This window comes from Mucilaginibacter sp. P2_A5 (genome assembly GCF_056404995.1).
Map to the genome: position 1 here is coordinate 230,686 of NZ_JBFUCY010000005.1, position 57,671 is coordinate 288,356.

The following is a 57,671-nucleotide window of genomic DNA, read 5'->3' on the forward strand; positions in this document are numbered from 1 at the left end:
CTTATTTCAGGCGGAGAAGTAAAAAAGCCATTGATTTCTTACATTTGGCTATCTGACTATGAAAAAGAATTTATTGCCGGGCACTGTTTTTTTGGTGTTGTTACTCTGCGCTTTCGGGCAGCGACAACTACCCCGCCGGTTCGAACTGAAAGGATATGCGCAGGGTACTACCTACAGTATAGTGTATTACGCACCGGATAGCCTGGTAAGCCTAGGCCAAACCGACAGCCTGTTGCAACGGTTTGATCGTTCGGTATCCCTTTACCAGCCCAATTCGCTCATCTGCCGGTTTAACCGTTCTGCAAAGGGTATCCGGATTGATGAAACTTTCAGGGTGCTGGTCAAAAGAGTGTTGCAGATAAGCCAGGCAACCGGGGGGCTTGTAGATCCAACGGTAAAACCGTTGGTTGACGCCTGGGGATTTGGTGTGGTGAAAGCCGCGCGTGACCCTGACAAAGAAGAGGTGAAAAATTTGTTACGCGATGTGGGTGCGGGTAAGATTGGCCTGAAGGGTGATTTTTTGTATAAAACAAAGCCCGGTGTACAACTGGATCTTAACGGTATTGCCCAGGGTTATTCGGTGGATTTGCTGGCATCGTTATTGGAGCGCCACCACATTCACAACTACCTGGTTGAACTGGGTGGCGAGTTGCGCGTTAAAGGCCGCAAACCCGGCAACGGGCCATTCAAGGTAGGCATCGAAGGTATCAGCGGCGATGACCTGGACCCGGCGCCCATGCGTAAAGTGATAGCGCCCGGGGATGGCGCCATCACTACCTCCGGTAATTACCGGAAGCATCACGCGGCCGGCGGCAAACAGATCTCGCACCTGATGAACCCGCTAACGGGTTACCCCGTGCAGAATGAATTGATCAGCGTTACGGTATACGCCAGGGATGCCATAACTGCCGATGGCTATGATAACGGTTTTATGGCGATGGGGCTGAAACGGACCCTGAACTTTTTATCGAAACGGAAGGATATGGGGGCTTATATTGTATACCGGAGGCCCGATGGTCTTATTGCAGATACAACAGCCAATTTTTTTAAAGGATATAAATAATAAACTGAAAAGATGGAGAGAAGAACTTTCTTGAAAAATACAGGTATGCTCACCGGCGGTCTGTTCCTTGGTAATAAGCTGAACGCCCTGCAGGCGACAGGTGATCCGGTAAAGATAGCGGTGATTGGCTGCGGTGACCGTGGTACCGGTATTATGAACATTCTTAATGGGATGCCCGGCCAGTTTCGTATTACCTCGGTTTGCGATGTGCTTGATTTCAGGCTGGCATCGGCACAAAAGCTGAGCAAAACGGGTGCACTAAAAACTTATACCGATTACCACAAACTATTGGAGGATAAAGAAGTGGAAGCGGTCATCGTTGCTGTGCCGTTACACCTTCATTATTCTATAGGAGCCGATGTTATCCGTTCGGGCAGGCATTTATACCTGGAAAAAACGATGACCTACACCATTGAACAGGCGCTTGAGCTGGTGGGGCTGATGAAGGGCCGCAGTAACCAGGTGTTGCAAGTGGGCCATCAGTACCGTTATTCTCCTTTATATTACCGGGTTAAAGAGATGATTAATAAGGGCTACCTGGGCAAGGTGACGCAGGTAGACTGCCGCTGGGACCGCAATGGCAGCTGGCGCCGCCCGGTTCCCAATCCGGCCCTGGAACGGGCCATCAACTGGCGGATGTACAAAGAATATTCGGGCGGACTGGCGGCCGAACTGCTTTCGCACCAGATAGATTTTATTAACTGGGCTTTTGATACCCATCCGCAGGAGTTTTTTGCAACGGGCGGGATAGATGTTTTTAAAGACGGCCGTGAAACGTATGATAACGTTCAGCTGATGCTGCGTTACCCGGACCAGGGCCTGATTGGCAATTTCGGCGCGATGTGCGGCAATGCGCATGACGGATATCTTTTTAAGATAAAAGGTACATTGGGCACAGTTTCCCTGCTGACCGACCAAGGGATGTTTTACCCGGAAAAAAAGCTGCTGAGTGATAAAGGAACTATTGACGGCGTAACAGGAGCTACCCGCATTGTGTGGAACAAGGAAGGAGGGACGCCGATTTTGCCCGAACCTACCAAAGACGGAACCTGGTACGCGTTCAACGATTTCTATCAAAAGATCCAGCATAAGGAACTGCCGGATAGCAATGTATTTACCGGGGCCCGGACAGCTATCAGCGTGCACCTGGCTAACCAGGCCTTATACAGCAAGACGATCTGTAGCTGGGATAATAGCTATAAGATTGGCTGAAGACAAGTTTTGTGATTGATGTTGTGCCGGGCAAACGGTTTCACTTTACTGTTTTTATTTTGCTGAACAACGCTCGCAGAAAAATGGCGAAGGGGAAGCAACATTAGCTGATAAATTAGATGATTTTGCGCTCGTAAGCATATTTAAGAAGGCCTACCACCGTTTGGGTATTTGTTTTTCTGAAAATGTTTTTGCGATGGGTTTCAATCGTCCGTTCGCTGATAAACAATAAATGTGCAATTTGCTTATTGCTGTATTCGCGTTCTATCATCCTGATGATCTCAATCTCGCGGTCGGTAAGGTGATTGCCTTCCTGGTTATCTTTATAGGCTTTAACCAGTTGTTTGGTAATATCGGCAGTGAAATAGTTGCCGCCGCCAGCTATCTTTTTAAGCGCCTCTTCAAGTTCCTGCGTACCCGTGTTTTTGAGGATAAAGCCCGATACGCCTGCATCTATCATTTCGCTCACTATCATGCTATCGCCAAACATTGATAAGGCAAGCACCTTAATATCTGGGTATTGCTTGCGGATGTAACGGGTAAGTTCAACACCGCTCATACCGGGCATACTTACATCTGTAAGTAAAATATCGACGGGTGTTTCTTTAAGAAGGCTGAGTGCCTTTTCGGGGTCGTTGCTAACACCGGCTATCCTGAAGCCGGGGATGCTATTAATAAGCAAACTTAAGCCATCTATCACCATCTGGTGGTCATCAACAATAAATATTTTATATATGGTCGCCATGATCAATTTAGGTTAAAGGTACATAAATAGCCACCAGTGTACCCTTACCCGGCGCCGATGAAAAATCAACAGTGCCTTTAAGATAGGCTAACCGGGTAATAATGTTTTTTAAACCTATGCCTTCAAAACTTTCTTTCTTATCTGTATTAAATCCTTTACCGTTATCTTCAACCATCGCGCTCACGCCACCTTCATCACGATCAAGCTGAATATCCAGCCGGGTGGCATCGGCATGCTTTATTACGTTGTTAACACATTCCTGTAAAACGCGGTACAGTACAATTTCGGTGTTACTATCTAAGCGCTCGTTAAGGCCCGATGTTTCTACAGTAACTTTCAGTTTATCGGCATCTATTTTGGTCACAAAATTTTTCACCGCGCTCGCCAGCCCTGTTTTTAAAAGGATATTAGGCATCATTTGATGGGCTATGGTGCGTACCTCTTTACAGCTCTCATCAACAAGGGCCATTGTTTTATCGGCTAAAACAGCATCTTCGGCTTTGCTGATGTCAATACGGCCCAATAAGCTGGCTAAGTTTAACCTAACTACAGAAAAAGTTTGCCCCACGCCATCGTGCAGATCGGCGGCTATGCGTTTACGCTCGCGCTCTTCGGCCTCGATGATACCTTTTGATGCTATGGCTTGCTGATGAATAACTTCGGCCTGCAAACGGGTCTCTTGTTTTAACTTATAGCGGTTGTAAAATAGGCCGGCTAATAGTAATACCATCAATAACGAGCCGCTCACTATGCCTATCGTTGTGTTGCGTTTTTGAATAGCAAGTTTTTGAATTTTATTTTGCTTGTTCAACAGCTTTATCTGTTGTTGTTTGCGCTCTGCCTCTAACTTTTTCTGTGTTAAAAGTGCCTGTTTTTTATCAATATCCAGCTTTTGATTGGCTATATGCAGCTTGTCTTGTTCCAGCAACAATTGCTGGTTATCAACCTGCAGCTTACTTTGTACCAGTTTGAGTTGTTGAATGGCGGATTGATGGTTCAATACTTCTATCTGCTTTTCTTTTTTTTCGGTTTCATATTTGGTTTGCAGTTCGTTTATTGTTTTTGAATTGGCGTCATTAAATAAGGTATCGGTAGCTTTATGAAACTTTTGCAGGTAATCATAAGCTTTGTTAAGATCGTTTTTGTTTTTATATAACTCCGACAGCTCATTATAAATGCGCGTCCGCTCTTTCAATAATCCACTTTTGTTGCTGATGTTAAGGGCTTCTAAATAAACATCTTCGGCTTTTGTATATTCCTTGATCTTACTATATGCTTCGCCTAATTTTATCAGGGATTTTACGATGCCTGGTTTTTTGCCGATTTCCCTGCGTCGGGCCAGGGCTTTTAAGCTATATTCAATAGCTTTTGGATAATTGCCCTGCTGATACTCCATTTCGCCCAGGTTGCTGTATGCTGTAGCTATTGCCGTTGGATAATTAACTTTAGACGCATATAAAATTGCATTGTCAAAATTAATTTGGGCTGTTTTAAAATCATCCTGGTCAAGGGCTATACCTGCAATATTGTTATATGCAGTGGCCATGCTTGCATAATTATTTGTTTTTGTGTGTAGCCGCAGCGCATTTTGCGCGTATTGTAAAGCAAGTTTGTAGTTTTTTTGATCCCAATAAATTACACAAATATTAGTGGATAGCTTTGCCTGTATTACTTCATCAGTATATTTTTCTGCTACGGTTATCGCTTTGATATAATTGTCGAGGGCTGGTGTGTAATTGCCTTGCTCGTAGTAAATGATGCCTATGCTATTGTAGGTAGCTGATAATAAAGGATCATTTATTTCCTGCCGGATCTTTAATGCTTTTTTGTGGTATTCAAAAGCCTTTTCGTAATTATCAAGACTATACCATGTGCCGCCCAGGTTGTTATAGGCCTTTGCAATACGTTTTTGATCGGTGGTTTTTTGGTAGTAGTTTAAAGCTTCGGTAAAATATTTTAGCGCATCTTTATATTTGTCTTTGGCATCATTTATCAGGCCGAGCATATTGAAAGCGTCGCCCAGCACACCATATAATTTAGTTTGCCTGGCCGAAAGGATAACACTATTGGCAATGGAGTAAGCGCTATCGGGCTTTGTTTTCCTTATTTCGTCGGCCAATTTTAGTTGCTTTTCATACTCAGATGTTGTGTTGGGCATTACCCTTTGTGCCATTAAGCAATAAGGGATTAAAAGTATAAGTATCAAAACACATAGCCTCATTTTGATTGGATAATTTAGTTTAATTATTAGGGAATTGGCAATTTAAATATGCTTGTTTTTTTTGAATTTAATATGATCTGTAAAACATCAATCGGTGTCGCAATTTGGCTAATGTAAAAACAATAGGCAATGCCGTGTTTAGGGTATGTTTAAATGCCCGCAAATGGGTACGCGGCAGGGCTGATGAACAAACTACCTGTGCTACAGTACGTATAAAAAGATACCCTGTTAACGGTATTTCGGCCCAGGAGAGCGATTCGCAATTTTGGAGACACTAAGATCTCACAAAATGAAAAAAATCAAACTCCCACCGGCAGCATACATTTTTGTGTGTTTGTTGTTTTGCACCATGGTATCGTCATGCAAAAAAGATCAGTCAGGAACCACGCAAACCGACGCAGTTCCAACCGTAACCAGTATAAGCCCCAAAAAACCACAACCCGGCGATGTGGTAACCATTACAGGAAAAGGTTTTGGAAGTGTTTTAACGGATATTAAAGTAACTATCGGCACACAGGTAATCCCCATAACTACGGCGAGCGACACCCAAATAAAATTTACGCTGCCTGCTAATATCACCACAGGCGACCTTGCCTTAGCGATAAAGAATATCATTGCCACAAACAAAGATCCGCAGGGCGCTACCATTACCCCTCAGCCCGCACCGGTTACTGCTGTTACCGTGCTGTCAATAAGCCCGGCACAAGCAAAAGTTGGGGATGTGGTAACCGTTTTAGGTACAGGGTTTAGCGCTACCGTTGCCGACAATGTTTTTAAGTTTAACGGGGCAACGGCGGTTATCCAAGGCGTTTTACTTGGCAGTATGCAGGTTGTAGTGCCCACCGGGGCCACAACAGGGCTGGTTACCTTGAGTGTAAAAGGAGGGGCTGCCGTTACTGGTCCGCAATTTACGCTTGATGCTACTACTGCCGGTAATAATGTTGACTATATTAATGTAATGAGTGGCACAGTGAAATTTAGCAAGGTTGCCACGGCGAATAATGATATCTGCGATATTTTTGTTGATAAGAACACCAATATCCTTTACTACTCTGACTATTACTATTTAGGCCCGAGCGCCGGAAATACAATTTACAAAATGAACCTGAGCGGCGGTAGCCCAGGCAAATTAACTACCGACGCGCGTATTACCAACATCCAGTTTATCACTACCGACGCGGCCGGGAATATTTTCGCGCTGAAATACCAGGATAATGGCATTCAAAAAGCTACGATCTATAAAATATCGGCAGATGGCATTACGATAACCGAAATTAAGAAAGACATCCCGTTATATGGAGATGCCGCAAAACATTTGTATGTTGATTCGCAAGGTACAGTATGGCTTGGCCACAGCAATAAACTGGATGCAACAAACAATTATGTGTATGTGAGCAGCCATAACGCCAACAGTGCAGTCGACGGGCCATTGTATAAAGGCGACCAGGCATATGTTGCCAACTATTCTACTTACAATATTATATTTAAAACCCTGAACCTGGTAAGTGGCGCCAACGCGGCTACCGACTTTACTTTGCAAAGCCTGTTTACACAGGACGACAATAAAATAACTACCAATGGCGACGGCCCACGGCTATGCACTTACGCGATAGATGGCAGCGAAAATTTATATGCTTTATATCCGCTATCTTACCAAAGCGGGCAATTAACCCAAACCTACATCATTCGTAAAACCAAAAATGGTAGCGGGGCAAGTTCGCTGATCACAAAATTTAACACCAAATATTCGGGAACGAATAACATTATCGAACCACAAGGCTTGTTACGTACAAAACCGGTAATGGCGGCTGATAACAGTGGTAACTTGTATTTAAAATACAACTCGAAAGAGATCATCAAAATAGCTCAATAGCTAATTAACTTGATATGCGGATCAGGACGGGGTAGTACCTCGTCCTGATTTTGTTTTTGGGGTAAAACATAAGTAACCCATCGTGCTACTTACATTGCATAGGCAAGATATTAGCTATTTAATCACCCATTTTGTCATATACGCATAAAAGCTGCTGAATGAATAAAGCTTTTATTAATTTCAGTCATTATAAACCCGTAGCCTGCTTTAGTTTAATACCAAAATTGTAGTGTATGAAAAGTAATCCTGTTTCTCGCCGGGCATGAAATTAATAAAAACAATAATTATCCTCCTGCTGGTTTGCCCCACGCAAAGCTATGCCCAGTCTGTTTATGCCGGGCGTTATAAAGCAATATTTACTCAGGCACCCAAACAAACGCCCACCTCAAAAACACCTGATGCACCGCTTGCCGGTAACGGGGATATCGGCCTGACGATGGGCGGCAGTCCCGAAAACTTATGTTTCTTTTTAGGTAAAAATGATTTCTGGCGGGCATACCCGGTATATCCTGGCGGCGGTATTGCTTTGCCGGGCGGGTTAACTATTGGTATTGATGCGCTAAAAGGCGCTACCTATTACGCCGAGCAAATACAGGACAAGGCTGTTATTAAAGCATCTTTTAAAAAAAACGGGCTCACGGTTACTCTTAATACCTGGGTAGCAGCAAAAAACAATATGATGATAGCCGAATTTTCGGCCAATAAAGCCTGTCGCTTAAAGCTAAATCTATGGTCGACTAAAGGTAATACGGCTGTTAACCATGCCGGTAAAACCGGCGATGTGATTTGGGTAAGCCGTTCTTTTGAAAATACTCCCATGCTGGAGTGGCCCTCGCATGTAATATTGGCCATGAAGGTATTAGGCGCTGAACTGAAAAATGATGGAACGGTTACACTACTGCCAAATCAAAAAGCAACCATTTCAGTTATCATGTACACCAACCATGATCGTAAGGACTGGAAGGATGCCGCTATTAACGAGGCCCGGTTATTAACACCGGGGCAGATAGGGAAGATACACACCGTACATAAGCAATGGTGGAAAAACTTTTGGGCCCGTTCAAATATAAAAATTGGGGATACGGTGCTTGAAAAATACTATTATGCTTCTCAATACCTGTTTGCATGTACCACGCGGGGAAATAAATTTGCTCCCGGTATATGGGGACCCTTCATTACCCGCGACTCAACCGCATGGGGTGGGGATTATCACCTGAATTATAATTATGAAGCCCCTTTCTGGGCGGCTTATTCATCCAATTACATTGATCTGGTTGATAATTATGACCAGCCCTTGCTGGATTACATGAAGACGGGCAAATTCCATGCACAGGACCTGCTTCACATCAATGGCATCTATTACCCGGTTGGCATCGGGCCAAAAGGCTTATGTACCACGCGCTGGCCGCTTACTCCAGATGAAATGGAAAAACGGTATGGCTCTCGGGAAGATACTATCGATCATGGCTATAAATTCCTGGGGCAAAAAATCAATGCCGTTTTTGGCGCAGGCAACATGCTGATGCGTTTTTATACCACCTATGATGCCGATTATGCCAGGCGGATATACCCTTACCTGTTACAGTGCGCTAACTTTTGGGAAGAGTATTTGAAGCTGGAAAATGGCCGTTATGTGATCTATAATGATCATTTTGGCGAGGTAATGCCTAACCTTAAAAATAAAGGGCAATGGCGTAACCAGCTGGGCGATTTTAACTCCACACTTTCATTAGGCTTGGTGAAAATGCTTTTTAAGGGAGCGATAGATGTTAGCAGCTTTTTAAAGATACATGAAAACCGGCAGGCTAAATGGCGGGATATCCGCAATCGCATCAGCGATTTCCCCCTTGGAGAAACTAATGGCAGAATTGCCCTGAAAAACGCGGAGAAAAGCCCTTCAGCGTGGGTGAGCCGTGTGGATGGATTGTCGCGCGTGTCCATTCATGGGCTAATATTGCCAGGTGGTATTGCGGGGCCAATAAGTACGCCAAAGCTTAATAAAATATTGCTTAGTGATATATCCCATTGGAAAGATAGGGCAGAAAGCCCGGCAGACTGGGGTAATACCCTGGGCAATGGGATAGAAACTTGCTTCCCCGGAGCAGTACGTGCAGGATATAACCCCGATGAGATTCTATATTATTTGAAAGCCCGTATTGCCGCGCAATCATTACCTAACCTGTGGATCACTCAAAGCGGAGGCGGCACCGAAACCCTTGCTGCCATACCGCTCACCATTAATGAAATGCTGTTGCAAAGCTATGAAGGCGTAGTACGGTTATTCCCAAATTGGAACCACGCTAAAGACGCAAGTTTTGATAAACTCAGGGCTTATGGCGCATTTGTGATCAGCAGTAAATTAAAAAACGGGAAAGTGGAATATGTTAGCCTGCTTAGCGAAAAAGGCAGAAACTGTACCATAGAAAACCCCTGGCCGGATCAAAAAGTGCACCTGATTCGCAACAGAAAAAATGCTGAGACACTTACGGGCAAAACATTTACTTTTAACACAAGCGAAAACGAAAAAATAATTTTGAAAGCTGCGGATTAGGTTTTTAAATGCTATGTATTCCAAAAAAAATGTTCGACCAATGTTCCGTCCAATAAAAAGGCGATTAGTGTCTTTTACCTGATCGCCTTTTTTTCAAGTACTCAGAGCGGGAATTGAGCCCTATTTATAAATCACTAAATTATAGTAAGTTATGAATTGTAAAAGATCATTCAACGATTTATACGACACTATATTTAGCCATTAATCGTTGTACTACAACTATACGAAACGATTGATCTTAGAAAAGTTGGAAATTGTTTTTTAGTGGGGCCGGTACTGACGCAGGAACCAGCTTTGCAAAGAGCTGTTACGTTATTTCAGTTCCTGATGCGCATACATTGTCAATCACCGATATTCCTTTGTTAAAAATGAATTTGGTCTGGCTTACCAAACCGGGTTTATCATTTACCCTAAAGGGAAGCGCATCACGCGGGGAAATGAAACCTGCCGCGCTTCTCTTACTACCGTTTTTTATATTTAACCTACAATTGAAGGCTCAGGATCGTCGAATGATCCGGCAATCGTCATGAACTCCATAAGCGAGGATACCAACTAATTCCAGAATCTCTAATTAGCCACGCTCGCCGATTTATTTAGCGTTTTAAGATAAAGCACCGTTTTGCTAAACTTTACAATGGCATAATTTCATTTTTATACCTGCCCTTATTCGGCTAATAATTAAGGATATAACTAATGTTTTCTTAATAGTGTATTGATAATGTAATCACTTCGTTACAGTTACTTTGTGCTGCCTGACAGGAGCTTAAACACCTGCAAAATATGTTGTAGCTAAATAGTCGGCAAAATAATATAACTATTATCACAAAGTTCTCTATGCCCAATTTTTACATTTCAAGCTTATTTAAAAAAATTAATAAATATGCTCTGCTCATTACAGGTATTTTAATGTTACCTGTATTGGGAATGGCTGCCGGTGTGGATGTTTCCCTTACTCCAAAAACCTTTGCAACAGGAAAAATTGCCGGTAAAGTTGTTGATGAAAAGGGCGAATCAATTCCCGGTGCTACGGTAAAAATTGCCGGCCAAACAATTGGCGGTCAAACCAGCATTGACGGTAGCTTTTCTATAACTTTAAATCCCGGTACTTATACAGTCGAAATCAGTTTTCTATCATATCAAACCAAACGTGTAAGCGAAGTGGTTGTAAAATCGGGTGAGGTTACAACGCTTTCGGTTTCCCTGAAGCCATCGCGTAATGATCTTAAAGAGGTTGTAATTACCTCAAGTTACAAGAAATCATCGGCAGAAGGAGTTTATACCAGGCAAAAAAATGCGCCCAGCATTACAAACGGCATCTCGGCCGAGCAAATTGCAAAAACCCCCGACGCTAACCTTGGGCAGTCGCTTAAACGAATAAGCGGACTTAGCACCTTTGATAACAAGTATGTTATAGTAAGGGGTATTTCTGAAAGATATAATGTTGCCACCCTTGATGGTACCCCCCTGCCAAGTACAGATTATTCAAGAAGAAATTTCTCTTTTGATGTAATCCCCTCAGAGATGATTGAGAGTGTTACTGTATACAAAACAGTTACCCCCGATTTGCCGGTTGGCTTTGCCGGTGGTATGGTACAGATAAACACAAGGGATATACCCACAAAAAACTTTATTAGTTTTTCACTTGGCACTGGCTTTAATGATCAGTCAACCGGTAAAGACTTTATTTCTACCAAAAGAGGCAAGTATGATTACTTTGGTTTTGATGACGGGACCCGTAAAATGGCGGGCTACTTTGCAGTTACTACGGGTAAAACAGAAGCAAGCCCCGGACAACCACCTGTTCCATTCACTAATGATGATATAGCCTTTAGTAAGCAGTTTACAAACAACTGGGGTTTGTACAAATATAAAGCGCAACCTAATCAAAATTATACATTTACAATAGGCCAATCTTATACGCTCAAAAATCCGGATAACAGGTTTGGTTTTATTGCATCATTAAACTATCGTAACACACAAACCATAACAAATGTTATAAATCAAAGGGGGCTTTTCAGTATAGGATTAAATCCTAATTATCCCAAATTTGATGAAGATCATCCTTCGGGATTTGGTAAGGTTTACAATTTTAATACAACTTATGGCGGGCTGTTTAATATCGGTTTTAAAAGTAAAAATCACTCTATCGGTTTAAGGAATACTTACACACGTATTTTTTCTAATGTTTTAACTGATCTTTTTGGTTACGATAATGACAGGGGCGGTGTACTTCTCGATCCCGATGTTGCACCTTCAACAGAACGTATCACTACCGAGCCTGATTTTTTAGGCCTGTTACAAAATAAACTGCAAGGTGAGCACCGTTTAGGAAAATTTAAAGTTAACTGGGATGTTAGCCGTACCAATATCAATCGTAAAAGAAAAGATTTATTAAGGCGGCAGCTATTCAACGATAATCAGGTATATGGTAATTATTTTCACGACGAGGTAAATAATTCGACTACAGCTGTTGGGATATTTCCTTTATCCAGGCAAGGATTTAATGTAGATGAAACTGATTATAACTGGTCAGCATCTGCTTCAAGGCAATTTGGTAAAGATAACCACACCAGTGTTTTAAAAGCAGGATATATCGGCATCAGAAAAAAACAACAGAACAACTTTATAACGGCTTATTTAACAGCAGGTCCGCATACTCCTGTTGATGCCCCGCTTTTATATAAGCTCAATATCCAGGATGCGCATATCCCATCTAATTTCGGCGATTCGGCCTTGGTATACCAGGTTTACGGCTATGGTTACAATAGCTACCAGGGTGCATCAAACGCGCATACCGGGTATTTAATGCTCGATCAGAAAATTGGGCCAAAACTTAGGTTTGTAGGAGGGGTACGTGCCGAATATTTTAAGCTCCAGCTGAATAATGATGGGTTTACCACAGCTAATAAACTTTTAAATACTACAGATTCATTAATACGCACCGATGCGGATAAGGCCTGGACTATTTTGCCATCGGGGAATTTAACCTATGCGATAAGCGATGAGGTGAATTTACGGGCAGCCTATTCACAAAGTATAGTAAGGCCGGAGTTTAACGAGCGTTCACTTTCAAGCAATTATAATTCGGAATTAAATGCCGATATAACAGGCAGCCTCATCGTAAGTACCAAAACCAGCAGCTATGATTTAAGAGCAGAATGGTACCCCGGTGCCGGTGAGATATTATCTATAGGGGGCTTTTACAAGTACCTGGATAAGCCCCTTGAGCTGGTACAGCGCACGCAAAGTTTATACTACTATAATAATAGTAAGTGGGCAAAAGATTACGGTATTGAAACGGAGGTTAGGAAACGCCTTGGGTTTATTAACGAAAACCTGCCGATACTCGATAAGATCACGGTTTTTGGAAATGCAACCTATATACAATCAAAGGTTTTAGGATTACTATTTGATAAGATAGCCCCGGTGCCTAACCAGCCAGGTAAGCTGATGCTTACTTTTAAAGAAGCACTACAAACCAGGCCGCTTTATGGGCAAACACCATTCCTGCTTAACGCCGGCGTGCAGTTTGATGGCGACATATTGGGCTTAAGCATTGTTCATAACCATACAGGCCGCAAATTTTACCTGCTGACCGAAAATTTAAATAACAACGAATTTGAGGCTCCCTACGATCAAACGGATGTACAGCTTAGTGCCAACATATTTAACAAGAAGGGGAAAATCCGTTTTAATGTTTCAAACCTTTTTAACAGTACCAATTTTTACTATGATGGTGTTGTAAGTTATCAGAATGTTGATCCGGGCAATCCAAACTCAGGAAAAAAACTAAAATCGGGCTATACCGATGGCTTTGAAAAAGACGACAACGTGACCTTTTCACGTAAAACCGGACGCACTTTTACCTTATCACTTAATTATACTTTCTAAACACAATCAATTCAGAAACAAGCAAATTAAAAACTATACCTGCAAACAAAAAAAAAATCAATTATCAAATTTCACATGAAAAAATTTCTAATCTTAGGAGCTGCCGTGGCAACATTTGCAATGAGCAGCTGTAAAAAAGAATCAGCATCAACTGCTGCTGATTCTTCATCAGATAGCTTCGGTGCTGTAAATACCAAAGCTGCTGATTATGCAGAGAGCTCACTTCCAAAAGATACCCTCTCTGGTAACATTTCAGTTAACACAACTTTGTCTAAAAACAAAGTTCACGTTTTGAAAGGTATTGTTGCTATTGACAATGCTACATTAACTATTGAGGCCGGAACCGTAATAGTTGGTATGGTAGATGCAAACAACAAACCAGGTACCTTGGTTATCTGTCGTCATGGCGTTCTTAACGCTATAGGTACAGTTTCATCTCCAATTATTTTCACAAGTAAAAACTTAGTAGATGGTAACACATTTACTACAGCTCAGCCAGGCGATTTTGGTGGTGTTGTGCTTTTAGGCCAGGCCCCAGTAAACGTTGCCAACAAAACTATCGAAGGTTTAGATGCTATCGAACCATTTGACAACAAATACGGTGGTGCTGTTCCAACTCACTCTTCAGGTACTTTAAAATATGTACGTATCGAGTATGCCGGTTATATCCTGTCTGCAGGCAACGAGCTTAATGGCTTAACTTGCGGTGGTGTTGGTAACGGTACTTCACTTGATCATATTGAAGTAGCTTATGGTAAAGATGATTCATTCGAATTCTTCGGTGGAACTGTTAATGCTTCATACCTTGTGTCATTGGCACCAGATGATGATAACTTTGACTTTGATAATGGTTTCGTAGGTACTTTACAATATTGTTTAGCAGTTGGCGATATCTATGCTACACACAGCGCAAGCGGTGCTAACAGCGATTCAAATGGTATCGAATCTGATAACAACGCTCCTGCAGAGGATGCGACTTTCTCTTTGCTTCCAAAAACCCACCCAATTCTTAAAAACATGACCATCATCGGTGCTAATGCTACCGGTTCATGGGCTGCTCCTGGTTACTTGTACGCTGCACGTATCAGAAGGGGTTCTGAAATGGAAATCTCTAACTCAATTTTTATGGGTTACCCAGAAGGTATTAACTTTGATGCAACTACGAAAGATTTTGTAACAAGCAACGTTACTAAAATCCAGAACAACGTTATTACTGGTTTCTCTCTTGCTGTTAATCCAACTACATTAAATACAACAATTGATGCCAATGGTAACAAAAGAAACGTATTTGCCACAAACAGCAATGGTTTTGCTAGGATAGCTCAACCTTACTTAAATAACACTAAATCATACCTAAACGTAATCCCTACCAGTGCTTCTCCTGCAACTGCCGGTGGTTGGGGTGCATTTAACAACACAAGCCGTCCACAATGGTTTAACACCAGCTGGACTAAATATTATTTTTAATCGAAAACGGTTACTTACTAATATCGTTTGCTTGTTCAGAGAAATCTACGCCTTAAAAATACAAGGCGTAGATTTTTCATATTATCTAACCTTTCTAAAATTCATAAATATGCCATTTTCCAACAACCTTAAAGCTATAAACGCCATTTTTGCCATCCTGATTTTTATCTTGTTTTCAGGTTGTTCAAAACAAGATTATCGCCCCGGTTATGCCGCGGGTACCAAGTTTCCTAAAATTAACCTGAAAGGATTTACCCTGGACAAGATGCAGGTACACATCGGCCCCCGAAGCGTTGTGGCAGGCGAAATATTTGAGGAGGTGGCAGGTAATACAGCATCATTTGAAGTGCCCTTTGCCGAATCGCAGGACGTTAACCGTGTTGTTTTTTATAACGCCGACAATACCGCTCCTTATGCAGGCAGCCAGATCAGGTTTAATACTCCTGCAAAAGATACCACAGTCAAGATTTTTTACGACGGTAAAACTTTTTTTCAAAATCCCGTGTTCCCTGTGCCAACTGCTGGTAAAATGGGTATCAGGCTTACTTTTAAATCAAAGGCTTCTGCTTATACCGGCCTGGTTGACCTGGAATTACATGAAAGATACGCTACAACCGTAAAAGTGGTAAAAATTAACCCAACAACCGGTAAAAAGGAAACCGTAAATGTTGATACTGTATTGATTAAACCCCAGGTTTCACAAACCATTAAAAACATAAAACGCACCGAGTTTAATGCTTACTCAGAAATAAACGCACCGGTTGAGGCAGGTTTTATAAACTATGTATTTTACGTGCGTATGTCAAATACAGGCGGCAATTTGCCTTATCCGGCAGGAGTAACGATTACCCCGTATGATTTTATTGAATTTATACCTGATTATACGGCGCTTTACCAGATAAATGACATCAGAATAACCAACGAAAAACCCAACAAGATAAATTACATTGTTTCAGATCGAGCTCCGTTATTTCAATAAGTTTTAATCTTTTATCATAGGTTTATTAGATGCTGACTTAGCCGAATTAAAGATCTCAGTAGATACGGTTTTGTTTGATTCAGTTAAACTATTGATGCCTTGCCTGGTGGTGGCAATAACAAATCCTTTGCCATCAATAAGACCAAGGGTTGAGCCTATCATCGGGTCGGTTTCGTCGCCAAAGCTTTTTAGCGGAAGGTGGGCCGATTCGATCATCTGGTGATCAGGGTTCAGGCCATTTGAATACCCTCCGTTGCCAAGTGCGTTAAATACTTTATAAACAATAGGATACATGACCCAATCTATTCTTTTGCTGCTGCGCAAATCGGCAATTGTTATTGATGCTTCATCTTTGCCCCGGGTTGTCTGACCAATTTGTATCACATTTATATAGGGGCGTAAATTATTGATCACCAGTTCGGCAGCCGATTCAGTTGCTGCCGTTGTTAATACGAACAATCGCGGCAGGTTTAAATTATGTTGCTGTAAAATGGCAAATGAAGGCCCCCCGGAAGCAGCGGCCGCTGTACCGAATGATTCTTTGCGTACTGCTGCATTTTTGTTACCCCTGTATTCAATAAAAAGTGTGCTGGCCGATAAACCGGCAGAAATCATGCTGCACATGGCCGCAGCTGCCGAAACATCTCCGCCGGCGTTGTAACGAAGGTCGAGGATAAGATCGGTAATGTTGTTTGATTTGAAATCAGAAAAAACAGTTAAGTAAGCTTCACGGTCGGTAGCTAAAAAAGCTGTAAAGAAAAGATAGCCTACTTTTTTGCCGCTTATTGTAAACGTTTTTTGAACCGCTGTTTGTTCAAGCGTATTACCTGCCGTTATAGTCACCGATCCGTTTTCTTTTACAACGCCTGTGTCAAATGAAGCTCCTGTAATTTTTACTGTAGGGCCGTTCAATAGTTGGCTTTGCAGCTCGGCAGCATTGGTTTCTGTTAACGCTGTATTATTTATCTTGTTAAAATATTGCCCCCTTCTTAAACCCACTCCCTGCGCCGGCGAGGTGTTTAAAACAAGGGTTACCAATCCTAATACCTGGTTGGTGTTGGGTTCTTTAAATACTACATAGTCAAAGCCATATTTCGAGCGGCTGTCAGCCTTTCGCGATGTAGTACTTCCGGGAATATTAATGAATGAAAATCTGTCGGCGCTATACTTTACGCTGTTAAAAAATGATACAGGATCTTGGCTGGTGCCGGGGCTGGCCGGCAGATTATCGGCCCAGTAGTAATATCTTTTTAAACTGTCTATGATCCATTTGTTTATTTCGGCATTGGTTACAGGGCCAGCAGGATTTACCGGGTCCGGGTCTTTTTTTTTGCTGCAACCATAAAAAACGAACGAAAATGTGCCAATCAGAAGCGCAGCCTTTACAAATCGCAAAGATAAAACGTGTTGTAATAATGTATACATGCCGGTGATAATGTTGAGCAAATCTAAGCAAGTGTGCAGTTGGTTGACGGCAATAAAAAGCCAATGATGATAATATAACGGCTGATTAATGATTGCTTAACAATATCTGTCGGTTCCGGGTAAGTGTTAATTAATAGTTGATTAAATGACTGATTAACAAAACATAACGGTAACATCAAAATTACATTAGGAAATTATCTTTACAGCAGTTTAACACTCCTTGTCACGAAGGATATCCTGCAAATTGATGATTAATAAATTCTTTGAACTAAGTTTTCATAACTTAAAGTATTGCTCTTTTATTTTGTTTGCCGTGCTCCTTTCGGCATGCGCTGGCAAGCGTAACCTGGTTTACATGAGCGATTTGGGCGATACGGCAGTATATAGCGCAAAAATTGCCAACTCAATTGAGCCGCGCCTGCAACACGGCGACCTTTTAAGTATTGCAATTACCAATATTGACCCAGAAACAAGCACTCTCCTTAATCACGGCTTATTGCCCGTGGTAAATACAGCTGCTTTGAACAGTAATGCCGCGCCCACAGATGCGCCCGGTTATCTGATTGATGCATCCGGAAATATCATATTCCCCGTTATCGGCAAGGTAAAGCTGGTGGGCCTGACCATAGACGAGGCAATCGCAAAGCTTGGCACAGCGCTGGCCGGTACTGTAAAGAATCCAATTATCAGTATAAAGGTTATAAACTTTAAAATCACCGTTGTTGGCGAGGTGAATAAACCGGGCGTTTTTAACATACCTAATAGCCGCGTGAATGTTTTAGAAGCTTTGGGAATGGCCGGTGATATGACGGTTTATGGCAGGCGCGAAAATGTGCAGGTAATTCATGAAGAAAACGGTCAGCGTATTGTTACCCGTATTGATATGAATAATAAAAGCGCCCTGCAATCGCCGGCCTATTACCTGCAGCAAAATGATGTGGTTTATGTAGTGCCCCACAAATTACGCGAACGCCAGGCACGTACAGACACACGTACGCTGTCCGTTATCGTAGCCGCTGCAACAGTCATCACCGTTATCATTTCCAGGTTATTTTAAATAATTGATCATGTCGCAACCTAATCCATTTCAACTACAGCCGCTTGAACCTGTAAATGTAAAGGATGTTTTCCTGAAATATTCGCGTAACTGGGGCTGGTTTCTGCTCTCGGTGATAGTATGCATCATTGCCGCTTTTTTATACCTGCGTTATGCCACCACTGAATATCATATTGAAAGTACCATATTAATTACCGGCGATTCAAAAGGGTCAGATTTATCGCAGATGGGCAATTTGTTCAGCGATCTGGAATTATTTAAATCGGGTAAAAATATTGACGACGAAATAGAAGTAATTAAAGGCAAAACCCTGATGCAAAGGGTGCTGCATGATCTTAATATACAAATATCATATCACAAGCGTGGTAACATCAAAAACACCGAGGTTTACGGCAGATCTGTACCCGTTAAAGTGCTCATCAACAGGATTGATTCATCAGCCTATAATAAAAAGATCATTATAAACCCGGTATCTGCTACTCAATTCACCCTGGATGACGCAACCGGGCATTCAACATACCAGTTTGGCCGAACAATTAAAAGGTCTTATGGAACATTTACCGTCTATCCGGCCATGCCATCCGATAAACTGATTAAGGATGAGGTAATGCTGGAGTTTAACGACATGAAAAAGCTGGTGCAAAGCTACCTGGATAATTTAACCATAACCCCGGTTAATAAAAACGGCAATGTGCTTAAGCTTTCACTTAATACCAACGTGCCATTAAAGGGTATTGATGTTTTAAATAAGCTGGTTGAATACTACAACCTCGAAAATATCGAAAACAAAAATGAAACAGCCGCCAAAACAATCGCTTTTATTGATGATAGGTTGGTTTATCTTGTAAAGGAACTATCGGGAGTTGAAAAGGATGTTGAGAACTACAAAAAGAAAAACGATGTAACTGACATTAGTTCCGAATCGCAACAATACATGCAAAGCACGGGCGATTATGATAAAAAGCTGGGCGATTATGAAATTCAAATCAGTATTCTGCAATCCATAGAAAATTATATCACCAGCCAGAAAACACAGGCCGATCTTGTGCCAAGCTCTCTGACTATACAGGATCCAACCCTGGTTGAGCTGATAAACAGTTTTAACCAGTTACAGATGCAGCGTAAGCGTTTGTTAAGATCAAACTACGAAACCAACCCTGTTGCCGTCAGTTTAAATGATCAGATATTAACGCTTAGGAATAATATTATTGAAGATATCCGTAATATTAAAAAAGGGCTGATGATAGCCCGCAATTCGCTAAGTGGCAAAAACATAAAGTTTGAGTCGCTAAAGAAAAACGTGCCCTCAATTGAGCGCGAATTACTGGAGATAAAGCGGCAGCAAAACATAAAAGAGAACCTGTATCAGTACCTTTTACAAAAACGCGAGGAAGCAAGCCTTTCCAAAGCCGCAGCCGTATCAAACTTAAGAATTATTGACAGGGCCGATGCTGACGATATCCCGGTAAAACCCAAACGCTCTATTATTTTATTGGCGGCACTATTGGCTGGTTTGCTTATCCCGATATCGGTTATATCTATGCTGGACATGCTCAATAATAAAGTTTCAAGCGTTGAGGATGTGTCAAAAATAAATGCACCGGTTTTGGGTGAAGTAATTCACACCATTTCACAAGAGCGTTTCCTGATCAGAAAAGATAGCCGCACGGTATTTTCCGAAATGTTCAGGCTGTTGAGAAGCAAGCTCTACTTATCGGCACCTGAACAGGAAAATGTTGTGTTACTTATTACCTCAACCATGAGCGGCGAGGGTAAAACATTTTTTAGTATCAATATGGGGGCCACGCTTGCGCTGGCGGGCAAAAAGGTAATTATTCTTGAATTTGACCTTCGCAAACCAAGACTGCTAACAGATATGGGACTTTCGGCAGCAACAGGCATCACCAATTATCTCGTTTCCGGGTCAGTAAGCATTGATGATCTCATCCGGCCGGTGCCCGGTTTTGACGGCTTATACATTATGGGGTCGGGCGAAATTCCCCCAAACCCATCCGAACTGATCTTAAACGGCAAAATAGCAGAATTATTTGCCGTATTAAGGGAACGATTTGACCATATCCTGATCGATTCTCCGCCGGTTGGTTTAATAGCTGATGCCTATAACCTATCGGCTTTTGCCGATAGGACGCTTTATATGATCAGGTATAATTATACCCTCAAAAGCCAAATCAATATCATCAAAGATATTTATGATAAAAAAAATCTGCGTAACCTGATGCTGATCCTGAACGATGGACGCAAGAAAAACATGCAGGGTTATGGTAGTTACGGTTATAATTATAGCTATGGCTACACGATGGACGAGCAAGGGCCTTCATTATTTGAACGGTTGTTTAAGAACAAAAAACGGAGGTCACACTAAATTAAAGCTGTATTTACACATCTTCTCCATATTTGATGAATTAATTTATATCACTATTACAAACTAACCTATCTGGAAAATGAACGCTGATTTTGACCTGCAAAATGCAAAAATAGCTGTTATCGGCCTGGGGTATGTGGGATTACCGCTGGCAGTTGAATTTGCAAAAAAATACAAAGTCACGGGTTTCGACATCAATATTAACCGCATTAATGCGCTTAAGGCCGGTTTTGATGCCACGAGGGAAGTCGACGACGATACCCTTAAGAAAGTTTTGGTTAATACGGGCTCAAACGGCCTTGTGCTTACCAATATTAACACCGAAATACAAATTGCCAATATTTACATTATTACCGTGCCAACTCCGGTTGATAAGTACAATCACCCCGATCTTACCCCGCTGTACAGGGCCAGCGAAACGGCTGGTAAAGTTTTAAAAAAAGGTGATGTTGTGATATACGAATCAACTGTATATCCCGGCGTAACCGAAGATGAATGTGTTCCGGTACTTGAGAGATTTTCGGGCTTAAAATTTAATGTCGATTTTTTTGTAGGATACTCGCCCGAACGGATCAACCCGGGTGATAAAGAACATACCCTTACACGGATTAAGAAAGTAACTGCGGGTTCAACCCCGGCAACGGCAGATGTTGTTGATAACCTTTATAAATCCATCATTGTTGCAGGTACTCATAAAGCCCCATCAATAAAAGTGGCCGAAGCCGCCAAGGTGATTGAAAACTCCCAGCGCGATATTAACATTGCTTTTGTTAATGAGCTTTCCAAAATATTCTGCAAGCTTGGTATCGACACAAAAGAAGTACTTGATGCCGCTGCAACCAAATGGAATTTTTTAAGGTTTTCCCCAGGCCTGGTAGGGGGGCATTGTATCGGTGTCGATCCTTATTACCTGTCGCAAAAGGCACAGGAAGTTGGCTACCATCCCGAAATTATTTTGGCAGGCCGCAAGCTGAACGATGGTATGGGCGAATACATTGCCCACGAGGTAATTAAGCTTATGGTTAAAAAAGACATCCCGGTAAAAGGCGCCAATGTGCTGATTTTGGGCATCACCTTTAAAGAAAACTGCCCGGATATACGTAATACCCGGGTAGTTGATATTGTGCATACGCTCACAGAGTTTGATGCTAAGATTACTGTTTACGACCCATTGGTAAATTGCGCCGAGGTTGAACACGAGTACGGATTGAAATGCGTAAGTGAACTGGAAGACGGAAAGATATATAACGCCGTGATACTGGCCGTTGCCCATGCTGAATTTAAGGTTTTAGATATTGAAAAGCTTTGCAGCGAGCAGAAGGTAATTTATGATGTAAAATCGGTATTGCCAAAGGAGCTTTCAGATGCAAGGTTATAAAATTAAGCTTAAAACAATGGATCTGAAAACATACCATTCGGGCAGCCTTGGGAGCGATAACTTCCTGGTAACCGGCGGAGCAGGTTTTATAGGCAGCCATTTGGTTGAGTATCTGCTTAAGCACAACGCAGGCAAAGTACGGGTGCTTGATAATTTTTCTACCGGGTCAATTGATAACCTGCTGCCTTTTCAGGATAATAAGGCTTTTGAGCTGTTTGAAGGTGATATAAGGCAGCCCGAAGACTGCAAGGTTGCAATGCAAGGGATTGATCATGTTTTGCATCAGGCTGCTTTAGGTTCGGTGCCGCGCTCTGTTCTTGATCCGCTTACCACCAATAATGTTAATATTACCGGCTTTTTAAATGTCATAACAGCTGCCCGCGAAGCCGGGATTAAACGCATGGTTTACGCTGCAAGCTCAAGTACCTATGGCGATAGTAAAGAATTGCCCAAGGTTGAGGATAACATAGGCAGGCCCTTATCGCCTTATGCGGTAACTAAATATGTTAACGAATTATATGCCGATGTTTTTTCGCGCACATATGGATTTAATACCATTGGGTTAAGGTATTTTAATGTTTTTGGTCCGCGCCAAAATCCCACGGGCGCTTATGCAGCGGTAATCCCCTTGTTCATAAAGGCTGCCTTAAATAATGAAACACCAACTATTAACGGCGATGGCTTAACCAGCCGCGATTTTACGTTTGTTGATAACGTGGTGCAGGCAAATGTGAAGGCGCTGTTTTATAATGAGCTTACCAAACACGAAGTGTTTAATATAGCCTGCCGGGAACAAACTACACTTAACCAGCTTTGGCAACATATATGTGCACTGGCAGGGATTGAATTACCTGTACAGCGCGCCGCCGAAAGATTGGGTGATGTAAAACAAAGTCTGGCCTCTGTTGATAAGGCAATTGCTATGCTGGGTTATACACCACAGGTACAGGTAAGCGAAGGGTTAAAAAAAGCATTTGACTGGTATAAAATAAATTTAAAGCAAAACGCTTAAGTGGCATGATTGGGCAATTATTAAAAAAAAGCAATGCTAAAAGCTATTCATATTCCTTCCTGGGCAATTTGTTCAGTTCGGTAAGCCAATGGGTAGTTTTAATGCTCATATCCAAGTTGTATGGCACAGCGCAAATGGGATCTTATGCGTTAGCCATGGCCTGGATACTGCCGTTTTATGCTTTTTTTTCATTCCAGATCAGGAATATCCACGTGGCCGACCAGACCGACACCTATGGTTTTAGCGTTTTTTTTATGGTGAGAGTTGTTTGCTCCCTGGCATTTTTAATGGTTACAGCCCTCACAGGCTTTTTATTTTACCGTGATATATTCATTGTTTTTCTTTTAGGCGGTACGTTTAAAAGTATTGAGATGATAAGCGACATTATACACGCCGAATTTCATAAGCGTAAAAAGATTGAAGTGTACAGCAAGATGCTCATGTTCAGATCGGTGCTTGCCATAGTATTAAATGTTGTGATGTTTAAATTCGTTAAGTCATTTCAAGTAGCCTTAATATCCCTGCCCATAGCATATTGCTGTAGTATGCTGATCGATTTCAGATTGCTCAGCAATTTACAGGTAAAAATTAAGTTTGATCATAATAATCCATTGATCAAAAAAATTGTAACAACGGGTGTGCTCACAGGTTTGTCGTTATTGCTGGTTTATCTTTTACCCAACATCCCGCGCTTTATTCTTCAAAAATTCAGGAGTAGTTTTGATTTGGGACTGTTTTCGGGGTATCTGTCGCTTATCGTTTTCAGCCGCATATTCGTGCAATCAGTAGTTCAAAACAGTTTGCCCTATATGGCGCAGCATTATGACGAGAATAACCTTGACCGGTTCCTGTCTAAATTAAAAAAAGAAGCATTGCTGATCACCATTTTGGGGTTTGCCCAGTTTTTACTGGTGCCAATAAGCAATTACCTGTTCCCTATACTTTTTAATAAGGATTTTAAAGGGAATCAGGGCCTGCTATGCATTGTTTTTGCCGGTTCGTTGTTCTCCTTCCAGGCGTTTGTTTTAAATAACGCCATTAATGCCATGAAAATGTTCAGGGTGCAGTTGCCGGTTTATGCTGGGCTTGTTGGTATATCGTTTATACTCGGCTTTTTACTTATTCCCCGATACGGCTTAACCGGGGCAGGGGTGGTTTTTCTGTTGGTTAACATTTGCCTGTGTATTATAATGATGCTTATCATTTATATACAGTTGCGGGCCCGCATAAAGGTTGTGAACCCAATACCAAAACAAGTAACGTTATGTTAAAAGCCGCGCTTTTTATATGCTCAATGCTGCCAAAATTCCTGTTGATATTTTGGTACGATGCCATAAAACCCTTTTCGCAAAAAATGTTTTTAGGCATCCGGTACTGTATAGTAAAAAACCTGTGTGCCTCAGCAGGTCAAAAAGTAATCATCGGTTCAAATGTGACTATAAAAAATTGGAGAGGGATTACAATTGGCAACAATGTAAGCATACATGATGGCTCTTACATTGATGGCTATGGCGGCATTACCATTGGCAATGATGTATCTATAGCACATCATTGCTCGCTGCTAAGCACCAGCCATACCTGGGCAGATGCCGGCAGGCCTATCCGCCTAAACCCTGTTGAAAGCAGGCCATTGGTTATCGGTAACAATGTATGGATAGGATGTGACATACGTGTATTGGCAGGTATAGAAATAAGCGACAATGTAATTATTGGTGCGGGCAGTTTGGTAACTAAAAATCTTAAACAGAATGGGATATACATAGGTAGCCCCGCGCGGTTTTATAAGCCGGTTTACCCCGACTCTATTGAAGCATTAAAAAACGGCAAGGAGATTGTTTCAATTGGATAATGTATTAAAAAGATCGGTAGTAATTGTAGCATTTACTTGTGCTATTGACCTTATCATGCTTCTGTTTTTTAATGTCCCTTTTGATTGGTATTTAATCCCCGTATCGCTTTGCGGCATACTTTCAGGTTACCAGGTTATCTACATTTTTAGCGTTACTAACGAATATGGTTTAAGGCTGCCGCTTGTGTTTTATTTTTATTGCACACTTTGGTTCGGCTGTTATTTTGCGCCGTTGCTGCATTTTGCTTTAAACTTTTGGCTCATATTCAATAACTCATTGATATTGCCGCAAAAGTGGGAGCCGTACGTGCTGATAGTAGGTACGCTTAATGCTATAGGCCTGATACTATTCATCTACTCGTATAAGTATTTTTATGGTGTTAGTAAGGTGCATAATAAGGTTTACCTGTTGCTTAACGCCGGTAAAATCAATTATGTTTATTTGCTTTGTTTTGTCAGCTTCGTTTGCCAGGTAATTGTATACGCCAAATTGGGCGGCCTATCGGGTTTTATAGCTACTTATGAAACCCGGTCAGAAGATCAGGGTTTTGCCGGTTTTGGCCTGTTGTTTATAATATCGGAGTTTTTCCCAATTGCTTTAATTTTCCTGTTCTACATTAAAGCTTTATATAGCCCCTTACTACGCAAGGGTAAAAGTATTATGATTTTCCTTGTCATGCTTTTTGTAGCCTGTATGCTGTTTGGCGGGTTAAGGGGCAGTCGCAGCAACACCATATTAACCATGCTGCATGCTTGTATGGTAATTCACTATTTTATTAGGAAATTCCAGGTAAAGGAGATGGTTATTGGCGTTTTTATGCTCATCTCCTTTATGTATGTGTATAAGTTTTATAAGCAGGGTGGCTCCGACGCTGTGGCACAGTACACCGAGGGCACGCTTGACGTATCAGAGGATAAGTACAATTTCAACGTGTTTGAAATGTTGCTTACCGATTTTGCGCGGGCCGACATTCAGCCTTACATGGTTTATCGTGTTCAAAACTCAAATTATAAGCCCAAAATGGGGGCCACCTATATCGGCGGGATTATCCATTATGCACCGGGTATTGATAAAGAATCGGTAACTACCAAAAAAACTGCTGCGACCGAGCTTTTATATGATTATAGCGGAAAGGCAATGGGCTTTTATACTACCCGCATTTTTGGCCTGCTGGGCGAGTATATTTTAAATTTCGGTTATTATACGGCTTCACTTATTTTTTTGCCACTGGCCTTTTTTATAGCAAGGCTTGATAAATGGGTGTATTCGCTTACCCCGGCAGATGTACGCAATTTCATAGTGCCCTTATGGATACTCTTTATTGTATTCCTGTTCAGCGCCGACCTTGACAATGTTATATTTTTTTACATGAAGAGAATGCTGCTGGTAATTGTAATGTTATGGCTGGTATCGGGCAAGTTCATAATAACCCGTGGTAGTGACGATAATAATAAGCTTACGGCATGAAAAAGTTACTCATACAAGGCTGGGGGCTTGAAAAAGATGAGGATGGCTTTTACATTGCCGCTACCCACTATATCTATATAAAACAAATAGTGCAATATTATGCCGGGGTATGCCTGCTGGCGCCGGTAAAACATTTACCCACCGGTATAAAAAGCCAACTTACACCACTCAAAAAAGCAGGCGATATCCTGGTGCATGAGCTGCCTTACTCAAACAGCTATATATCGGCCATAAAAAACTTTGGCCGGTACCTGGCGGCTTATAAAAAGTTACGGCATCAATATAATCGGGTGTATGTACGCTATCCTACACCCTTTGGCTGGCTGGGCAGCCGTTTTTTTAATGATAGTATAATTCACTTTGTAGGCGATCCGATTGATGCAGCCCAAAGTAATCCAAACTTTGGCAAACTGAAAAAGGCTGCGCTCACCAGCATGTTTATGCCCGAACATTTAATGTACATGCGTGCCTGTAAAAGATCGCGGGTGCTCACCAATGGATTCCATCTGCAGCAAAAATTAAGGAAATATAACATTAAGGCTGAAGCAGTGATTTCATCAACATTAAACGATGATGATTTTTATATGGACGAAACCAACCTGCCTTTGCCCGGTAATTTAAAATTACTGTATGTGGGGTATCTGCGTAAAGCTAAAGGTGTTGAAGTACTGATAAACACATTTAAACTGCTCCTGAATGATTTTCCTACGGCCATATTTACTATTGCGGGATCGGGAGAAAGCGAAGCTGAGTTAAAGGCTATGGTTAATGAACCGGGATTAAGCCATGCCATAAAATTTGCCGGGCATATTGATAACCGCGATGAATTAAACAAACTGTACCGGTTGCATAATTTGTTCTGTTTTGCCAGTTTTTCTGAAGGTTCGCCGAGGGTGATACTGGAGGCTATGGCCAACGGATTGAATGTTGTATCTACGCCGGTAGGCTCGTTGCCGGGTGTTTTTGAGGATGGGAAAAATATTGTTTTTGCCGAAGCCGGAAATGCCGGTGATTTTTACCAAAAGATTACCGGATTGGTAACCAATTACAATTATTGTCTTGAATTAAAAAAAGCGGCATTTGAAAAAGCCAGGCACTACACCACTGCCGGGTTTATAAAAAATATATTTCAATGAAAGCCAGGATATCAATTATATACTCATGGTTCGTGCGCATAATTACTGCCTGGATGCCCGATATTCCGGTTGTTATGCGTTTCAGGGGGCGGTTGTACGCATTGATGATGGAGCGTTGCGGGCGAAATTTTCAGGTGGCATCTACAGTTATTTTTAATTCGTTAACAGGCTTATCAATAGGGCATAATGTTTTTTTTGGCCACCGCGCTATTATTATAGCGCTTGATATTGAAATTGGCGACGAGGTTTTAATAGGCCCCAGTGTTGTAATATCTGGCGGTAACCATAGTTTTTTGAAAACCTCATACCGTTTTGGTCCGCACGTGGCTCAAAAAGTAACCATCGGAAACGGCGCCTGGATTTGTGCTAACTGTGTTGTAACGGCCGGCAGCGTATTGCCCGATAGATCGGTACTGGCCGCCGGCTCTGTATTAACCAAGGTTTTTGATCAGAAAGATAGCCTGTACGCTGGCGTTCCGGCTAAATTATTAAAACAAATAACCCATGGTACCGAAGCTATATAATTCGTTTTTGCAGGTCGCTGCATGTCTGCTGCTCTCGGCCTGCAATGGTTATTCGCAAAACATAGCCTTTGTTTACAAGGCGGTGCCAGAAAACTATTTAAAAAATATCCGGGATTACAGGCATAAATATAATACGAATGACAGCGCCATTTTTGATATTACCCTGGCGCTCCCCAAGGGGTATGTTACCAATGGCACAGTCGATTACACAGCATGCCTGCAATCAGCCCTGAACCGGCATTCCCGGGTTTTTATGCCCGATTTTCCTGTTATGGTAAACGATTTGGGCTTGACTTTGAATACCGGCCAGACAATTATTTTTAAAGATAGCTCAAAGCTTATTTTAAAGGCCGGCGCGCATGGCACTTATGAAATTCTGAGAATCCACGGCGTAGAAAATGTTTCGGTTTACTCGGCGGTAATTTATGGCGATAAGGCCAGCCATACCGGCACAGGCGGGCAGTGGGGCATGGGCATTGCAGTGCGGGCGTCAAGAAATATTACCATCATCAACCCTAAGGTTTATAAATGTTGGGGAGATGGTATTTATATAGGCGGACTAAAAAACATACCATCACAAAACGTTGCGATATACGCGCCCTTTCTTGACGATAATCGCCGTAACGGTATCTCGGTAACATCGGTAAATCGGTTGAATATTGTTGGGGGAGTGGTTGCAAACAGCAACGGACAAATGCCCCAGAGCGGCATTGATATTGAACCTAACCGCCCAACAGATGTTATCGACAATATCAACATCAGCGATGTGGTAACGTACAATCATCCTAAATATGGCATTGTGATATCCCTGCAACAGTTGCGCGGCCGCACGGCCGGGGAAACCAATATTGTTATCAAAAACACTGTTGACGAGGGCTCGGGTAATGGGTTGGCTATTATAGGCAAACCATCAAACGATACCCTTAGCGGTAAAATAATCATTATGCATCCGGTTTATATCAATGAACGCGATACTCCTATAAAATTACCATTGCGTACCTATAGGATAAGACTACACATTAACAGGCCATTGGCAGGGGGCATTAATAAAAATGATCTCGACAGGTTGAGGACAGCCATCAAAAAACAGCCGGAGATCAGGATAGATTAACAGCATGAAAAAAAATTATTTATCATGATTTCCATTATAACCGCCGCCTATAATTGTGCTGCCTACATTGGCGATACCATACGATCGGTACAAAACCAAACTACCGGCGACTGGGAAATGATTATTATAGATGATAACTCGACCGACAACACCCTTGCTATCATCAAAGCAGAAGCTGCTGCCGATAGCCGAATAAGATACCTGGTCAATATAGCAAATCTTGGGCCGGCAAAAACACGAAACCGGGGCATTGAGCAGGCTACCGGTAAATACCTTGCTTTTTTGGACGGCGACGATCTGTGGCTGCCGGATTTTATTGAGGTATCAATGAATTTTATGGAAACGCATAACTATCCTTTTGTTTTTTCATCATACAAAAGGGTTGATGAAGCATTGCAATCGTTATATACCGATTTTATAGTGCCTCAAAAAGTTAGTTACGGCAGCCTGCTCAAAACCTGTCCCATATCGTGCCTCACCGCGGTAATTGATGTTGAGCACCTCGGTAAATTTTATATGCCGGATATCCCTAAACGGCAGGATTACGGCCTGTGGTTGTCTATTCTCAAAAAAACAGATCATGCTTATGGCATAGCGCAGCCACTGGCTGTGTACCGTATCCGTAAAAATTCCTTGTCAAGAAATAAGTATAAGGCTATGTTGTATGTATGGAAAATTTATAGGGATGTGGAGAAGCTGAACCTTGTGCATTCGGCCTGGCTTATGGTGAACTATGTGATTAACGGATTAAAAAAATACGCCAGATGAAAACTGTAGTTGTAACCGGTTATACCGGTTTTGTGGGAAGTAACTTAGTGCCTTATTTAATAAAGGAGGGCTTTGAGGTTTTGGGCCTTGGGCGCTCAAAATTTGCAAACCCTTTGTTCAGCCAGTTTACTTATGATGAACTGCCTGAAATTGCAGGTTATGATGTAATGGTACATTTGGCCGGTAAGGCCCACGATCTTAAAAATATTGCAGATAGCAAGCCTTATGTTGAAAGCAACACAAATCTGACCATTAACCTCTTCAATCAGTTTTTGTTATCCTCTGCTTCAACATTTATATATATAAGCAGTGTAAAAGCCGCCGCCGACACAGTAAATAATATCCTGCTTGAAACAGATAAACCAGAGCCCCGCACGGCATACGGCCTATCAAAATTAAAGGCCGAAGAGTTTTTAATGAACTGCCCGCTGCCCGAATGTAAACGCGTTATTGTTTTAAGGCCCTGCATGATACATGGGCCTGGTAATAAAGGTAATTTGAACCTCTTGTATCGGTTTGTTAAAAAAGGCATCCCTTATCCACTTGCTGCCTTTCAAAATAAGCGATCGTTGCTTTCCATTAATAATTTATTGTTTGTAATAAATGCCATAATTGGCAACATGGATATTGAAAGTGGCATATACAATGTTGCCGATGACGAACCAATTTCCACAACAGGTATAATTGACGTTTTGGCCGAAGCTTTGAATATTAAGCCTGTTAAATGGCCATTAAATGCAAAAGTTATCAGCTCACTTGCTGCAGCCGGCGATGTTTTGCGTTTACCGCTAAACTCAGAGCGCCTTAAAAAGCTTACCGAAAGCTATGTGGTTAGCAACGAAAAAATAAAAACAGCCATTGGTATAAAAAATCTTCCAATCACAGCTAAAGATGGTTTGTATTACACCGCTGCAAATTTATAAGTTATGATAAATTACCTGCTCATACCAATATTACTGATCATATTAATGCATCTTTACTTCCGGTTATCGATGCATTATAATATTTTTGATATACCTAATCACCGGAGCTCACATACCGAGGTAACCATAAGGGGCGCCGGCATAGTTTTTCCGCTGGCTGTTGTTTTGGGATTTTCATTTTTTGGCGAAGTTCATGTTTTTTTTATTGCCGGTCTTTTAATTATTAGCATCATCAGCTTTATTGATGATCTTATTCCTTTAAGTGCGCTATTGCGCCTGGTGGTTCATCTTTTGGCGGTATCATTGATGTTATATGCACTTAATATATATTACTTATGGCCATTGTGGCTGGTGATTTTGTCGTACACGGTAATCATTGGTACTATTAATGCATTTAATTTCATGGATGGCATAAACGGCATTACCGGTATTTATAGTGTTGTGACTTTAATATCAATGATGTATATAAACTTTTTCACTATTCATTTTGTCACTAATTATTTAATTATATGCCCTTTTTTAGCCTGTCTTATATTCCTGTTTTACAATTTCAGGAAAAAAGCCAGGTGTTTTGCCGGTGATGTAGGAAGTATTAGTATCTCTTTTTTGCTTATCGCCTTAACTATAGCAGTCATTACTAAAACAGCATGTTTTAAATACATCTTTTTATTTAGTGTTTATGGTATTGATGTGTGTTTTACGCTGATAAAACGGATAAGGCTTGGACAGAATATACTTCAGGCGCACAGGCTTCATCTATACCAGCTGCTGGTACACAAGGGGAACTACGAACACCGGGGCATCGCTTTGGCCTACGGTGTTATTCAATTGGCAATCAATGTGTTCCTGGTAACTACAGATCTTCCCTTGTTAATTTATTTGCTGATAGTAATTATTGCTTTAGGCTTATCCTACCTTAATATTCAAAGGTATTTAAATTTAAAGGTGGCATAATATTATCTTGTTGTACGGCCATTTTTAATTAATTATTGGCCTTATCAACTGTAAAATTCTTTTTACAATTAATGGTGAATTAATTTTAGTTTATCATTTGAACTCTACTTTCGTTGTGAGTTACAAGTCTCCTTATCACAAATCGAACTTGTAATTCAAGGCTGAAATTATCACAACTGCTGTTATCCTGCTATGCTTAAATTTTTACGGAAGGCGCGTACTGTCCCACGTTGGATAGTGCTTTTTATTGACCTTTTTATAGCTGCAACCACATTTACTCTGGCATGCATGCTTATAAAAGAAATTGGGTCTATACACATCTATAAATCTGAATTTTTCCTGATGCTGGGTACTTATGTTACAATAACGCTATGCGTTTTTTTTGTAATGCAAATACACACTGGTCTTATCCGCTTTACAAACTCGCAAGATATGTTGAGGATTTTTGTGGCTGTGTTTATTTGTAACCTGGTATTTTTAGGTACATACTACTGCGGCCTGGCAATAAGTGGATTTACTTTCAACAAAATTATTTTACTCCTTATAGTAAACCTATCATTGAAAAGCTCCATAATGATGTTCTTGCGTACTGCCATACGCAGCCTTTACTATTATATTAAGTATCATTCTTCGGCCAATAAAAAAACGGTGCTTATATATGGCACAAGCCATAACTCCTTATTGCTGAAACAAGCACTTGAAGCCAGTAAAACAGGTAATTTTTATATCGCGGGGTTTGTGGAAATTGATAGCCCCAAAATCAATAAGTTTATTGAGCAACGTAGAGTTTTCGCATTATCCACTATTGAAAAAATAGCCCGCAGGTTAAATGTAGAACGTTTAATTATCCCGGAAGAAAGATTAGATATCCCAATTAAACAACAATTAATTGAATGTTGCTTACAGGCAGGCATCAAAATATCATCAGTGCCAACATCTGATAAATGGCTGTCCGAAGACGGACTTACCAAGCAAATTAAAGATCTGAAAATAGAAGACCTGTTATCAAGGGAGCCAATTTTAATAAGTAATAAAAAAATTCATAGTGAACTTAGCGGAAAAAGGATACTTATAACAGGGGCTGCCGGATCAATAGGATCTGAAATTGTTCGGCAAACCCTAAAGTTCGATCCGGCCATGCTCATATTATGTGACCAGTCAGAATCGCCGCTTTATGAGATCGGGCTGGAAATAGAAGAAATAAAGCCAACATGTGATGTTAAGCTATTTATTGCCGATGTAAGAAATTATAAAAGGATGCGTGCGCTTTTTAAAGAGTTTAAGCCCGAAATTATCTTCCATGCCGCTGCCTATAAACATGTACCCTTAATGGAGGACAATCCGGCGGAGGCTATCCAAACAAACGTAGGTGGTACTAAAAACCTGGCCGACCTTGCTGTATACTTTGATGCCGATAAATTTGTAATGATCTCTACCGACAAAGCGGTTAATCCTACAAATATTATGGGGGCATCAAAGCGGATAGCCGAAATATATATTCAGTCGCTTAATGATGCCATTACCCATGGCAATGATTATTTAAATTCTGTTGATAGCCTGCATTCCTACGCCCCGACTTCCGCCAATACTAAGTTTATAACCACCCGTTTTGGAAACGTTCTTGGATCAAACGGGTCGGTGATACCCCGGTTTAAAGCGCAGATTAAAAAGGGCGGCCCGGTTACCGTAACCCATCCGGAAATAACCCGGTATTTCATGACCATACCCGAGGCCGTGCAGCTTGTACTGGAAGCCGGTGTAACCGCCCAGGGAGGGAAAATATTTGTATTTGATATGGGCGAACCTGTTAAAATTAGCGATATGGCTAAAAAGATGATAAAGCTTGCCGGCTTTATACCCGGAACCGAAATAGAAATAGTTTATACAGGATTAAGACCGGGCGAAAAGCTATACGAAGAATTGTTAAATATCGAGGAGCATACCCAGCCAACCCATCATGAAAAAATTAAGGTTGCCAATGTACGAACCTATGATTATAAAGATGTAGCGGCTGATGTGGAGCAATTACTGCTGCTTGTGCAAAAAGATGATGAAGTGGAGATTGTAAAAAAGATGAAAAAAATGGTGCCAGAATATTTAAGTAATAATTCAAGCTACGAAAAGCTTGATAAACAAATCATAAATTAATAAATCCTGAAATTAAACAATGAAAACTTTTACCCTCCCTTTATTTTTTGTTCTTTTTATTTGTGCCTCATTGGCCAGGGCGCAAGATCAGCCCGAAGAACGCGACAGCCTTTATAAAAATGCAGATTTTGAACACTTATCTGCTAAAGTTTTTAACCTTAACAGTGTAACGCCCCAGGCCGGAATTTTAATAGATTTTTCAAAAAAACCTGTCATAAAAGGATCAATTCCGGTTTACCAGGGTAACCTAAGCATGTTGTTTATTGATGCAGCCGTAACTTCAAACAATGATTTTGTTCCGCTTTTTGAAAAAGGAAAATGGGCTACAAATGCATCCGGTAATTTGTCATATACCATATTTTTAAATCGTACTAATAAATATTCCAAATTGGAGAGCGGCTCAATAGGCAAGCCGGCTTTCACAGCACCTTCGCAGGCTTTTTGGGTATGGTTAAATACTAAGGGAGGGTATAATTTTTCGAGCCATTTATTCTTTTTGGACAATGGCAACGCCAAAATTGAAAATCAGATTTCGCGCAAGAGTTATAACAACCTGTTTGGTCAGGTAAACCTTGGCTTTTATTCAAATCCATTTGATGGTAAGTTGTCATGGTTAACCTTTTCGGGCAACGTAGGGTTTGAGTACAGGCAAAACGACAATAATTATGCATCTATGGAAACTGTAGTTATACGCTCATATGATAAAGTAACATCATCAAAAACTACGGAGGCCCTGGAAGCTACAAGCGAAGAAACTTCGGCTAAAAAAGGAGTATTTGTTTTGGCCAACTCTTCCAACTTTGTATATAATTTAACACTCCTTATAAATCCGGATAAATACGCGTTCGGCCTTAATTTTTACGGCAGAACCAGGTTAACGCAGCAATTAAAATCTACCGACGTGGGTTTTGGCATAAGTGTGCCTATACAAAAAACGGTAAATAACGAAACCAGAACCCTGGCCAACCTAAGCTTAAATTACGAAGTTCCGGATGTTGGAAGTCAGTTGAATAAAAATGCAAGATTCTCCGACAAAGGTCTTTTAGGGTTAACAGTAGCTATTCCTGTATATATTTTAAATTACATAAAATAAAATGCACGGAATTAACAGAAGCAGGCATCTACATTTAATTGAATCGCTGCTCCTACTTGAAGAATTGTTGCACGAAGAAAAGGAATTGCTCATAAATGATGCAGCCGGCAACAACATGGAAAATAATAAGATTGCCACCGAAAATTATCAAAACACCAGCCAGACAGCTGCTAACTACAGGGCCGAACTGGAGGAGATCTATTCGCTATACCACGTGGAACTGGCTTCGCTTGCAGAGACAATTGAAAGGTATGATAAGCTTTTTAATCATGTAAAAATTGAATATGTAAGCAAAAAGCTTAAAGATTTAAAGAGAAGAAATGATTTGGAAGGTGTAAGGGTTGAACGGTTAAAGGATAATATACATACAGCTTACGGGATATCAAATTAAATGGATTATAATTAGGCGGCATCTTTTCACAGATATCCTTTGTTGTTAAAAGCTACAACTTGTTAATTCGGCTGGGACAAATCTTCACTATCTGCAAAGACAAGCAGGCTTTCAAAAAGACTGGTTATCTGGTATAACGATGTAAAAGATGCAGGAATTGATGTTTTTAAAACCGTAGCAGGGTCTGTGAAAACGCATTATGAATCTATTCTAAACTTCTTCGATAACACACCGGTTTCTGTTTTTAATGTCAGGTTTTAAAATGCTGGCTGGATATTTTTGTTTTATTGAACAGTGTTCAATAAATTTGTCCCGGTTTAAAATTAATCCAGGCCATCATGAAAAAAGCATTGATCACAGGCGCCAGCGGAGGCATCGGGCTCGAAACAGCCCGGCAACTGGCTCAACAGAATTACCAGGTAACGCTGGTAGCCCGTAACAGGGACCGCCTCGAACAGGCGTTAAGCAGTTTAAGTGGCAGCGGCCATACCATCCTGGTTGCTGATCTGAACAACACGGAAGACCTGCAAAAGCTGACAGCGCACCTCCGAACTGAAAAGTACGACGTTCTCATCAACAACGCGGGTAACGGTACTTATGGCAAGTTTACGGATATCCCGCTGGAAGACCAGCTGGCCACCATGCAGCTTAATATGCAGGCTCTGGTAACCCTGTCTTATAGCTTTTTACAGAAAGCTGTCAAGGGGGATGCGCTGGTCAATATCGGCTCGCTGCTGGCCCATTCTTCTCTTCCGGGAGGTGCGGTTTATGCTGCGACTAAGAGTTTTGTCGCTAATTTCTCAGAATCGTTATGGTATGAGTTTAAGCCCAAAGGTGTTTACGTGATGGGCTTTAATCCGGGCGCGGCCAATTCAGACTTTCATGCTCATGCGGGCCGGCAAACGAGTGATTTTCCTGATTTCGTAGTTTCCTCTGTTGAGGATGTTGCGCAGGAACTCGTGGAAGCACTGCAAAAGCGGCAGAAGCCAAGGGTAGTACAAGGCTGGAAAAACCGTTTTATGTTGTTCGGTTTCAAGTTATTGAACAGAAAGGCCGCGGTGAGCATTATGGGCCGGATCAGTCCGGGAATAGCTAATTAGTTGGAAATACCCAAGCTAAATTTGGCCACACGAACGGCGATCTTATATTTGTATCTTATCATCATCTAAAAATGGGCATAGCAGAACGAAAATTGGAAGAGAAGCAGGAAATGCACAAACGCATCCTTAACGGTGCACGTAAGATATTTTTAGAAAAGGGTTATGAACAGGCCAGCATGCGCAGTATTGCCCAGGAGATCCGTTATAGTCCGGGCTCGCTATATTTCTATTTTAAGGATAAAGGCGAAATTTTCCACGAATTGCATAAAGAAGGTTTCCGACTGCTGCTAAACCAGTTAAAAGTACTGGACAAGGTTGGGGACCCCTTTGAGCGTTTAAAGGCTTCCGGGCGCGTTTTTATTCAATTCGCCCAGGAGAACAAAGATTATTATAACCTGATGTTTATTGTTGACGAACCGGTTAAAGATCCGTTGTCCGAGGGATTTCAGATCGCAGAAGAAGCGATCAGTTATATGCAGGAAATGATAAAGGAATGTCAGCAAAAAGGGAAGTTCAAGGATATGGACCCGGAATACTTTACTTTCCTGATCATCTCGGTGGTTCATGGCATCTGCGCGCTTTTTTGCAAACACCGCAATTCAAGCTTTGTCGGCAAGACGAATGAAGAGCTGATGCAAAACGGATATGAGTCTTTTGTGGCCCTGCTGGAAAAAAGCTAGCCTTTTTTTTCTAATATAATTGAACACTGTTTAAAATTAAAACAATGATTAAAAATGAAATTTAAAAGTCAAACATTCTATCAGCTTTTGCTTTTATCGGCAGCCTTATTAGCTGCACCCATTGCAAAAGCCCAGGGCAGGCTGGATGAGTATATCCGGCAGGGCCTTGCCTCTAATGAGAGTATCAAGCAACAAAACTTTGTACTCGAAAAAAATATTTACGCGCTGAAGGAAGCGAAAAGCATGTTCCTGCCCCAGGTAACTTTTTCGACGACCTATACCAAAGCCGATGGCGGGCGTACAATAGATTTCCCGACCGGCGACCTCTTTAACGGAGTGTACGCCACACTAAACCGGTTGACAGGCAGCAACGCCTTTCCGCAGTTGCAAAACCAAAAAATCCTACTCAACCCGGACAATTTCTACGATGCTAAATTCCGCACGACACTTCCCATCCTGAATGCGGAACTGATCTATAATAAGCGGATCAAAAAGCAGCAGATAGACTTGCAAAAGTCCGAGGTATTGCTCTATAAACGCGAACTGGTCAAAGAGATCAAAACAGCCTATTACAATTATCAGAAAGCGGTGTATGCTACCGGCATCTATGAATCTTCGCTCCGGCTGGTTGAAGAAGGCCAAAGAATCAATACCAAACTGTATGATAACAGCAAAGTAAACCGGACTGTTGTGCTCAGGAGCCAGAATGAAGTATCCAGGATCAATGCTTCACTAATTGGGGCACAGAAAACAGCAGAATCAGCACGCTACTATTTTAACTTCCTGCTTAACCGTCCGCTTACAGATAGTGTCATATTAGATGATATCAAGACACTTCCTGCTAGGGACCAAAGCTTGGGTAACAGCGTTACCGGCAGAGAAGAGTTATCAAAATTACGGATAGCTAAAAATATTAACGGCAACCTGACCGGCCTGGCCAAATCTTATCTCATACCTAAGTTGGGAACTTTTATCGATCTGGGTTCGCAGGCTTTTGACTGGAAGTTCAATAGTCAAAGCCGTTATTACTTATTCGGGGTGTCCCTGGAATGGAACCTATTTTCCTCCGGCAAAAACAATTACCGGGTGAAACAGGCGCTTGCCGACCGCGAGGCCCTGGCCTCACAGACCGATTATGTACAACAGCAACTACTCACGGAACTCAAGGTGCGCCAGGCTGGTATGCAAAGCGCTATCGCGCAATACGAGGCAGCACAGTCCCAATTAAAAACCAGTCAGACTTATTACGGAGATATGCTGAAGTTATACAAACAGGGAATGGCCATTTACATTGAACTGCTGGATGCCCAGAACCAGTGGATCGATGCCCAGCTTCACGCCAATATCGCTCTTTACGACACCTGGATCGCAGATGCAGCCATCGAACGCGCCAACGCAAGTTTCACCATTCAATAAAAATGAAATCATGAAAACCCCGAAGGGCTCTTGAATACCTTAAAAAAACAAACAATCATGAAACCATCATTAGCTACCGTTCAAAAACAACATCAATAAGCTCATGATAGCTTCATCTCCATTAAAAAACAAATTAAAACGATGAAAAACTTACAATTATTCAGCATTATCATAGCAGCCTTAGCCTTAATGGCTTCCTGTAAAGAAAAACACCAGGAAGGAAATCCAATAGGAGAACCGGATATCATACCTGTTAAAATCGCCCCGGTGTCTACCTTAGGCGTACCCGATCAGATCACCGCCACAGGCCTGGTCAGTACTGAGGATGAAGCCAAATATGCCTTTAAGATAGGCGGCGTGATCAGCCGCATCCTGGTACAGGAGGGCCAGTTCTTTAAACAGGGTCAATTGCTGGCCACACTCAATTCTACAGAAATTTCAGCGGGTTTAGCCCAGTCCAGTTTAGGTGTAGAAAAGGCACAACGTGACTATAGCCGGGCACTGAATCTTTACAAAGACAGTGTTTACACTTTGGAACAATTGCAGAATACCAAAACAGCTTTGGATGTTGCCAAAAAAGCAAGGGAAGCTACAGCCTTTAATGAGCGCTATTCTAAAATATACGCAACATCTGACGGTTTTGTAAGCAAGAAAATAGCAAACGAAGGCGAAGTAATTGCCGGCGGGATGCCGGTGCTGCTGACCAACTCTACCGAACAACGAAACAGTTATTCACTTAAAATCGGTGTGACCGACCGCGAATGGGCCATCATCAATCCCGGACAAACCGCTAAAGTAACGCTCGACGGTTATGCAGGTCGGGCCTTTGATGCTACTGTGTTCCGCAAGTCGCAGGCGGCTGATCGTGAACTGGGCTCCTTCCAGATAGAACTGAAACTGCAATTAAACGGCGTAAAACCTGCTGTTGGCATGTTTGGTAAAGCGGAGATAGCCACTCATCAGGATAAAAGCGTGATGATCATCCCATACGCCTCCCTCGTGGAAGCTGACGGCAATAAAGGTTTCGTTTTTACTACTATCGGCACAACCAGGGTAAAAAGAGTACCGGTTACCATCCTGAAGTTTGATAACGAAAACGTGTACCTCAAGGATAAACTGGAAGGTATCGACCAGATTGTGATCTCCAACAGTGCCTATCTCAACGAACAGTCTTTTATTAAAATTATCAAATAACGCCATGAAGATCACAAATTTTGCCGTTAAGAACTATCAGTTTACGCTGATTATATTTCTTTTGGTAGCAGTTGTCGGCGTGCTGACACTGTTCACCATGCCCCGTTCGGAAGATCCGACCACCCATCCGCCACAATACATCATTACCGTTATTTACCCTGGCACCAGTCCGAAGGATATGGAAGAACAGGTGGTCAAACCTATCGAAAACAAAATATACGGCCTGGAGAACATTGAAAAGATCCTGACAACCGTAGAGGACGGTGTAGCGGTTATCCAGCCAAAGTTTAAATATGGCGTAGATGTAGACAATAAATACCAGGAAATATCCACGGAGATAAATGCTTTGAAAAACAGCGAACTTCCTAAAGATATCTACCTGATCAAAACAGAAAAGGTTTCCTCTTCTGATGTAAAGGTAATACAGGTTGCCCTGGTATCAGACCAAGCTTCCGGAAAAATGCTGCGGGATGAAGCAGACATCTTAAAAACACAATTAGAGAAAATTACCAACCTGAAAGAGGTGAAATACTTTGGTATGCCCGAGCAGGAGATCCGCATCGATATGCAGTTGGACAAGCTGGCACAACTGAAGATACCGCTTAATGTGGTCATCGGTAGTTTGCAAAGCGAGGCTGCGGATATCCCCGGCGGAAGCATTAACCTTGACAGCAAGGTATTTAATGTTAAAACCAGCGGCAAATTCAAGAATATCAATGATGTAGCCAATACGGTTATTTATAATGCCAATGGTAAGATCATCTATTTGAAAGATGTAGCCACAGTAAGCTATAAGGACGGTACAGTAAACCACATCACAAGGATAAACGGGCACCGTTGCGTGCTGGTTACGGCGGCGATGAAGGACAATGTGAATATAGCGAGCGTTCAGAAAGAATATTTACCGGTACTGGAAGCGTTTGGCAAAACCCTGCCGGAGAATATCCACATGGTTAAAAACTTCGACCAGGCCAATATGGTAGCCGAACGTTTGGGCCATTTGGGGTTTGACTTCGGATTGGCCATCTTGCTGGTGGTTATTACCCTGCTGCCATTAGGCTTCCGCGCTTCGCTCATCGTGATGATCTCCATTCCGCTCTCCTTAGCCCTGGGGCTAATTGCCATGAACTTACTGGGCTTTTCGTTAAACCAGCTGAGTATCGTCGGCCTTGTAGTTGCTTTGGGATTGCTGGTGGATGACAGTATTGTGGTGGTAGAAAATATTGAACGCTGGCTCAGGGAAGGTCATTCACGAATGGATGCCATATTCAAAGGAACGCAACAGATCGGTATCGCAGTTATTGGCTGTACGGCCACGTTGGTTATCGCATTTTTGCCCCTGGCCTTTTTACCTGATATGGCCGGTGAATTTATCCGCAGCCTGCCTATGGCTGTCATGACCAGTGTTTTGGCATCCATGATCGTTGCCTTAACACTTGTACCTTTTTTGGGGAGCCGGATGCTAAAAACGCATACACATGGCGAAGGTAATTTCTTCTTAAAGCACCTGCAAAGATTCCTGACCAGATCCTACTCCAGGGTGATGCCGCTTGCCTTAAAATGGCCTAAAGCTACCATAGGGATATCATTAGCCTTAAGCGGGCTTGCTTTTTTCCTGTTCACTGTTACCGGGTTCAAGCTTTTCCCAACTTCTGAGAAACCGATGTTCCTGATCAATATCAAATTACCTCTGCAAGCGGATATCCCGGAAAGTGACCGGGTGACCAAACTGGTAGAAGGTGAATTAAAAAAACACAAAGAAATCGTTTTTTATACTTCTAATATAGGGAAAGGGAACCCACAAATTTATTACAATGTGCATCAGCAGGATGTCAAGCCCGACTTTGCCCAGGTATTTGTGCAACTGGATGAGGAGGCCAGCCCAGGTGAAAAGACTGACCTGATCAAACAACTGAGAAAGAAATTCAACGAGTTTCCCTATGCCAGGATTGAAGTGAAAGACTTTGAACAGGGAACGCCTATCGAAGCGAATATTGTAGTAAGGGTATTTGGAGAAAACCAGGATACAATACGCTCTCTTTCGTTTAAAGTCGAAGAGATCCTGAAAAAGCATCCCGGTACGTTTTTCGTCAACAACGAGCTGAATACCTATAAATCGGATGTTAAAATAAAGATCGACAAAGAGAAGGCCCGCACCTTAGGCGTGCTTACCAGCGATGTGGACAAAGTGATCCGTATGGCGGTTGCGGGGTTAACAGTCGGGGACTATATCGATGACCGGGGTGATTCGCGCAATGTGATGATCACACTTCCAAGGGATAAGTTCTCTAACCTCGACGCTTTAAAAAACCTGTATGTCAACAATGTGCAGGGAACCCCGGTACTGGTTGATCAGATCGCCACCATTTCGTTTGAAACATCGCCCACAGCGATCAATCATTTCAATAAATCACGCTTTGCAAAAGTGACTTCCCTGACCAAAGAGCATGTCCTGGCGAACGACATCCTGAAGGACATCGTTCCGCAGTTGAACAAGCTAAAAATGCCTCCGGGTTATTATTATAAACTTTCAGGCGAAGCTGAGTCGGAAGGCGATGCTTTAGGCGGCAACTTCCTTTCCGTAATTATATTGAGCACTTTCCTTTTTGTCGGAGTCCTGCTCCTGCAGTTTAAAACGTTCAAGGGGATCATCATTGTGCTATCGATCATACCATTGGGAGTTCTTGGCGGCGTGGTATTCCTGCTCTTTACCGGTAATCCCATGTCGCTGGTTTCCATAATCGGTTTCATTGGGCTATCGGGCATACAAGTTAAGAACTCACTGTTGCTTGTCGATTTCACCAACCAGTTGCGCCTGGAAGGACACAGCATTGATGAGGCCATAAGCATGGCCGGTGAAACCCGCTTTCTTCCGGTTGTGCTCACTTCGATAACTGCGATCTGTGGACTGCTTCCTATTGCTTTGAACCCTAATCCGCTCATAGCGCCATTGGCGATTGTACTGATCGGCGGGCTGATCAGTTCTACTATACTATCGAGGATCGTAACGCCGGTAATGTATAAACTAATACCGCCACATCTGGAAAGTGATGGTGAAATGGCTTAGCTAATTCATTTTAAGGTAGATGAAGTAAATGTAAAAGCCTCCTAAAAATTTCAGGGAGGCTTTTACAGTAATCTTTGGTACTACCGAACTATTTTGTGCTCCCGAGAGTGGGTTATTTTCGAACCAATTCATCGGGAAACTGCGGAGAATTGGAAATTTAGGTGAGAGCCGTCTATGATCTATTGCTTTTTGAAAGTAAAATATTGACAAAATTGTAATGGACGAATTTAGCTTATTGGTCCCCGCCATTTTTTAATTCGTTTTCTATTTCTTCAATAGATGGTAAACTTGAACGCAGGTTTTTCGGCAATGATCTGGTTAATTCAAATTCAGAAATTCCAATGGGTTTATTCATATCCCTTAAAGCATATTCTGCCATAACCTTATTTTTTGTTTGACAAAGAATAAGACCAATGGTTGGTTTATCAGTCGGAATAGGCATCTTCCTGTAAACAGATAACTTCCATTTATAAATTGGTTTAGTTATCAACAAATATACAAGAATAGGGGAGGTATCAAAATCGGCTTGGTGAAACAGAAAACGTTTCACCCAATAAAAAAGGTGATTAGTGTCTTTTACCTAATCGTCTCATTTTCAAGCACTCAGAGCGGAAATCGAACCTGCTTTGTAAGTCCTTAAATTATAATGAGTTATAAATTACCAATAGATCATTCAACGATTTATACAACAACATATTTGGCCATTAATCGCTATAATACAAATATAATAAACGTTCGGTCTAATAGAGAATCTTTAAAAAGATTTTAAAGATGAAAATTAATTTAGAATTTTTATTAGGGAGAGCTAGGGATTTGTACTCAACTCAATTTTTCCGCTTAATATGATATTTGAAGGTTTTCATTTGCGTACTCACCGAATTACTCACCACTTTTAATTCGCTTTGGTATAGCTGCAAATGCTATGTTGAAAATATACAAAAAAAGCCAATTTAATAAGTCATTTTATGATTAGGGGAGGGGTTTTTAACTAATTTTAGCATAAACCTGAATAGGTACCTCTTTTACATTCCTCTATATTTTTAATTAATAGTCTGCCCGAAGACTGTTATTTATGCTCAAATCAGAAGATTTGATGATCGCCGATACCACGATATGCTAAATATCACAGCATTACCTGGTCAAACCTTCCGGATTTTGCACATTAAGCAATAATTAATCTTTTATTAATTACCCCCGGCTTACTTTATAAGCAATCAATTATCCCGGTGAAAATTTCACAAATCTACTGAACAAATTAATCTGCGTCTATGAAAAGGAAACTCTTTGTGCCCCCATAGTTGGGATGCAACGCCGTCGTTTAACCAATTACCAAATTTTTAACACCAATTATTTATGAATTTCAAAAAAAACAATCTTATCTTGATAATGGCTTGCGCAACTGTCATCATCAGCTGTTCCAAAAACAAATTTAGCCCCCCTTCTACAACTTCGGATGGAAAGGCACCTAAGCTTAAAACTACGGCTTCTCCCGTCGGCGATGTCGTTGGCAAAGTAATCGTAGGCTACCAGGGCTGGTTCGCAGCTCCGGGCGATGGCTCGCCCCTTAATACCTGGTGGCATTACGCCTCCGGCGACCCTTTTGGTGTCCCAACGCCAACCAATGCAAGTATCATATCCTGGCCGGATGTTCGTGAATATACCAGCACCTACACAGCATCCAACTTTGGCAATCTGGGCAATGGTCAGCCAGCCAAGTTGTTCTCTTCATTCAATGATCAAACGGTAAATACCCATTTTTTATGGATGCAACAAAACAATATAGATGGAGCGGCTTTACAACGATTTAACCCCAACGGACAGGAAGGGCCAATCCGCGACGCGATTACTGCTAAAGTTAAAACGGCAGCCGAAACCTACGGGCGTAAATTTTACATTATGTATGATGTGGGCGGCTGGACTAACATGCAATCGGAAATTAAAACAGACTGGACCAACAAAATGTCGGCCTACACCTCATCATCGGCTTACGCCAAGCAAAATGGCAAGCCTGTTGTGTGCATTTGGGGCTTCGGTTTTAATGATAACAATCACCCCTGGTCGGCGGCCGTATGTCTTGACGTTATTAACTGGTTCAAAGCCCAGGGCTGTTATATAATTGGTGGTGTTATCTGAGACCAGTTTGCGGAAAAAATTTTCTCGGGTTAAAACCCAGCCTACTGATGCCCCCGGGAAAAACCCGTATTGATCGGCGCCCGGTTTATATAAACTGGTGCCATCCCGGCGAAAGCTGAATTCGGCCAGGTACTTTCCTTTAAAATCATAATTGAACCGCCCTATAATACTCCTGTGGGCCTGGTCCTGTAAAGCGTTGGCATCCATACCACCGTACATATTGGAATTTTGAAGGCCGCCAAATAAATATTCTACCGGAATTTCGGTATCCCGGTAAGCATTAAAGTTATCGGCAGTTTCATGGCTTTGCTCATAGGTAGCCATAGCCGTGATGTTGTGGTCATCAAAAAAAGTATGGGCATAATTTAACGTTACCTAGCTTAAGGTATTTAAATGGGTATAATAAGCGCGGGTTATGCCCGAAGGTGAGTTTACTACGCTTGGTATGTAAGTATCATCGGCTGCTTTGTAAGTATATAACGAGAATGTCTTTTTTATTTGATTGTAGTCGTTAACCCCATAATCGATGTTAAACAAAGCTTTTGCACTTAGCCCTTTTATACCTGGTATATCATAAGTTAAGTTTAACTGGCTGGTGATGCTTTTATTCCTGCTCCTTTTTGAACCCACTTTGTCGGCATCGGTTATGATGGAAGGGTTCATGTTATCATCAATTACGGCAGGGTATAAAGGATTATCGTTAGCGTAAATCTGGTGTGTAGGTATCTGGTTCCAGGTGTACTTATAAATAGTCCATTCATCGGTGTAAGGCAGGTTTTTTTCATCCATCCAGGCCGATGTTAATATCTGCGCTTTTAACCCTTTTGTTATATTGGCGGTAACGTTTGAGCGGAAATTATACTTGTTGTAGTTTAAATCGCCGGTTTTAAAAACACCGTCCTGCCGTTGATAGCCAAAGTTGAAGAAATAGCTTATTTTGTCGTTTCCGCCATCAATATTCAAATTATGCTGTATTTGGTTGGCTGTTTTCCTGAAAACCATGCCTATCCAGTCGGCCGATTTGTAAGTGCCATCAAGCCATGGTTTTATATCGGCATATGAATATGCCGGGGTTACATTTGATACAAAATTATTGGCGAAATCGCGTTTAACTTTTTCATTGGTCAGCATCATGTAGTCAACAGCACCTACACCCTCGGGCATCCCTAAAAAGGTTTGGATAGCATTATTAACCGAATAATTGATGTTGATATTTCCGTTTTTCCCGCCTTTTTTGGTGGTTATTAAAATGGCGCCGCCTGCAGCCCTTATTCCGTATATAGATGCAGCAGCGTCTTTCAGTACAGAAACACTTTCAATTTCATTGGGGTCCATCCGGCCTATTGTTGATTGGTCGCCGCCAATTACACCATCAATTACAACCAATGGGGCGCTTGTAAAGCCCCTGATATTTAAATTGTTGGCGAAAGATCCCGGTTCGGCAGTTGTTTGAACAATGCGTACGCCTGGTATTTTACCGCTAAGCATGTTTATAACACTTTCGTTTTTGGTTGTTACAATCTCTTTACTTTGTAATGTTGATACAGAACCGGTTATTGTTGCCCTCTTTTGAACGCCGTAGCCTACTACAACTACTTCATCAAGGGTTTTATTAGTGGCTGTTAAAGCAATAGTGCCACCTTTTATATCTTTTATAACTACCTCTTTGGTAAGGTAGCCTATGTATGATACCTGCAAAACCACGTCGGTGTTTGTAACGTTCAGGGTAAACTTTCCTGCAACATCAGTTATAGCACCGGCGGTAGTGCCTTTGATTTTTACACTTACCCCCGGAAGCGCCGACCCATCGGTTAAATCAATTACCTTTCCGCTGATAGAAGTTTGCTGGGCTAACAAACCAAGCGGGAAAAGGAAGAGGAGTATAAGTAAGTATCTAAGTTTTTTCATATTGTCTCTCTGTTAATGGTTAAGTTTAATTGGTTTTGGTTACCTCGTTAGGGCAATAATAAATGGCGCGTGCAGCGGCATACTACGGCGGGTTAGGTGCGTAATGGTACATGATTTTAATTTGGTCGGTTAATAAATCACCTGGCGCTTAGTGATGGCCCACAGGTGCTACAATTGGTTTTTTACTGACACAAAAGAAGAGGCGATTATTAATAAAAAATAAATAATAGATTAATTTTAGCTGTAAAAGCACTAAAAAGAGGGGTTTCGGATTATTTTTCGCAATCGATTGCGATTTTATGCGCGACGAGGGCTCTTAAACTGTATGGAAAGCCGCGGGTGGCTTAATATTGTGCAAACACCATCCTTATCGGGTTCATTGCCGGGGAGGCCCCAATAATTTTATTGTTTCACCCCTGAATACTGTATTTGAATTTCAGATGATTATATATGTAAATACCGGACCTTACCTAATTTCTCAATGCTATTTTTCTGATTATTAATCAAACTCAGGTTAAAGAATTTATTGATATACTGTATTAAAAATTTGCACAATGAAATATTTTATGTATTTATGTACATACATTAATAAATGCTGACTTGGCTTTAAAATTATTAATGTACAGTGAAGTTTTATTACAGCAATAATTTAATGCCAAATCAATCTTGAATATATGGTTATAACAGTTAACAGGAAAAGTGTGTTTTTAATGGTCGCCTTGTGCTTTACACTAAACCGGGTCTTCGCTCAACAGAAAGCTATCTGGGAAATAGGCAAGGCCGACCGTAGCAGTTCGGGGATGGCTTTGGCACCGGCAGCTTACGAACATTTTTTAGATCACGATTTTGGATGGGAAGACCGTTTTTTCCTGGTCGGTTTATCTAAACCCGAAACTGATTGGCCATATGTGTTACCCGGGCCAAATGATGCCTGGGGTGGCACGGGTGGTACTTCGGGCATCCACTCGCAGGTGCTGAATATTTTATTTGGTGTGAAAAGTTTGCCGGTTAACGGAGTTTATAGTTTTACCATAAACATGGTTGGCTATAATGCAGCCCTGCCGCCATTGGTAAAGGTGGTCATCAACGGCAAGTCGTTTGAAACCCTGCTTCCGAAAGGGAAAAACAATAAGGTTGTTGAAGGTGATCTTAATGAAGCCAATCCCTATATACTAACCATCCCCATAAAAAACGGGCTTTTGCACAAGGGCGGCAACGAAATACAAATTACCTCCATAGATGGCTCATGGTTGGTATTTGACCGGGTTAAACTGGATGGGCCAAAGGAATTGCAGCTAATTGTTCCAAACAGCATCTTTTTGCGCAGCGTTAAAGCCGCGGCGTATGAGATTGAAGATGGGAAAAAAAGATATCAGCCATTATTGGTTGATGCACAACACCTAAGTGGCAGGCCTAAGTTGCTGGTTAAGCTGGACGGGAAGATAATTTTTGCTGATAAACTCGATTCGGCAAGGTATGTGTTTGAAGCTCCTATGCCGGCTGTAGCAGTCGCAAAAAAAAGTAGCTACGAGGTTTTTTGCAACGATATTTTACTTGAAAAAGGGATAGTGCTGCGGCTGCCTAACAAACTACAAACGCCTGCAGATTATGTAGATACGCGCCTGGGTTCGGCGCATTCCAGGTGGATGATTGCGCCAGGGCCGTGGATGCCTTTTGGGATGGTTAAGCTGAGCCCCGATAACCAAAACGGGGGCTGGATGGGCGGGTACGACCCCACTTTTGAAAGTATAGGCACATTTAGCCACATTCATGAATGGACAATGGCGGGCCTGGGTATGATGCCCACCAGCGGCCCGCTGCAAACCCGTATTGGCGACGAGCGTAAACGCGATGGCGGTTACCGCTCACAGATTGATAAATCGAGCGAGGAAGCGCCTTTAGGATATTATAAAGTAATGCTGACCGATTACCACATTAAAGCCGAGCTTACTGCAACCACCCGGTGCGGCTTTGAGCGTTACACCTACCCCAAAGTTGAAAATGCGAGGGTAATGATCGACTTGAAAATTCCGGCGGAATATGGTTATAACCTGAAGGATGTTACGTTAAAAAAGGTTAGCGATACCCGGATAGAAGGATCAAGCAAGCAATTTACAAAGGATGCATGGTCGGGCGGGGTCGATCAAAACTATACAGTTTATTTTGTGATTGAGTTTGACCGCCCCATACGCAAATTTGGCACCTGGGTGAATAATAAAGTAGGGGATGGTGATATTGTTGGCGCTATTGCCCCTAAAAATGCAGGCGCTTATGTGGAGTTTGATACCCGCGAAAACCAGGTAGTACAAACCCGTAGCGGCATATCATTGGTAAGCCTTGATAATGCAGCGCAGAATTTATCGGAAGAAATTACCAAACCATATAACTGGAGTTTTGAGAAAGTACGGGAAGGCCAAAAGGAAACCTGGAATAAGCTATTGGGACGCCTGGAGATAAGCACCAACGATAGCCGCGAGAAAATGCGGTTTTATAGCAACATGTTCCGTGCCCTGGCCAGCCGCAATACCTGGAGCGATGTAAACGGGCAATGGATTGATGCCTCGAAAAGGCTGCAGCAATTGAAAGACCCTAAATCGCCGGCAATGGGTTGCGACGCGTTTTGGAATACCTTTTGGAACCTTAACCAGTTTTGGAACCTGGCAACGCCCGAATGGTCGTCAAACTGGGTAAAATCCCAACTGGCTATGTACGATGCTGATGGCTGGCTTGCAAAAGGCCCCGCCGGGATGAACTATGTTCCGGTGATGGTAGCCGAACATGAGATCCCGCTGATGGTTGGTGCCTACCAGATGGGTATCCGCGATTATGATTCAAAAAAGGTGCTTGAAGCTGTGGTAAAAATGCAAACCATACCGGCGCAAAAAGTAGGCAAGGCCGGCTTTGCGGGGAATGAAGACCTTGAAGCCTATTTAAAATACAAATACGTGCCCTATGATAAAGGCCGGTTTTCAAACACAATGGAGTATGCTTATGACGATTGGACAGTTTCGCAGCTGGCAAAATCATTAGGCTCGAATGATGTGTATGACACCTTTAAAACCAGGTCGGGCTATTGGAAAAATGCGATGGACACAACTATAGGCTATTCACGCATGAAAAATTCGGATGGTACCTGGTATCCCAATTTTGATCCTTTCCGGTCAGGCGCTAATGAACATTATGTAGAAGGAAATGCGTGGCAGCTTACATTTTTTGTACCGCAGGATGTTCCCGGCCTGATACAGAAGATAGGCCAGGATAAGTTTATCGACAGGTTAAGCTGGGGCTTTAAAGAAAGCTACAAGCTGAGGTTTAATGCGCCCGGCGATCAGTATTGGGACTACCCGGTGATACAGGGCAACCAGCAAAGCATGCAGTTTGCGTTCCTGTTTAACTGGGGCAAACATCCCTGGCTTACCCAAAAATGGAGCCGCTCGGTGGTCGATCGTTTCTACGGCTTTGGCGTAGCCAATGCCTACCTGGGCGATGAAGACCAGGGACAAATGAGTTCGTGGTTTATCATGAACGCATTAGGGCTTTTCCAAACAGATGGCGGCACCAGTGCACATCCGATATACGAAATAGGCAGCCCTATTTTCCCCAGGGTAACCATTCACCTTAATGGTGCATACGGCAGGGGGCAAAGCTTTACCATCGAGGCTAAAAATGTATCGAGGGATAATAAATATGTACAAAGCGCTACGCTTAACCGTAAGGCGTTACAATCCTTCTGGTTTCCGGCGTCAGAATTGTTAAAAGGAGGGGAGCTAAAGCTGGAAATGGGGCCTGAGCCTAATAAGGCATGGGGTATTAAGGATTTGCCGGCTGCTCAGTAGGTAATTATAGCTTTCCGTAATTCGTTTGGGAGACTAAACTTGCGAAGTTTTTAAAACTTCGCAAGTTTTTTTGGTTACCTGTAATGAGGAATCTGTTCTACGCCATCTATTCTACGATGCAAAGTTCGCGGGCGGATACTTGGTTCCTGCCTATGACATGTTTTCTTTTCGAGGTGTGTGGGGCTGTCACTCTGAACCTGTCGAAGAGGCCTTTGCCCGCTATGCTTCGACGGGGCTACCCATGACAAGTTGTAGAATCCCAGACTTACGAAGTTTTTAAAACTTCGTAAGTCTTTCGCCGGTTTGTCATTCCTCCTTCAGAATTTCGCGAAATTTTACTACTCAGCATGATAGTCTTTTATTTTTGAATGCCATTTCCCTTCAGGATTTCGCGAAATTTTACCACTCAAACATGACACTTTAAGGGATACCATTACCGGCAGATTCGCTGGATCTTACAGCCCAGGATTAAAGTTTAATTAGCCGTCGCGCTCATATACAACTCCAGCTTGCCGCCGTTTACAATATCTTTAAAGCTGATATGATTATCGTTTAAAGCTTTGCCGTTTAACTTTACCGTGCGGATGTAGATGTTTTTGGCCGAATTATTATATGCCTTAATCTCGAATGTTTTTCCCTTGAAATAGGATGGGTTCAAATTGATTTTTATATCGCTAAACAGGGGGCTGGTAATATCAATCCTTAAATCGGGTGATGTACCGCCATTCATTTCAAATAGCCCCATCGAGCTTAATACAAACCATGCACCCATCTGGCCTTCGTCTTCATCGCCATTCCAGCCGACATAGGGCGAGGCATCATAAAAAGTGTTCAGGATCTTCCTGGTGTAGTATTGGGTAAGCGATGGTTTGCCTGCATAATTGAACAGGAAAGCAGCCTGCATATTTACCTCGTTGCCCTGGTTAATATAATATTCGGCCGATTGCCCCATGGTACGGTCAAGCGCGTGCGCCGCAAATTTGTGTACCTCTGATTTTTGAAAGCCGATGGTTAACCGCTTTAAAAATTCATCCTTATGGATATAATTGATTAAACCTGGAACATCATGCGGCACATATAACGAATATTGCCAGGAGTTGCCCTCCACAAAATGACTAACAGAAAAAAGGTCAAAATCAGGGATAAATGAGCCATCTGCTTTCCTTGGCGTAACGTAGCGGCTTGCCGGGTTAAAAACGTTTTTCCAGCTTGCAGATCGCTTTAAAAAAAAGTTATAATCATCATCCTTATGCAGCAATTTGGCCATCTGGGCTACGCACCAATCATCATACGCATAATCTAATGCTTTTGAGGTGGCACCTTTTTCAACAGGTACAAAGCCAAATTTGGCATAATCAGTTATCTGCGGATTGCCCGGATTGCTTCCGCAGGTAGGACTGGGTTCAACCTCCATGGTCTTTTTCATGGCGCGGTATGCTGTCTCAGCATCTTTGGTTACTATGCCTTTTAAATACGCGCTGGTGATCAATGCCATTTCATGCGAGCCTTCCATGATGCCCGAGTACTCTACCCCGGCGGGGCCTTTGGATAGCCAGCCTGTTTTTTCATACATTTCCAGCTGCGTATCTACCAGTTGCTGCACCATATCGGGCGATGTTAGGGTCCACAGCAGGTTTAAATTCCAAAAGGTATTCCAGTAAGCATCGCCACCTATCATTGCGGTGCGCCCGGCCGGTAATTGTTGCACGTTTTCGCAGGCATCGGTATATTTTCCGTTGGCATCGCTCATGATCATCTTGGCAGTGAAACAGCGATAAAAATTGGTGTAAAACTTCTTCTTATCGGTTTCGCTGCCACCGTTTACCGCAATAGTCTTTAGGGTATTGTTCCAAATGGTTCTGTTATGCTTTACCAGGGCATCAAAATTCCAGTCGAAACCTTTTAATTCTGTTTTAAGATTGAGCCGGGCCTGGTCCATGTTAACAAACGAGATGCCGGTTCTTAGTATTACCTGTTCGGTTTTCGAGGTTGGGTAGGTAACGTATGCGCCCAGCTCGCCCGATCCTTTGATCTCTTTATTGCTTTTAACTGCCGATTGGTTTCCATATCCCTCAAAATCATGAAAAGGTTTGCTAAACTGCATCACAAAATACAAGGTATAGTCATTAAAGTTGGCCGATGCGGTTTTGGCATAACCCTGTACCTCTGAGTTGGATACTTTAGTAATAACAGCGTCTCTCAGGTCATAACCATACTCTGCCGGTATGTTAAGCTGGATCATGATCCGGTTCGAGCTGTCTTTGGCAAAAGTATAGCGCTGCACACCGGTACGCTCGGTTGCAGTCAGCTCCACCTTAACCTGCGGATCCATCAGGAAAACAGAGTAATACCCTGGCGAGGCCTTTTCATCCTCGTGCCTGAACCTGGAGTGATAACCCGCCCCGGCCCCTTTAAACGGCTCATCGGCCGCGCCTGGTGATGTGGACAGATCGCCGTTGGCGGGCATAGTCAACAGACCCGCCATTGTCCAGCCGTGTAAAAAGCTAAAGCCATGGATACTCCCTACGGCATACTCATAACCGCCCTGCCAAACCCCTCTTTGGTTATCGGGGCTAAGCTTTACCATACCGTTGGGCATCGTAGCGCCGGGGAACAGCATCCACCGGGAATTGGATGTCCCGATGAAGGGGTCAACGTAATCAACCGGCTGCTTTGTTTGCGCGCCGCCGCTTAAATAGGCGCATGAAATTGCCAGGAACAATACAGCGGTTTTGCGTATCCTTATCATATTGCTTTTTTATATATCGTTAAGAGCCTCACCTAAATCCTCTCCAAAGGAGAGACTTAAAAAAGAGGTAAATCAAGAACCCTTTCCAATGGAGGAGCCTCACCTAAATCCTCTCCAAGGGAGGGGACTTAAAAAACATGCAAATCAAGAACCCTCTCCTTTGGAGAGGGCAGGGTGAGGCTTTAATGCCCTGCCCAAATCTCCTGAACCTCTTCAAGCGACTTACCCTTGGTCTCCGGTACCATCTTATATACTACCCAGAATGATAACAGGCAGCAAGCCGAGAAAAACCAAAAGGTAGCTGCCGGCCCAACCGATCCTAAAAACATGGGGGTAAGCTGGCCTACAATAGTATCGGCAATCCACATCACCATTATACTTAATGCCAAAGCCCTGCCGCGTATTTTGGTAGGGAAAATTTCTGAAGCGATAACAAATTTAAGCGGCCCGATAGAGAATGCGAAGCAGGCCAGGAATAGTATAATGCTAATGACTAAAGAGATGCTGCTGGTTGCTCCTGCATAAAAACAAATTCCGGTAAATGCCAGGCACACCGTAGCACCCAACGAACCTGCAATGTATAATGGCCTGCGCCCCATTTTATCTACCTTCCAGATGGCTATAATGGTAAACAGGAAATTGGCTATGCCAAAAATGATTTGCCCAAGCAGTGCATTGGTAATGTTTATGCCCGCATCGCTTAAAATACGCGGCCCGTAATAAATGACTGCGTTAATACCGCTGAATTGAGAAAACAGGGGCAGCAGCAGGCCGATAAGTAAGGGCTTGCGCATGGCCGGCGAAAACACTTCTTTATATGATCCTTTCTCCTGGCTTTTGGTGTTTTGAATTAGCAAGGCATCTTTTTGCGCCGAAGCCATATTGGTGATTTTTGCCAAAATAGCTATCCCTTCATTATTTTTACCTTGTTGAATAAGCCAGCGCGGGCTTTCGGGTACAAAGCATAAGCCTGTAAAAAAAAGCAGGGCAGGCACTGTACCTAAACCCAACATGCCGCGCCAAACTTCCTTAACCAGTACCAGGTTTAAAATATCGCCCAGTCCGCTGCCTCTATAGCTTAAAGAAAAACTTAGTAAGCCCGCGTTGGTCAAATAGGCCACCAGTATCCCCGCGGTAATAGCCAGCTGGTAAAAGGTAACCAGGCGGCCCCTTACGTTTGCGGGGGCAATTTCTGAGATATATAAAGGCGCTACAATTGATGCCACCCCAACGCCCATACCACCAAGCATCCGTGCCAGTATAAGTAAGGTAAAACCCGATGATAACGCCGAACCAATTGCCGAAAGCAGGAATAATATGGCCGCTAACATCAGCATCTTTTTACGGCCTATCCGGTCGCTTAAATCGCCCGAGAACGATACGCCAATAATACAGCCAACTAATGCCGATGATACAAACCAGCCCTCTGTTGCAGTAGATAACGAGAACTGGCTTTTTACAAAAGGCAGCACGCCCGAAATTACGGCCATATCGAAACCGAAAAGTAAACCGCCCAATGTTGCTACCAAAGTAATGGCCACCAAAAATAGGGTAGACCTGCTTTGTACAGACTTTGAATTTTGCTGGTTCATGAAATGATAATTTAGGTAATGGTTTATTCTTTTTTGTTGATTGTTAACTAACAGCATTCATCCTTAACAAAGGCTTTTACCACTTTTGCCCTGCTGTTACCGATATTGGTCATGGTGTAGCTTAACGCATTGGCCGGTACAATAAATGTTTCGGCATAATGGATAACTTGCGTCAATCCATTGGTGGTAACTTTTATGCTTTCGCCTTCTACCAGGCTTAATACATGGCACTGGTTGTTGGTGTTTTCTTGAACAGCGGTATCAAACTCAAAACGTTCAATGGCGTAAAAATGCGCCGGATGCGTGGTAAGGTTAATTACCTGCCAATCTTTACCCTGTTTGGCTACTGTTTGTTTTGATATTAACGTGTCGGTAACCACATCGCCTTTTCTGTCGAAGTTCAGATTTTCAAATGCTCTGTCGATATTCAGTGTGCGCGGGTTTCCATTCAGATCCGGGCGAAGCCAATCGTACATTTTAAAGGTGAAAATATAGGGCGTGGCGCTTATTTCAAGCACCATATTGTTTTTGCCAGAGCAATGTACCGTACCATTTGGAATCAAAAACAGGTCATGCTTTTTTGCCGGGAACGTTTGCACATAGTCCTTTATCTCAACAGGCTGATTGTTTTGAAAACTATCTTCCAGTACAGCTTTAAATTCCTGTCTGTCAATATTATCCTGGAAACCCAGGTACACTTCGGCATCCGGTTCGGCATCAAGAATGTAATAGGTTTCGTCCTGCGTAAAATCTTCGCCAAAATTGGCCTTGGTATAAGCTACCGTGGGGTGGCATTGCAGCGAAAGGTTTCCGCCATCAAAAGTATCCAGGAAATCAAACCTGATGGGGAAGGCATCACCGAACCTGGCTGCCGCTTTACCTAAAATAGCCTGGTTGTTGTATAAAAACAGGGTATCTAACGATACTTCCAGCATATGGTCATCATATTGCAGTATAATGCCGTTTTCGGGTGCTATCAACTCAAACGACCAGGCATAGTTTACCACTTCGTCGTTTAAACCATTAATGTTATCTTTTATCCAGCGGCCACCCCATACACCGGGTTCAAACCATGGCCGGGCCCTGAACATGTGCCCCGATAGTTGTTTTAGTGCATTCCTCAATGTATCTCCGGTTGCCCAGCTGATATCATCAATTCTTTGCTCGTCAACAATTATATCAACAACGGGCAGTAATTGCTTTTTATGTTTATTAAGTACCGGCCAGTCAACAAAATAAAAACGTTTATATTGTATTTTAGAGTCTGCGGGTTGATGATCGCCAAGGTTGCAGATCTTGTCTGCCCTCGACCTGAATTGGATTTCGTTTTTAGGAACATCCAGGTAAATAAGGGGTGCCTGCCAGCCGCTGAGTGCCGCGCCGCAGCCGTAAATAATGTTCAGGCAGTTGCCTGCCGGCTTTAATTCGCCCAGCACGTCGCTGTCAAAAAAGTCTGCCAGGGTACCTTCGTAAATCTTCCCAAACAAAGGGTCGTCGCCGCCCATAAATGGTTCTATTGTGGCATGTATAACCAATTCAGGTTTAAGGGCCTCATTAATGTTTATCCAGTTTACGCTTGCTCCCTTATCAACAAGCTCGGCATTAAGGTGTTGTATAAAAATATCCCAGTACACGCCCGAATAGCCGTCAATAATGATGTTTTGTTGCTGCGCTATAATCCAGCTTGCCAGCTTTTCAAATCCGTTAAAAATGGGCCCGTCAATCTTAAATGTGGGGTAGATATCGTATTCAGTATTTTGGGCCGATTGCTTTTCAGCCGGAATAAGGAACTGGCTGGTCGACCTCAGTTCTTGAATATCTGGTTTGACGTCATTTTTTAAAACGGGACCTTTGCTCATACAATCGTTATATGTTATAATGTGCAAACATATTAGATTTCATTTAAAATCCAAACAAGTAATCAATATTTAGTTTCGGCCTAACTTGTCCTTCGGCTTTCTACTGTATACTCAAAACTTTCGGCTTTGTAGTAACCCAGGTTATACTCCATTGGCCGGTCGCCCTGGTCAAATACAAAACGCTTCCTGAAAAGTACCGGGCTGCCAATATCTATCTCCAGTTTGCCGGCAATAAATTTATCGGCTGCCTTGGCGCTAATTTCTTCTTTCGATAGGTCGGCAACTACAGAATGCTCATTTTCAAGCATTTCGTATAATGGTTTTTTAAAATCCTCATCGCCGGTAAGGCCAATCCTGGGGTGAAAATAGGACACAAAATAAACAAAAGCTTCGTCGGCATTTCCTCTTAAGCGTTCCAGTTTCAGTATCTTTTTTTCGGTTTTTATATCAAAAAAGTTGGCTATATAATCGTCGGGGTACACCCAGCTCACATGCAGTTCGTAATTTTTAATTAC

Annotated in this window: 39 protein-coding genes and 1 pseudogene (1 of these 40 running past the window's edge); 31 read left to right on the plus strand and 9 right to left on the minus strand. The window is 42.3% G+C overall.

Annotated elements, in window-relative coordinates:
• Positions 1 to 58: 58 nt before the first annotated feature.
• Both AC1DXF_RS06310 and AC1DXF_RS06315 read left to right on the plus strand, forming a co-directional pair.
• Positions 59 to 1,063, plus strand: coding sequence for an FAD:protein FMN transferase (locus tag AC1DXF_RS06310; RefSeq protein ID WP_477447245.1), 1,005 nt, complete (start codon positions 59 to 61; stop codon positions 1,061 to 1,063).
• Between the two features lie 12 nt (positions 1,064 to 1,075).
• Entirely contained in the window at positions 1,076 to 2,275 is a 1,200-nt protein-coding gene (locus AC1DXF_RS06315) for a Gfo/Idh/MocA family protein (protein ID WP_477447247.1), read from the plus strand.
• 115 nt (positions 2,276 to 2,390) lie between these two features.
• Here AC1DXF_RS06315 and AC1DXF_RS06320 read toward each other — a convergent pair whose 3' ends face one another.
• Together AC1DXF_RS06320 and AC1DXF_RS06325 are read right to left on the minus strand one after the other, a co-directional pair.
• Positions 2,391 to 3,020 carry a response regulator gene (locus tag AC1DXF_RS06320; RefSeq protein WP_477447249.1) on the minus strand — a complete coding sequence of 210 codons (630 nt, stop codon included), beginning with the start codon at positions 3,018 to 3,020 and terminating at the stop codon, positions 2,391 to 2,393.
• A gap of 7 nt (positions 3,021 to 3,027) precedes the next feature.
• Entirely contained in the window at positions 3,028 to 5,193 is a 2,166-nt protein-coding gene (locus AC1DXF_RS06325; RefSeq protein ID WP_477447251.1) for a tetratricopeptide repeat protein, read from the minus strand.
• 337 nt (positions 5,194 to 5,530) lie between these two features.
• Here AC1DXF_RS06325 and AC1DXF_RS06330 point away from each other — a divergent pair, with 337 nt between their 5' ends.
• The 5 genes from AC1DXF_RS06330 to AC1DXF_RS06350 all read left to right on the plus strand — a co-directional run bounded on the left by AC1DXF_RS06330 (position 5,531) and on the right by AC1DXF_RS06350 (position 16,002).
• On the plus strand, positions 5,531 to 7,114 hold the full coding sequence (locus AC1DXF_RS06330; RefSeq protein WP_477447253.1) for an IPT/TIG domain-containing protein: 1,584 nt from the start codon (positions 5,531 to 5,533) through the stop codon (positions 7,112 to 7,114).
• Between the two features lie 262 nt (positions 7,115 to 7,376).
• Positions 7,377 to 9,665 carry a glycosyl hydrolase family 95 catalytic domain-containing protein gene (locus AC1DXF_RS06335; RefSeq protein WP_477447255.1) on the plus strand — a complete coding sequence of 763 codons (2,289 nt, stop codon included), beginning with the start codon at positions 7,377 to 7,379 and terminating at the stop codon, positions 9,663 to 9,665.
• 906 nt (positions 9,666 to 10,571) lie between these two features.
• Entirely contained in the window at positions 10,572 to 13,556 is a 2,985-nt protein-coding gene (locus tag AC1DXF_RS06340; protein WP_477447257.1) for a TonB-dependent receptor, read from the plus strand.
• A 75-nt stretch (positions 13,557 to 13,631) separates the two neighbouring features.
• Positions 13,632 to 15,023 (plus strand): hypothetical protein, encoded by a 1,392-nt coding sequence (locus tag AC1DXF_RS06345; protein ID WP_477447259.1) that lies wholly within the window; start codon positions 13,632 to 13,634, stop codon positions 15,021 to 15,023.
• Positions 15,024 to 15,132: 109 nt separating this feature from the next.
• Positions 15,133 to 16,002: a hypothetical protein gene (locus tag AC1DXF_RS06350; protein ID WP_477447261.1), complete on the plus strand. Its 870-nt coding sequence runs from the start codon at positions 15,133 to 15,135 to the stop codon at positions 16,000 to 16,002.
• Between the two features lie 3 nt (positions 16,003 to 16,005).
• Here the strand turns inward: AC1DXF_RS06350 and AC1DXF_RS06355 are convergent, their stop codons facing one another.
• Complete coding sequence (locus AC1DXF_RS06355; RefSeq protein WP_477447263.1) at positions 16,006 to 17,427, minus strand: S41 family peptidase; 1,422 nt, start codon at positions 17,425 to 17,427, stop codon at positions 16,006 to 16,008.
• A gap of 247 nt (positions 17,428 to 17,674) precedes the next feature.
• On the opposite strand from AC1DXF_RS06355, the gene AC1DXF_RS06360 reads away from it, so the two are divergent.
• The 22 genes and pseudogenes from AC1DXF_RS06360 to AC1DXF_RS06465 all read left to right on the plus strand — a co-directional run bounded on the left by AC1DXF_RS06360 (position 17,675) and on the right by AC1DXF_RS06465 (position 43,079).
• The gene (locus AC1DXF_RS06360; protein WP_477447265.1) at positions 17,675 to 18,484 is read left to right on the plus strand and encodes a polysaccharide biosynthesis/export family protein; all 810 of its coding nucleotides are present in this window, start codon (positions 17,675 to 17,677) and stop codon (positions 18,482 to 18,484) included.
• A gap of 10 nt (positions 18,485 to 18,494) precedes the next feature.
• The gene (locus AC1DXF_RS06365; RefSeq protein WP_477447267.1) at positions 18,495 to 20,867 is read left to right on the plus strand and encodes a GumC family protein; all 2,373 of its coding nucleotides are present in this window, start codon (positions 18,495 to 18,497) and stop codon (positions 20,865 to 20,867) included.
• Between the two features lie 79 nt (positions 20,868 to 20,946).
• Entirely contained in the window at positions 20,947 to 22,245 is a 1,299-nt protein-coding gene (locus AC1DXF_RS06370; protein WP_477447269.1) for a nucleotide sugar dehydrogenase, read from the plus strand.
• 16 nt (positions 22,246 to 22,261) lie between these two features.
• Positions 22,262 to 23,257 carry an SDR family oxidoreductase gene (locus AC1DXF_RS06375; protein WP_477447271.1) on the plus strand — a complete coding sequence of 332 codons (996 nt, stop codon included), beginning with the start codon at positions 22,262 to 22,264 and terminating at the stop codon, positions 23,255 to 23,257.
• A 5-nt stretch (positions 23,258 to 23,262) separates the two neighbouring features.
• A complete protein-coding gene (locus AC1DXF_RS06380) occupies positions 23,263 to 24,528 on the plus strand; it encodes a lipopolysaccharide biosynthesis protein (protein WP_477447273.1) in 1,266 nt (421 codons plus the stop codon).
• The gene (locus tag AC1DXF_RS06385) at positions 24,522 to 25,106 is read left to right on the plus strand and encodes an acyltransferase (protein WP_477447275.1); all 585 of its coding nucleotides are present in this window, start codon (positions 24,522 to 24,524) and stop codon (positions 25,104 to 25,106) included. The genes AC1DXF_RS06380 and AC1DXF_RS06385 overlap by 7 nt, the downstream gene beginning before the upstream one ends.
• A 55-nt stretch (positions 25,107 to 25,161) precedes the next feature.
• Entirely contained in the window at positions 25,162 to 26,574 is a 1,413-nt protein-coding gene (locus tag AC1DXF_RS06390) for a hypothetical protein (protein ID WP_477447277.1), read from the plus strand.
• Positions 26,571 to 27,710 carry a glycosyltransferase family 4 protein gene (locus AC1DXF_RS06395; RefSeq protein WP_477447279.1) on the plus strand — a complete coding sequence of 380 codons (1,140 nt, stop codon included), beginning with the start codon at positions 26,571 to 26,573 and terminating at the stop codon, positions 27,708 to 27,710. The genes AC1DXF_RS06390 and AC1DXF_RS06395 overlap by 4 nt, the downstream gene beginning before the upstream one ends.
• Positions 27,707 to 28,234, plus strand: a complete 528-nt coding sequence (locus tag AC1DXF_RS06400) for an acyltransferase (protein WP_477447281.1) — start codon at positions 27,707 to 27,709, stop codon at positions 28,232 to 28,234. Before AC1DXF_RS06395 ends, AC1DXF_RS06400 begins: the two co-directional genes overlap by 4 nt.
• The gene (locus AC1DXF_RS06405; RefSeq protein WP_477447283.1) at positions 28,215 to 29,345 is read left to right on the plus strand and encodes a right-handed parallel beta-helix repeat-containing protein; all 1,131 of its coding nucleotides are present in this window, start codon (positions 28,215 to 28,217) and stop codon (positions 29,343 to 29,345) included. Before AC1DXF_RS06400 ends, AC1DXF_RS06405 begins: the two co-directional genes overlap by 20 nt.
• Positions 29,346 to 29,369: 24 nt before the next feature.
• Positions 29,370 to 30,113: a glycosyltransferase family 2 protein gene (locus AC1DXF_RS06410; protein ID WP_477447285.1), complete on the plus strand. Its 744-nt coding sequence runs from the start codon at positions 29,370 to 29,372 to the stop codon at positions 30,111 to 30,113.
• Entirely contained in the window at positions 30,110 to 31,036 is a 927-nt protein-coding gene (locus tag AC1DXF_RS06415) for an NAD-dependent epimerase/dehydratase family protein (RefSeq protein WP_477447287.1), read from the plus strand. Before AC1DXF_RS06410 ends, AC1DXF_RS06415 begins: the two co-directional genes overlap by 4 nt.
• A 69-nt stretch (positions 31,037 to 31,105) precedes the next feature.
• Positions 31,106 to 31,990: an MraY family glycosyltransferase gene (locus AC1DXF_RS06420; RefSeq protein WP_477447289.1), complete on the plus strand. Its 885-nt coding sequence runs from the start codon at positions 31,106 to 31,108 to the stop codon at positions 31,988 to 31,990.
• Between the two features lie 288 nt (positions 31,991 to 32,278).
• Positions 32,279 to 34,138 carry a polysaccharide biosynthesis protein gene (locus tag AC1DXF_RS06425; protein ID WP_477447291.1) on the plus strand — a complete coding sequence of 620 codons (1,860 nt, stop codon included), beginning with the start codon at positions 32,279 to 32,281 and terminating at the stop codon, positions 34,136 to 34,138.
• A gap of 19 nt (positions 34,139 to 34,157) precedes the next feature.
• On the plus strand, positions 34,158 to 35,231 hold the full coding sequence (locus AC1DXF_RS06430) for a hypothetical protein (RefSeq protein ID WP_477447293.1): 1,074 nt from the start codon (positions 34,158 to 34,160) through the stop codon (positions 35,229 to 35,231).
• A 1-nt stretch (position 35,232) separates the two neighbouring features.
• A complete protein-coding gene (locus AC1DXF_RS06435; RefSeq protein WP_477447295.1) occupies positions 35,233 to 35,622 on the plus strand; it encodes a hypothetical protein in 390 nt (129 codons plus the stop codon).
• Between the two features lie 108 nt (positions 35,623 to 35,730).
• Positions 35,731 to 35,883, plus strand: a pseudogene (locus AC1DXF_RS06440) (transposase); the annotation flags it as partial.
• 77 nt (positions 35,884 to 35,960) lie between these two features.
• The gene (locus AC1DXF_RS06445; protein WP_477447298.1) at positions 35,961 to 36,722 is read left to right on the plus strand and encodes an SDR family NAD(P)-dependent oxidoreductase; all 762 of its coding nucleotides are present in this window, start codon (positions 35,961 to 35,963) and stop codon (positions 36,720 to 36,722) included.
• Positions 36,723 to 36,793: 71 nt separating this feature from the next.
• Positions 36,794 to 37,402 carry a TetR/AcrR family transcriptional regulator gene (locus AC1DXF_RS06450; protein ID WP_477447300.1) on the plus strand — a complete coding sequence of 203 codons (609 nt, stop codon included), beginning with the start codon at positions 36,794 to 36,796 and terminating at the stop codon, positions 37,400 to 37,402.
• A 54-nt stretch (positions 37,403 to 37,456) separates the two neighbouring features.
• Positions 37,457 to 38,818 carry a TolC family protein gene (locus tag AC1DXF_RS06455; RefSeq protein ID WP_477447302.1) on the plus strand — a complete coding sequence of 454 codons (1,362 nt, stop codon included), beginning with the start codon at positions 37,457 to 37,459 and terminating at the stop codon, positions 38,816 to 38,818.
• Positions 38,819 to 38,959: 141 nt separating this feature from the next.
• Entirely contained in the window at positions 38,960 to 40,012 is a 1,053-nt protein-coding gene (locus AC1DXF_RS06460) for an efflux RND transporter periplasmic adaptor subunit (protein ID WP_477447304.1), read from the plus strand.
• Between the two features lie 4 nt (positions 40,013 to 40,016).
• Positions 40,017 to 43,079 (plus strand): efflux RND transporter permease subunit, encoded by a 3,063-nt coding sequence (locus AC1DXF_RS06465; protein WP_477447306.1) that lies wholly within the window; start codon positions 40,017 to 40,019, stop codon positions 43,077 to 43,079.
• Between the two features lie 232 nt (positions 43,080 to 43,311).
• Here the strand turns inward: AC1DXF_RS06465 and AC1DXF_RS06470 are convergent, their stop codons facing one another.
• The gene (locus AC1DXF_RS06470; RefSeq protein WP_477447308.1) at positions 43,312 to 43,629 is read right to left on the minus strand and encodes a PDDEXK nuclease domain-containing protein; all 318 of its coding nucleotides are present in this window, start codon (positions 43,627 to 43,629) and stop codon (positions 43,312 to 43,314) included.
• An 803-nt stretch (positions 43,630 to 44,432) separates the two neighbouring features.
• Between AC1DXF_RS06470 and AC1DXF_RS06475 the strand changes: the two genes are divergently transcribed.
• Positions 44,433 to 45,212 carry a glycoside hydrolase family 71/99 protein gene (locus tag AC1DXF_RS06475; protein WP_477447310.1) on the plus strand — a complete coding sequence of 260 codons (780 nt, stop codon included), beginning with the start codon at positions 44,433 to 44,435 and terminating at the stop codon, positions 45,210 to 45,212.
• 375 nt (positions 45,213 to 45,587) lie between these two features.
• On the opposite strand, the gene AC1DXF_RS06480 is transcribed toward AC1DXF_RS06475, so the two are convergent.
• A complete protein-coding gene (locus tag AC1DXF_RS06480; protein WP_477447312.1) occupies positions 45,588 to 47,120 on the minus strand; it encodes a SusC/RagA family TonB-linked outer membrane protein in 1,533 nt (510 codons plus the stop codon).
• A 674-nt stretch (positions 47,121 to 47,794) separates the two neighbouring features.
• On the opposite strand from AC1DXF_RS06480, the gene AC1DXF_RS06485 reads away from it, so the two are divergent.
• The gene (locus AC1DXF_RS06485) at positions 47,795 to 50,956 is read left to right on the plus strand and encodes a GH92 family glycosyl hydrolase (protein WP_477447314.1); all 3,162 of its coding nucleotides are present in this window, start codon (positions 47,795 to 47,797) and stop codon (positions 50,954 to 50,956) included.
• Positions 50,957 to 51,431: 475 nt separating this feature from the next.
• Here AC1DXF_RS06485 and AC1DXF_RS06490 read toward each other — a convergent pair whose 3' ends face one another.
• From AC1DXF_RS06490 to AC1DXF_RS06505, 4 genes are all read right to left on the minus strand, one after another.
• Positions 51,432 to 53,705 (minus strand): GH92 family glycosyl hydrolase, encoded by a 2,274-nt coding sequence (locus AC1DXF_RS06490; protein ID WP_477447316.1) that lies wholly within the window; start codon positions 53,703 to 53,705, stop codon positions 51,432 to 51,434.
• A 182-nt stretch (positions 53,706 to 53,887) separates the two neighbouring features.
• Entirely contained in the window at positions 53,888 to 55,297 is a 1,410-nt protein-coding gene (locus AC1DXF_RS06495) for a sugar porter family MFS transporter (protein ID WP_477447318.1), read from the minus strand.
• Positions 55,298 to 55,344: 47 nt separating this feature from the next.
• On the minus strand, positions 55,345 to 57,156 hold the full coding sequence (locus tag AC1DXF_RS06500) for a class I mannose-6-phosphate isomerase (RefSeq protein WP_477447320.1): 1,812 nt from the start codon (positions 57,154 to 57,156) through the stop codon (positions 55,345 to 55,347).
• An 80-nt stretch (positions 57,157 to 57,236) separates the two neighbouring features.
• Positions 57,237 to 57,671: the 3' portion of a GntR family transcriptional regulator gene (locus AC1DXF_RS06505; RefSeq protein WP_477447322.1), read on the minus strand. It continues 300 nt past the right edge of the window; 435 of the gene's 735 nt are visible here — the last part of the coding sequence; its start codon lies beyond the right edge, outside the window; its stop codon occupies positions 57,237 to 57,239.

Excerpts from the sequence above, each read along its gene's own strand:
- AC1DXF_RS06310 (WP_477447245.1), top strand. The coding sequence starts at position 59 with ATGAAAAAGAATTTATTGCCGGGCACTGTTTTTTTGGTGTTGTTACTC.
- AC1DXF_RS06315 (WP_477447247.1), top strand. The coding sequence starts at position 1,076 with ATGGAGAGAAGAACTTTCTTGAAAAATACAGGTATGCTCACCGGCGGT.
- AC1DXF_RS06320 (WP_477447249.1), bottom strand. The coding sequence starts at position 3,020 with ATGGCGACCATATATAAAATATTTATTGTTGATGACCACCAGATGGTG.
- AC1DXF_RS06325 (WP_477447251.1), bottom strand. The coding sequence starts at position 5,193 with ATGGCACAAAGGGTAATGCCCAACACAACATCTGAGTATGAAAAGCAA.
- AC1DXF_RS06330 (WP_477447253.1), top strand. The coding sequence starts at position 5,531 with ATGAAAAAAATCAAACTCCCACCGGCAGCATACATTTTTGTGTGTTTG.
- AC1DXF_RS06335 (WP_477447255.1), top strand. The coding sequence starts at position 7,377 with ATGAAATTAATAAAAACAATAATTATCCTCCTGCTGGTTTGCCCCACG.
- AC1DXF_RS06340 (WP_477447257.1), top strand. The coding sequence starts at position 10,572 with ATGTTACCTGTATTGGGAATGGCTGCCGGTGTGGATGTTTCCCTTACT.
- AC1DXF_RS06345 (WP_477447259.1), top strand. The coding sequence starts at position 13,632 with ATGAAAAAATTTCTAATCTTAGGAGCTGCCGTGGCAACATTTGCAATG.
- AC1DXF_RS06350 (WP_477447261.1), top strand. The coding sequence starts at position 15,133 with ATGCCATTTTCCAACAACCTTAAAGCTATAAACGCCATTTTTGCCATC.
- AC1DXF_RS06355 (WP_477447263.1), bottom strand. The coding sequence starts at position 17,427 with ATGTATACATTATTACAACACGTTTTATCTTTGCGATTTGTAAAGGCT.
- AC1DXF_RS06360 (WP_477447265.1), top strand. The coding sequence starts at position 17,675 with ATGATTAATAAATTCTTTGAACTAAGTTTTCATAACTTAAAGTATTGC.
- AC1DXF_RS06365 (WP_477447267.1), top strand. The coding sequence starts at position 18,495 with ATGTCGCAACCTAATCCATTTCAACTACAGCCGCTTGAACCTGTAAAT.
- AC1DXF_RS06370 (WP_477447269.1), top strand. The coding sequence starts at position 20,947 with ATGAACGCTGATTTTGACCTGCAAAATGCAAAAATAGCTGTTATCGGC.
- AC1DXF_RS06375 (WP_477447271.1), top strand. The coding sequence starts at position 22,262 with ATGGATCTGAAAACATACCATTCGGGCAGCCTTGGGAGCGATAACTTC.
- AC1DXF_RS06380 (WP_477447273.1), top strand. The coding sequence starts at position 23,263 with ATGATTGGGCAATTATTAAAAAAAAGCAATGCTAAAAGCTATTCATAT.
- AC1DXF_RS06385 (WP_477447275.1), top strand. The coding sequence starts at position 24,522 with ATGTTAAAAGCCGCGCTTTTTATATGCTCAATGCTGCCAAAATTCCTG.
- AC1DXF_RS06390 (WP_477447277.1), top strand. The coding sequence starts at position 25,162 with ATGCTTCTGTTTTTTAATGTCCCTTTTGATTGGTATTTAATCCCCGTA.
- AC1DXF_RS06395 (WP_477447279.1), top strand. The coding sequence starts at position 26,571 with ATGAAAAAGTTACTCATACAAGGCTGGGGGCTTGAAAAAGATGAGGAT.
- AC1DXF_RS06400 (WP_477447281.1), top strand. The coding sequence starts at position 27,707 with ATGAAAGCCAGGATATCAATTATATACTCATGGTTCGTGCGCATAATT.
- AC1DXF_RS06405 (WP_477447283.1), top strand. The coding sequence starts at position 28,215 with ATGGTACCGAAGCTATATAATTCGTTTTTGCAGGTCGCTGCATGTCTG.
- AC1DXF_RS06410 (WP_477447285.1), top strand. The coding sequence starts at position 29,370 with ATGATTTCCATTATAACCGCCGCCTATAATTGTGCTGCCTACATTGGC.
- AC1DXF_RS06415 (WP_477447287.1), top strand. The coding sequence starts at position 30,110 with ATGAAAACTGTAGTTGTAACCGGTTATACCGGTTTTGTGGGAAGTAAC.
- AC1DXF_RS06420 (WP_477447289.1), top strand. The coding sequence starts at position 31,106 with ATGCATTATAATATTTTTGATATACCTAATCACCGGAGCTCACATACC.
- AC1DXF_RS06425 (WP_477447291.1), top strand. The coding sequence starts at position 32,279 with ATGCTTATAAAAGAAATTGGGTCTATACACATCTATAAATCTGAATTT.
- AC1DXF_RS06430 (WP_477447293.1), top strand. The coding sequence starts at position 34,158 with ATGAAAACTTTTACCCTCCCTTTATTTTTTGTTCTTTTTATTTGTGCC.
- AC1DXF_RS06435 (WP_477447295.1), top strand. The coding sequence starts at position 35,233 with ATGCACGGAATTAACAGAAGCAGGCATCTACATTTAATTGAATCGCTG.
- AC1DXF_RS06445 (WP_477447298.1), top strand. The coding sequence starts at position 35,961 with ATGAAAAAAGCATTGATCACAGGCGCCAGCGGAGGCATCGGGCTCGAA.
- AC1DXF_RS06450 (WP_477447300.1), top strand. The coding sequence starts at position 36,794 with ATGGGCATAGCAGAACGAAAATTGGAAGAGAAGCAGGAAATGCACAAA.
- AC1DXF_RS06455 (WP_477447302.1), top strand. The coding sequence starts at position 37,457 with ATGAAATTTAAAAGTCAAACATTCTATCAGCTTTTGCTTTTATCGGCA.
- AC1DXF_RS06460 (WP_477447304.1), top strand. The coding sequence starts at position 38,960 with ATGAAAAACTTACAATTATTCAGCATTATCATAGCAGCCTTAGCCTTA.
- AC1DXF_RS06465 (WP_477447306.1), top strand. The coding sequence starts at position 40,017 with ATGAAGATCACAAATTTTGCCGTTAAGAACTATCAGTTTACGCTGATT.
- AC1DXF_RS06475 (WP_477447310.1), top strand. The coding sequence starts at position 44,433 with ATGAATTTCAAAAAAAACAATCTTATCTTGATAATGGCTTGCGCAACT.
- AC1DXF_RS06480 (WP_477447312.1), bottom strand. The coding sequence starts at position 47,120 with ATGAAAAAACTTAGATACTTACTTATACTCCTCTTCCTTTTCCCGCTT.
- AC1DXF_RS06485 (WP_477447314.1), top strand. The coding sequence starts at position 47,795 with ATGGTTATAACAGTTAACAGGAAAAGTGTGTTTTTAATGGTCGCCTTG.
- AC1DXF_RS06490 (WP_477447316.1), bottom strand. The coding sequence starts at position 53,705 with ATGATAAGGATACGCAAAACCGCTGTATTGTTCCTGGCAATTTCATGC.
- AC1DXF_RS06495 (WP_477447318.1), bottom strand. The coding sequence starts at position 55,297 with ATGAACCAGCAAAATTCAAAGTCTGTACAAAGCAGGTCTACCCTATTT.
- AC1DXF_RS06500 (WP_477447320.1), bottom strand. The coding sequence starts at position 57,156 with ATGAGCAAAGGTCCCGTTTTAAAAAATGACGTCAAACCAGATATTCAA.